Annotated in this window: 37 protein-coding genes and 2 tRNA genes (1 of these 39 only partly in view); 24 read left to right on the top strand and 15 right to left on the bottom strand. The window is 63.8% G+C overall.

What is annotated here, in order from left to right:
- Nucleotides 1–209, top strand: a 209-nt coding sequence (locus WC704_RS10580) for a hypothetical protein (RefSeq protein WP_372889874.1), incomplete at its 5' end; no start/stop codon positions are given.
- A gap of 201 nt (nucleotides 210–410) precedes the next feature.
- On the opposite strand, the gene WC704_RS10575 is transcribed toward WC704_RS10580, so the two are convergent.
- The 4 genes from WC704_RS10575 to WC704_RS10560 form a co-directional block, all read right to left on the bottom strand.
- Nucleotides 411–487 (bottom strand) — tRNA-Pro (locus WC704_RS10575).
- An 87-nt stretch (nucleotides 488–574) separates the two neighbouring features.
- A tRNA-Ile gene (locus tag WC704_RS10570) sits at nucleotides 575–651 on the bottom strand.
- 12 nt (nucleotides 652–663) lie between these two features.
- Nucleotides 664–1,686 carry a polysaccharide deacetylase family protein gene (locus WC704_RS10565; protein ID WP_372889873.1) on the bottom strand — a complete coding sequence of 341 codons (1,023 nt, stop codon included), beginning with the start codon at nucleotides 1,684–1,686 and terminating at the stop codon, nucleotides 664–666.
- Nucleotides 1,687–1,688: 2 nt separating this feature from the next.
- On the bottom strand, nucleotides 1,689–3,779 hold the full coding sequence (locus tag WC704_RS10560; protein ID WP_372889872.1) for a histidine kinase dimerization/phospho-acceptor domain-containing protein: 2,091 nt from the start codon (nucleotides 3,777–3,779) through the stop codon (nucleotides 1,689–1,691).
- 186 nt (nucleotides 3,780–3,965) lie between these two features.
- Here WC704_RS10560 and WC704_RS10555 point away from each other — a divergent pair, with 186 nt between their 5' ends.
- Nucleotides 3,966–4,433, top strand: coding sequence for an Lrp/AsnC family transcriptional regulator (locus WC704_RS10555; protein ID WP_372889871.1), 468 nt, complete (start codon nucleotides 3,966–3,968; stop codon nucleotides 4,431–4,433).
- A gap of 146 nt (nucleotides 4,434–4,579) precedes the next feature.
- On the opposite strand, the gene WC704_RS10550 is transcribed toward WC704_RS10555, so the two are convergent.
- On the bottom strand, nucleotides 4,580–5,863 hold the full coding sequence (locus WC704_RS10550) for a hypothetical protein (protein ID WP_372889870.1): 1,284 nt from the start codon (nucleotides 5,861–5,863) through the stop codon (nucleotides 4,580–4,582).
- Nucleotides 5,864–6,070: 207 nt separating this feature from the next.
- On the opposite strand from WC704_RS10550, the gene yaaA reads away from it, so the two are divergent.
- The 5 genes from yaaA to WC704_RS10525 all read left to right on the top strand — a co-directional run bounded on the left by yaaA (nucleotide 6,071) and on the right by WC704_RS10525 (nucleotide 10,994).
- The gene (yaaA, locus tag WC704_RS10545) at nucleotides 6,071–6,823 is read left to right on the top strand and encodes a peroxide stress protein YaaA (protein WP_372889869.1); all 753 of its coding nucleotides are present in this window, start codon (nucleotides 6,071–6,073) and stop codon (nucleotides 6,821–6,823) included.
- Entirely contained in the window at nucleotides 6,820–7,518 is a 699-nt protein-coding gene (locus WC704_RS10540) for an SDR family NAD(P)-dependent oxidoreductase (RefSeq protein ID WP_372889868.1), read from the top strand. The genes yaaA and WC704_RS10540 overlap by 4 nt, the downstream gene beginning before the upstream one ends.
- Before the next feature lie 108 nt (nucleotides 7,519–7,626).
- Entirely contained in the window at nucleotides 7,627–7,758 is a 132-nt protein-coding gene (locus tag WC704_RS10535; RefSeq protein ID WP_372889867.1) for a hypothetical protein, read from the top strand.
- A gap of 111 nt (nucleotides 7,759–7,869) precedes the next feature.
- On the top strand, nucleotides 7,870–10,641 hold the full coding sequence (gyrA, locus tag WC704_RS10530; RefSeq protein ID WP_372889866.1) for a DNA gyrase subunit A: 2,772 nt from the start codon (nucleotides 7,870–7,872) through the stop codon (nucleotides 10,639–10,641).
- The gene (locus WC704_RS10525) at nucleotides 10,638–10,994 is read left to right on the top strand and encodes a DUF952 domain-containing protein (RefSeq protein WP_372889865.1); all 357 of its coding nucleotides are present in this window, start codon (nucleotides 10,638–10,640) and stop codon (nucleotides 10,992–10,994) included. Before gyrA ends, WC704_RS10525 begins: the two co-directional genes overlap by 4 nt.
- 117 nt (nucleotides 10,995–11,111) lie before the next feature.
- Here the strand turns inward: WC704_RS10525 and WC704_RS10520 are convergent, their stop codons facing one another.
- On the bottom strand, nucleotides 11,112–11,756 hold the full coding sequence (locus WC704_RS10520; protein WP_372889864.1) for a lysoplasmalogenase family protein: 645 nt from the start codon (nucleotides 11,754–11,756) through the stop codon (nucleotides 11,112–11,114).
- A 91-nt stretch (nucleotides 11,757–11,847) separates the two neighbouring features.
- Between WC704_RS10520 and trmFO the strand changes: the two genes are divergently transcribed.
- Nucleotides 11,848–13,164, top strand: coding sequence for a methylenetetrahydrofolate--tRNA-(uracil(54)-C(5))-methyltransferase (FADH(2)-oxidizing) TrmFO (trmFO, locus tag WC704_RS10515; protein ID WP_372889863.1), 1,317 nt, complete (start codon nucleotides 11,848–11,850; stop codon nucleotides 13,162–13,164).
- Nucleotides 13,165–13,167: 3 nt separating this feature from the next.
- Here trmFO and WC704_RS10510 read toward each other — a convergent pair whose 3' ends face one another.
- Nucleotides 13,168–13,641, bottom strand: a complete 474-nt coding sequence (locus WC704_RS10510) for an EF-hand domain-containing protein (protein WP_372889862.1) — start codon at nucleotides 13,639–13,641, stop codon at nucleotides 13,168–13,170.
- A 56-nt stretch (nucleotides 13,642–13,697) separates the two neighbouring features.
- Entirely contained in the window at nucleotides 13,698–14,366 is a 669-nt protein-coding gene (locus WC704_RS10505) for a squalene/phytoene synthase family protein (protein ID WP_372889861.1), read from the bottom strand.
- Nucleotides 14,367–14,489: 123 nt separating this feature from the next.
- Here WC704_RS10505 and WC704_RS10500 point away from each other — a divergent pair, with 123 nt between their 5' ends.
- Genes WC704_RS10500 through WC704_RS10490 form a run of 3 tightly spaced genes read left to right on the top strand, consistent with a single transcriptional unit; the run spans nucleotide 14,490 to nucleotide 17,787 of the window.
- Complete coding sequence (locus tag WC704_RS10500) at nucleotides 14,490–16,475, top strand: TadE/TadG family type IV pilus assembly protein (protein WP_372889860.1); 1,986 nt, start codon at nucleotides 14,490–14,492, stop codon at nucleotides 16,473–16,475.
- Nucleotides 16,472–17,062 (top strand): TadE/TadG family type IV pilus assembly protein, encoded by a 591-nt coding sequence (locus tag WC704_RS10495; protein ID WP_372889859.1) that lies wholly within the window; start codon nucleotides 16,472–16,474, stop codon nucleotides 17,060–17,062. Before WC704_RS10500 ends, WC704_RS10495 begins: the two co-directional genes overlap by 4 nt.
- Complete coding sequence (locus tag WC704_RS10490; RefSeq protein ID WP_372889858.1) at nucleotides 17,059–17,787, top strand: TadE/TadG family type IV pilus assembly protein; 729 nt, start codon at nucleotides 17,059–17,061, stop codon at nucleotides 17,785–17,787. The genes WC704_RS10495 and WC704_RS10490 overlap by 4 nt, the downstream gene beginning before the upstream one ends.
- Before the next feature lie 32 nt (nucleotides 17,788–17,819).
- Here WC704_RS10490 and WC704_RS10485 read toward each other — a convergent pair whose 3' ends face one another.
- Nucleotides 17,820–19,184 carry a pyruvate dehydrogenase complex E1 component subunit beta gene (locus tag WC704_RS10485; protein WP_372889857.1) on the bottom strand — a complete coding sequence of 455 codons (1,365 nt, stop codon included), beginning with the start codon at nucleotides 19,182–19,184 and terminating at the stop codon, nucleotides 17,820–17,822.
- Nucleotides 19,184–20,230, bottom strand: coding sequence for a pyruvate dehydrogenase (acetyl-transferring) E1 component subunit alpha (gene pdhA / locus WC704_RS10480; RefSeq protein WP_126849055.1), 1,047 nt, complete (start codon nucleotides 20,228–20,230; stop codon nucleotides 19,184–19,186). The genes WC704_RS10485 and pdhA overlap by 1 nt, the downstream gene beginning before the upstream one ends.
- Nucleotides 20,231–20,395: 165 nt before the next feature.
- Here pdhA and WC704_RS10475 point away from each other — a divergent pair, with 165 nt between their 5' ends.
- From WC704_RS10475 to WC704_RS10460, 4 genes are all read left to right on the top strand, one after another.
- On the top strand, nucleotides 20,396–21,679 hold the full coding sequence (locus tag WC704_RS10475; protein WP_372889856.1) for an MFS transporter: 1,284 nt from the start codon (nucleotides 20,396–20,398) through the stop codon (nucleotides 21,677–21,679).
- Entirely contained in the window at nucleotides 21,676–22,596 is a 921-nt protein-coding gene (cysK, locus tag WC704_RS10470; RefSeq protein ID WP_372889855.1) for a cysteine synthase A, read from the top strand. Before WC704_RS10475 ends, cysK begins: the two co-directional genes overlap by 4 nt.
- A 68-nt stretch (nucleotides 22,597–22,664) precedes the next feature.
- Complete coding sequence (locus WC704_RS10465) at nucleotides 22,665–22,982, top strand: hypothetical protein (RefSeq protein WP_372889854.1); 318 nt, start codon at nucleotides 22,665–22,667, stop codon at nucleotides 22,980–22,982.
- A gap of 479 nt (nucleotides 22,983–23,461) precedes the next feature.
- Nucleotides 23,462–24,781, top strand: a complete 1,320-nt coding sequence (locus tag WC704_RS10460) for a cell wall hydrolase (protein WP_372889853.1) — start codon at nucleotides 23,462–23,464, stop codon at nucleotides 24,779–24,781.
- A gap of 8 nt (nucleotides 24,782–24,789) precedes the next feature.
- On the opposite strand, the gene WC704_RS10455 is transcribed toward WC704_RS10460, so the two are convergent.
- Complete coding sequence (locus WC704_RS10455; RefSeq protein ID WP_372889852.1) at nucleotides 24,790–26,289, bottom strand: MFS transporter; 1,500 nt, start codon at nucleotides 26,287–26,289, stop codon at nucleotides 24,790–24,792.
- A gap of 155 nt (nucleotides 26,290–26,444) precedes the next feature.
- Here WC704_RS10455 and WC704_RS10450 point away from each other — a divergent pair, with 155 nt between their 5' ends.
- Nucleotides 26,445–27,116 (top strand): DUF6445 family protein, encoded by a 672-nt coding sequence (locus WC704_RS10450; RefSeq protein WP_372889851.1) that lies wholly within the window; start codon nucleotides 26,445–26,447, stop codon nucleotides 27,114–27,116.
- Nucleotides 27,117–27,119: 3 nt separating this feature from the next.
- Here WC704_RS10450 and WC704_RS10445 read toward each other — a convergent pair whose 3' ends face one another.
- Nucleotides 27,120–28,142, bottom strand: a complete 1,023-nt coding sequence (locus tag WC704_RS10445) for a LacI family DNA-binding transcriptional regulator (RefSeq protein ID WP_372889850.1) — start codon at nucleotides 28,140–28,142, stop codon at nucleotides 27,120–27,122.
- Nucleotides 28,143–28,405: 263 nt separating this feature from the next.
- Here WC704_RS10445 and WC704_RS10440 point away from each other — a divergent pair, with 263 nt between their 5' ends.
- The 6 genes from WC704_RS10440 to WC704_RS10415 all read left to right on the top strand — a co-directional run bounded on the left by WC704_RS10440 (nucleotide 28,406) and on the right by WC704_RS10415 (nucleotide 40,248).
- The gene (locus WC704_RS10440; RefSeq protein WP_372889891.1) at nucleotides 28,406–31,207 is read left to right on the top strand and encodes a TonB-dependent receptor; all 2,802 of its coding nucleotides are present in this window, start codon (nucleotides 28,406–28,408) and stop codon (nucleotides 31,205–31,207) included.
- A gap of 80 nt (nucleotides 31,208–31,287) precedes the next feature.
- Complete coding sequence (locus WC704_RS10435) at nucleotides 31,288–32,802, top strand: tryptophan halogenase family protein (protein ID WP_372889849.1); 1,515 nt, start codon at nucleotides 31,288–31,290, stop codon at nucleotides 32,800–32,802.
- Nucleotides 32,799–34,598: an alpha-amylase family glycosyl hydrolase gene (locus WC704_RS10430; protein ID WP_372889848.1), complete on the top strand. Its 1,800-nt coding sequence runs from the start codon at nucleotides 32,799–32,801 to the stop codon at nucleotides 34,596–34,598. Before WC704_RS10435 ends, WC704_RS10430 begins: the two co-directional genes overlap by 4 nt.
- A 5-nt stretch (nucleotides 34,599–34,603) precedes the next feature.
- Entirely contained in the window at nucleotides 34,604–36,229 is a 1,626-nt protein-coding gene (locus tag WC704_RS10425; protein ID WP_372889847.1) for an alpha-glucosidase, read from the top strand.
- A complete protein-coding gene (locus WC704_RS10420; protein WP_372889846.1) occupies nucleotides 36,226–37,737 on the top strand; it encodes a tryptophan halogenase family protein in 1,512 nt (503 codons plus the stop codon). The genes WC704_RS10425 and WC704_RS10420 overlap by 4 nt, the downstream gene beginning before the upstream one ends.
- Nucleotides 37,738–37,758: 21 nt before the next feature.
- Nucleotides 37,759–40,248, top strand: coding sequence for a TIM-barrel domain-containing protein (locus WC704_RS10415; RefSeq protein WP_372889845.1), 2,490 nt, complete (start codon nucleotides 37,759–37,761; stop codon nucleotides 40,246–40,248).
- A 56-nt stretch (nucleotides 40,249–40,304) separates the two neighbouring features.
- Here the strand turns inward: WC704_RS10415 and WC704_RS10410 are convergent, their stop codons facing one another.
- The 3 genes from WC704_RS10410 to WC704_RS10400 form a co-directional block, all read right to left on the bottom strand.
- Complete coding sequence (locus WC704_RS10410; RefSeq protein ID WP_372889844.1) at nucleotides 40,305–42,806, bottom strand: glycoside hydrolase family 3 N-terminal domain-containing protein; 2,502 nt, start codon at nucleotides 42,804–42,806, stop codon at nucleotides 40,305–40,307.
- Between the two features lie 76 nt (nucleotides 42,807–42,882).
- A complete protein-coding gene (locus WC704_RS10405) occupies nucleotides 42,883–44,136 on the bottom strand; it encodes an MFS transporter (RefSeq protein WP_372889843.1) in 1,254 nt (417 codons plus the stop codon).
- Nucleotides 44,137–44,139: 3 nt separating this feature from the next.
- Nucleotides 44,140–45,150 carry a LacI family DNA-binding transcriptional regulator gene (locus tag WC704_RS10400; protein ID WP_372889842.1) on the bottom strand — a complete coding sequence of 337 codons (1,011 nt, stop codon included), beginning with the start codon at nucleotides 45,148–45,150 and terminating at the stop codon, nucleotides 44,140–44,142.
- Between the two features lie 383 nt (nucleotides 45,151–45,533).
- On the opposite strand from WC704_RS10400, the gene WC704_RS10395 reads away from it, so the two are divergent.
- Both WC704_RS10395 and WC704_RS10390 read left to right on the top strand, forming a co-directional pair.
- Entirely contained in the window at nucleotides 45,534–48,677 is a 3,144-nt protein-coding gene (locus WC704_RS10395) for a TonB-dependent receptor (protein WP_372889841.1), read from the top strand.
- 117 nt (nucleotides 48,678–48,794) lie between these two features.
- Nucleotides 48,795–48,890, top strand: partial view of a SapC family protein gene (locus tag WC704_RS10390; protein WP_372889840.1) — the 5' end (the start) only. The gene runs 681 nt beyond the window's last position; the window shows 96 of its 777 coding nt (coding positions 1–96); its start codon is at nucleotides 48,795–48,797; the stop codon falls past the right edge of the window.

The following is a 48,890-nucleotide window of genomic DNA, read 5'->3' as shown; positions in this document are numbered from 1 at the left end:
CAAAGGCCAAGCCGAGCGCCGAAAATTTGGTGACCGTAGAAGCGATCCGTGTGGGCCACCGCTGCGGTGAAACCCCTCTAGGCAGACCGTTTGATTCGGTCAAACCCTTTTTTGCAATTTTCTTTCAATCGCGCGTCAAAACGACGTCGGGCGGACGGATTTTCCGTCGAAAATCGTCGGAAAACCGCCACTTTTGCGGAGTGCTTTGAGGAACAGAACCAACGCCCTGCCCCAGGAGCACCTGCGTTCGGCACCTCGATCGCCCGCCGCGATCGATTGGAATGCACCGGCGAACGATCGGGATGCCTGTTGCAGCAAAAGCGAGCGGCGGCACTGCCACGCAACGACGCGCAAAGGCGTGCCAACCGCGCATCACAGTGACCGCGCTACAAAGCAATAAAATGGAAGGATGGTCGGGGAGACAGGATTCGAACCTGCGACATCCTGCTCCCAAAGCAGGCGCGCTACCGGACTGCGCCACTCCCCGACGGTGTCGTCGCTTAGGCGGGCTGGACCGTAAGCGCAAGCGTACGCTTACGATCTGCCATCGTCCTCCATCGAAAAGCGGACAATATGGTGGGCCCGGCAGGACTTGAACCCGCAACCTAGCCGTTATGAGCGGCCAGCTCTAACCAGTTGAGCTACAGGCCCCCGTCGCCTCCGTTAGCGTCGCGCGCGCGCCGCTGCAATCACCTGATCGAGCGACGCAGCCGCAATCCCGCGCCGCGCCAAATCGTTCAGCACCGCCGCCCACCAGCCATAAAAGACCGCAAGATCCGCCGCATCGCGGACATAGGGGGTATGCCCGGGGACCAGCGAGGGTGAGTGGAACGCAAAGTTCAGAACACGCACCCCCTCGCCTGCCGCAACCGCAATCGCCTCCAGTGCGTCGTGCAGCGGCATGTCTTCGGGCGTCAACGCCACGCGCGACAACAAACCTGCACGCGCGAACAGGCCGCGTCCCTTCGGCACGCTCCCCAACGCATGATACAGCGCCGCCCCCTGCCGCCGAAGCACGCCGGTGTGCACCGTGGTCAACGGCAGTTCGATCAGGCCACTGCCCGAGCCGACATGAAAGGCCGCATTGCCGATCACCGAAAAATCGGGCCCGCCATCCGCCGTATATGTGTAGCGCGACCGCATCGAGCTATCGAGACGATAGCCGCGCGCGGCGAGCAGCGACAGCGTGTTGGGGCCAATGCCATATCGCCCCGCACGGTACGCGATCGGACGCGTGCCGAACGCAGCGGTAATCGCCTCGGTCAGGCAATCGATCTTTGCCGCCTCCAGCGCGCGCGGCAAATTTCCGGCGTAACTGTTGAAGGGTGTCAGCGCCTCGTCAAAAGGCGGCGTGACCCAAGCGTGGAGTTGCGCCCCGATTGCCGACACCCCGTCAGCACAGGCGGCGCGCAATAGATCGACCGCGCGGGCGTCCGCGACAATCGGATAATCGACCATATAGGTTAGCGGTACGCCGTGATCGGCGAACCAGCGATTCGCCTCCGGTATCGCGGCCACCGCCGACACCGCATGGGCGTCGCGCGACAACGGTGCCGCCCAGTCAAACTCCTCCTCGGTGTCGACGAACACGATAAACCGTGTGCCGAACACATCGGGCCACGCGACCAAATCAGCACGCGCGGGAGCAAGCGGGCGATACGCCGCGACAGGATCGGGCGTGACCACGATCAGTTGGAAGAAACCTGCTCCATCCCGGCAAGAGACGCGGCGGGCAGGCGCAAAGTCAAGGCCTTGTCGCCGATGGTCAGGCTCCCGCGCAATTCGGCGGCGAGATTGCGCGCCAGCCGCAGCGCAAAGCCGGTGCCGAGCAACGGGGCGCCCTCGCGCTCTGCCTCCGCCTCGGCATCGATCGTGAGCAGGCTCTCTTCGGCATAAGCGGCAAGGGCGCGGGGTCGATCGAACACGATCGAGATCGCGGCATCCTCGCGCGTTGCCGCGACACCGATCCGCTCGCCCGCGCTGCCCGATGCCACCAAGGTTGCCATCAACCGCGCGACCAGCCGCTCGACTGCGCGGTCATCCCCCAGAATCGCCAGCGAATCGTCGCCGATATAGCGGTCAAGCACGGTCCCGCGCAGCGTTGCAAGCGGGGCAAGATCGGCAAGGATACGGGCGAGCAAGGGGGCGACCGGCACATCGCCTAAGCGCAAATCAAGTGCATGGGTTTCGATCCGTGCCGCCATGTCGATATCGTCGATCGCGGTGAGCAGGCCGCCCGACTGCGTGCGGATGGCCGCCGCATGGGCGCGATATGCCGCTGGCACCGGCCCGAGCATCTGCGATTCGATCATCTCGGCAAAACCGGCGATCGCGTTGGTCGGGGTGCGCAATTCATGCACCAACTGGCGCAACGCATCCGCAGCGGGATTGCGCGTTTCGCGCATCGGCTCGGCGGTTTCGTCGGCACGCGGACGGCGCGCGGTGCCGCGATAACCCGTGAAGCGCCCGCTCACCCGATCGAACACCGGAATGCCCGTGATCCGCCATTGGCCCGCCGCGTCGGACTGACCGTCCACCACCAACCTGGCGTTGGAAAAACCGGCGCGACGACGGAACGCCCCGGCCACCACGCCATCGACCCGCGCACCGCTTGCCGCAGGCGACAGGTCAAACGACAGCCCGATCAAGGGCGCGCGCGCCGCCCCTTCGATCCAGCGAACGATGCCGTTGGCGTCCGTTTCGAAGCGGAAGCTTTCGGACTGGTGCGGCTCGGTCGCGAAAAGTTCGGGCTGGATTTCCAGACGGGGGACAGGCGGCGCGGTTTCCTCGCGCTGGCGCTGATAGGCGTCGATTCGCGCGACCAGTTCGGCGATCTGGAACGGTCCGGTTTCGGAGGTGGCGGGCGGTGCGGGCGGTCGGATGAAGGCGATCGGTGGCGCCACCGCTGTGGAATCGGCAGGCGTCGGCTCGCGCTCCGCCTGACGCAGCGCCTCGGCCACGACCGGAAGGCCAGCCGCAACGGCTGCGATCGACACGAAGGAAGAAACCGGGGCAATCGGCGCCGGTCCCTCTGCTACAATCGATTCGACGGTCGCCGATTCCGGGGCATCCTCGCTCGCGTCGGGCGCGACCTGCACCGGCGCGACGGCTTCGGGCGTGGGCACGGTTTCGGCGAGCGGCGCGTCGAACACCCTGAACTCGGCAACCTGCTCCCCCACCACCTCGGTCCAATCGACCGCGACGGCTTCGTCTTCAACCGGGTGCGCGACAACTGGTTCCGGCGCGACCGGCTCCGCAACCACCGGGTCGGGCATTGTCACGCCGCTGTCCGCCGCCTCGCCCGCACTTGCGTCGATCGCCTGCATCACCGGTTCCGGGGCGGTAATGAGCGGTGCGTTCAGAACGAAATCGACACTGCCGAAACTTTCCAGCGCACGGTGGACCGCGCGCGGCAAATCACGCCGGTGCCGCAGAATCGAGCGGGCGGGCGGTGACAACGCCGGAAGCAGGCTGGTCCATTCGGCAATCGATAGCTGCGCCGTGCGCAACACCGGCCCCGCCACCGAAAGGTCGTCCTCCGCAAACAACGCGACCAAGGCGAGCGGCGGGTTTGCCGCCGCGAGCCCGCGCGCGCTGGCCGAGCGCACCGGTGGTGGCACATCGCCGCGAATCATCCGCAACCGTGCGATCGCATCGTCGCTTGCCGAGGCCCGCCCGCGCCCGATCAGATCGACCAACTGCCGCCAGGTGGATTGCGCGCCAAAAGCGGTCGACATTTCTGCCGATAGGACCGTCTCCAGGCTGTCGTCGAACCGCAAGCTATTTTGTCCCCGAAATTACGACGTCTCTTGCGTCGTAACGGATTCTTAACCGGCGCAAAGGCCCTGCGTAACCCCGAGATTTGCAGCCGTCGCAATGTGGGACAATTGCGTTCGGTGGTAATTATCTTATAGGCAACTGCAATATGGCAATGCGAAACGCGCGTTACCCGGGAGCATTACGTAATGACATTCGACTCGATCGACCGCCGGATTCTGGAACTGCTTCAGGACGACGGGCGAATGACCAATGTCGAACTGGCCGAGCGTGTCGGGCTGACCGCCCCGCCCTGCCTGCGCCGCGTGCGGGCGCTGGAGGAAGCCGGTGCGATCCGCGGCTATCACGCCGAGATCGATCCCGCCACCCTTGGTTATCCGATTACCGTGTTCGCGATGGTATCGCTGCGCAGCCAGGCCGAGCATGATCTGGCCACGTTCGAGGAGCATGTCGCGACCATTCCCGAAGTGCGCGAGTGCCATATGCTGAATGGCGAGATCGACTTCATCCTGAAGATCGTGGCCAGCGACCTGAAGAGTTTCCAGGAAATCCTGATGACGCACCTGACGCCTGCCCCCAATGTGGCGAGCGTCAAGACCTCGCTGACGATCCGCACCGCCAAATCGCTCCCGGGCATTCCGATCCGCGCGGGATGAACGCGGGATGAAGGGGCGACATCCAAAAAACGAGCCGGAAAACGGGCCCGCGCGCGCCGTTATCCCCTGCTCCCACCGTACCTGATCTCCCCCAAACGAAAAAGGGCGACCCGCAGGCCGCCCTTTCCGTCCGTAACCGGGCGCAATCACGCCGTCGGCGGCGTGTCCACGAACACCAGCCACAACCGTGCGATCGCCTTGCTCGGATCGGCAGCCACCTTCGCGAGGACCGCCTTGGCTTCGGCGCGATCGCCCGATAGCGCCAGCGCCATGCCGAGGTGCAGGTTGTTACGGTCGGCATCGGGCGCGCCCTTGGTTTCGGCCAGGCGATACATCTCGATCGCCTTGGCATAGTTGCGCGTGCCGAAATACGCATCACCCGCCTGCTGCGCGAGATCGCCCTTGGGCGCTGCCTGCGCGTTTTTCTCCTTGGTCGCCAACGGGGTGCTGCCCGCGATACCTGTCTTGGCGCGCGTCAGTTCCTCGGTCGCGGTGATGTTGCCCTTGGGAATCGATTCACTGGCAAAGCCTTCTTCGATCACCGTTTTGGCTTCGTTGGGCAGACCGACATTGATCGCGGCATCGGCATAATCGATATATTCGCGCTGGGCGGTCTGGCTCTTGGTCGCCCACAACAGACGGTAAAGATCGACGCGATTCTTGCTGTACTTCACCGCTGCCGGGCCCTGGAAGCCGAAGGTGTAGATCGCGCCGCGCCAATTTTCCTTGGTGCCATATTCGGTCAGCCACGCCGCCGTCCACGAATCGGCACCTTCCTGATCGCCGATCTTGCCGAGCCGGGTGAACGCATATTTATACCAGGATTCGGGGGCCTTCTTGCCCTTGGCCTTTTCCGCCTGCGCTGCTGCGCCCAAATCTGCGATACCGCCCTTCACGTCACCCGCTTCAACCTTGGCGCGTGCGATGTTGAGCAGCAGATCGTCATCGGTATAGCCAAGGTCCTTGGCCTTGAGGAAAAACTCAACCGCCTTGGCATAATCCTTGGTCGAAAGCGCGAAAGCGGCCCGCGAATTATAACGGTTGCCCAATTCGGCCTTCGGCGTCGCGGGGTTGGCGATCAACGCGTCGAGCAACGGGGAGAGCGCGGCAATCCGCGCCGCCTCGGGCTGACCCTGGGTTTGCGCGTTGACCAGCGACAGGCGCAGCCCCGACGCGAGATAGCGCTCGTAATCGCTCTTCGCGACGCTATCGAGCGTGTTGAGCGCGGTCTCTGCCTTGGCGAGATCCTTTGGCGTTGCGGCCAGCGCAGTTTGCGCATCGACAGCGGCGGCGCGCGCTTCTTTCGAAATTGTCGGCGCGGCCGGTGCGGCCTCTTCCTTCTTCTTGGCAATCGCGGGGGCGACCAAGGCGGCACCGTTCAACCCGATGACGAGCGTTGCCGTCAGGGCGATTTTCGAAACCATCTTCATTGCGGGACTCTCCTCAAGCGTCGCTGGCGCGGCGGAATACTGGCGTTGCTCCTAGCGTCGCCGGTTCGACCGTCAAGCGACGCGAGATGCGCGACGCCGACTGAACGCGCTTTGAACGGATTTGGACGCATCGACCTCGCGCTTCGCGATGCCGCGCTTGCGCCCGGGCTTTGACGCAAGCGCCCGGCCCGCCTAATCGCCGGGGCGATGATCGCCCTTCTTTCACCCGCCAAGACGCTCGATTACGAGCGCCCGCTTCCCCCGCTCACCGCGACCACGCCGCGCTTTCAAACAGAGGCGGCGTCGCTCGCCAAATCGGCGGCAAACCTGACCCAGGCGCGCCTCGCTTCCTTGATGCACATTTCACCGAAGCTGGCCAAATTGAACGCCGACCGCTTCGCCGGATTCGCCAACGCGCCCGAGCGGCCTGCGCTCTTCGCCTTTGCCGGGGATGTCTATACCGGCTTTGAAGCGCGCACACTCGATGAGGCAGCAATCACCTTCGCGCAGGATCATGTCCGGATGCTGTCGGGCCTGTACGGCTTGCTGCGCCCGCTCGATGCGATGCGCCCCTATCGGCTCGAAATGGGCACACGCTGGGCACCGCGCCGCAAGAGTCTGTACGAATATTGGGGCGACCGCATCGCCGCCACAGTGCGCGAGGAGGTGGCCGAGGAGGGGGCGGGCGTCGTACTCAACCTCGCCAGCCAGGAGTATTTTGCCGCGGTCGACGGCAAATTGACCGGGCTGCGCGTGATCGACGTCGATTTCCGTGAAGCTGGCCCCGACGGCCCGCGCTTCGTCAGCTTCCACGCCAAGCGCGCGCGCGGGATGATGGCGCGTTGGCTGTGCGAGCATCGTATCGGCGAAATCGACGCGATGCGCGGTTTTGACAGCGACGGATACCGCTTCGACGCCGCCGAAAGCACGCCCGACCGCTGGCGGTTTACCCGCGCATGACCGGTGCTGCCGTCATCATCGGTGCCTCGGGCGGCATCGGCGCGGCGCTGGAAGCGGCGTTGATCGAGGAAGCGACGTTCGAGATCGTCCACGGCTTTGCGCGTTCGCGCACCGGCGCGCAGCATCTTGATCTGCTCGACGAAGCGAGCATTGCGGCAGCCGCTGCGCACGTCGCCACAGGCCCTGCCCCCACGCTGGTGATCGTCGCCACCGGCTTGCTGCACGCGGGCGAGCGCGGCCCCGAAAAGGCGATGCGTGAGCTCGATCCCACCTGGCTTGCCGAGACCTATGCGATCAACGCGATTGGCCCGGCACTCGTCGCCAAGCATTTTCTGCCGATCATGCCCAAGACCGGACGCGCGGTGTTCGCCGCGCTCTCCGCGCGAGTCGGCAGTATTTCGGACAATAAACTTGGCGGCTGGCACGGCTATCGCGCCTCCAAGGCCGCGCTCAACATGCTGATGCGCGGCATCGCGATCGAGGAAAAGCGCCGCAACGATCGCACCATCGTCGTCACACTGCATCCCGGCACCGTCGACACCGCTTTATCCAAGCCGTTCCAGGGTAATGTTCAAGCCGGTCGCCTGTTCACCCCCGACCGCGCCGCGTTGCAACTGCTCGACACGATCGAGGAACTGAAGGCCCCCGACAGCGGCAAAATGTTCGACTTCGAGGGCAAGGAAGTGCCCTTCTGAGGAGCGCGGGCACATGACGGACTTGTCATCGTCCCGCCATGCCGATTCAATGCTTGGGTCGCACCATCGCGGCAGGGTTACTCCGCCGACCGTTTTGAGAGGACGTCCATGACCAGGCTTCCGATAACGATCGCCGCCGCGCCGACCGGATGCCTGGTCACCACCAAGACCTGCACCGGCAAGACCATCACCTACAATTGTTCCAAGGCGGGCAACGCCAACAAGACCGCCTGCAAATGAGGCGACAATTGCCACCCTTGCGCCACCATGTCGTGCGCGCAGGGGTGGCGTTTCGTTGCGCGCTCGGCTAGGGTTGTCGCATTCCCGTAACACAGCCGAAGGCACCATAAATTGACCGACGAGACCGTCCTCGCCGACCCTTCCGACATTGCCCCGATCTCGATCGTCGACGAGATGAAGTCGAGCTATCTCGACTATGCGATGAGCGTGATCGTCGCGCGCGCGCTTCCCGATGTTCGCGATGGCCTGAAACCCGTCCACCGCCGTATCCTGTGGTCTGCGTCCGAAAGCGGCTTCGTCTACAACCGGCCCTATCGCAAATGCGCCCGCATCGTCGGTGACGCGATGGGTAAATATCACCCGCACGGTGACAGCTCGATCTACGAAGCCCTGGTCCGCATGAGCCAGGATTGGTCGATGCGCGTGCCGCTCATCGACGGTCAGGGCAATTTCGGCTCGATGGACCCCGATAAGGCCGCCGCGATGCGCTATACCGAGGCGCGTCTGGCCAAGGTTGCGGGCTCGCTGCTCGAGGATATCGACAAGGACACGGTCGACTTCGTCCCCAACTATGACGGGTCCGAGCGCGAACCGTCGGTGCTGCCGGCGCGTTTTCCCAATCTGCTGGTCAATGGCGCGGGCGGCATCGCCGTCGGCATGGCGACCAACATCCCGCCGCACAATCTCGGCGAAGTGATCGACGCGACGCTCGCCATCATCGATTCGATGACCGGCGCGCGCGAGCCGCTGACCACCGAGGAACTGATCGAGATCGTCCCCGGCCCCGATTTCCCGACCGGCGCGATCATCCTCGGTCGCGCAGGCGCACGCTCGGCCTATGAAACCGGGCGCGGCTCGATCATCGTCCGCTCGCGCTATGTCGTCGAGGAAGGGCGCGGGGATCGCCGCTCGATCGTGCTCACCGAAATCCCGTACCAGACCGGCAAGAACGGCCTGGTCGAAAAGATCGCCGAAGCCGCCAAGGACAAGCGCATCGAAGGCGTCAGCGACATTCGTGACGAATCGAGCCGCTTGGGCGTGCGCATCGTCATCGATCTGAAGCGCGATGCCACCCCGGAGGTCGTGCTCAACCAATTGTGGCGGCACACGCCCGCGCAATCGAGCTTCCCCGCCAACATGCTGGCGATCCGTGGCGGTCGCCCGGAACTGCTCAACCTGCGCGACATCATCACCGCGTTCGTGACCTTCCGCGAGGAAGTCATCACCCGCCGTTCGAAGTTCGAGCTCGCCAAGGCGCGCGACCGCGCGCATCTGTTGCTCGGCCTGGTGATCGCGGTGACCAACCTCGACGAGGTCGTCCGCATGATCCGCGGCTCGTCCAGCCCCGCGGCCGCGCGCGAAGCCCTGCTGGCGCGCGATTGGCCAGTTGCCGAGATCGCGCCTTTTATCAAGCTGGTCGAGGCGGTCGAAGTCGAAGTGACCGGCGACACGTATCGCCTGTCGGAGCTGCAAGTCCGCGCAATCCTCGATCTGCGCCTGCACCGCCTCACCGCGCTCGGTCGCGACGAGATCGGCAATGAGCTGCAAGGCCTGGCCGATTCGATCGCCGAATTGCTCGCCATCCTCGCCGACCGCGCTAAACTGTTCGCCGTCATGCGCGAGGAACTGGTCGCGGTCCGCGCCGAATTCGCGACCCCGCGCAAGACCGACATCGCGGCTGCCGCCGATGGCATTGACGATGAAGACCTGATCGAGCGCGAAGACATGGTCGTCACCGTGACGATGCAGGGCTATATCAAGCGCACCACGCTCGACACCTTCCGCGCCCAGGCGCGCGGCGGCAAGGGCCGTGCGGGCATGGCGACCAAGGATGAGGACGCCGTCACCAACCTGTTCGTCACCAGCACGCACACGCCGGTGCTGTTCTTCTCGACGCTCGGCAAAGTGTACCGCATGAAGGTATGGAAGCTGCCCGAGGGCGGTGCCGCCACGCGCGGTCGCCCGATGATCAACCTGCTGCCGCTGGCGGAAGGCGAGACGATCTCGACCGTGCTTGCTTTGCCCGAGGACGAGACCGAATGGGCCGCGCTGCATGTGATGTTCGCGACGGCACGCGGCAGCGTGCGCCGCAACTCGATGGACGCCTTCACCAACATTCCGACCGCCGGCAAGATCGCGATGAAGTTCGAAGGCGTCGATGCCGATGACCGGCTGATCGGCGTTGCGCTGCTCAGCGAGAATGACGACGTGCTGCTCGCCACCCGCCAGGGCAAGGCGATCCGCTTCGCCGCCGACGAAGTGCGCGAGTTCCAGAGCCGCAATTCAACCGGCGTGCGTGGCATGACGCTGAAGGGCGACGACGAAGTGATGTCGCTGTCGATCCTCCACCGCGTCGGCGCGACGCCCGACGAGCGCGAGGATTATCTGAAGTTCGCGCCGTGGAAGGGCGAGCGCGAAGGCGAGATGGCGATGACCCAGGCGCGTTACGAAGAGCTGATGATCCGCGAACAGTTCATCCTCACCGTCTGCGCCAACGGGTACGGCAAATTGTCGTCGGCGTATGATTATCGCCGCACCGGGCGCGGTGGCCAGGGCATCACCAACATCGACAACATCCCGCGCAACGGCCCCGTCGTGGCGAGCTTCGCTGCGACCAAGGGCCATCAGTTGATGCTGGTGACCGACCAGGCCAAGGTGATCCGCACCACGCTCGGCTCGATGCGCGTGATCGGCCGCAATTCGGCGGGCGTGAAGCTGTTCGATGTCGGCAAGAACGAGCATGTCGTCTCCGCCGCGCGGATCGAGGAAGCCGAAGGCGATGCCGAGGCCGATGTCCGCGACCTGACCGCAGTGGAAGTCGCCCCTGATGACACCGGCGACACCGGTGAGGATCTCGCGGCTGGCCCGGACAATGGCGAATGAGCGAACGGCCGCTCACCGCCTATAAGGTGTTGACCGCCAAGCAGATGGCGACGCTGGAGGCCGAGGAATCGTTCGCCGGCGCGCCTATCGATCTCGCCGATGGCTATATCCACCTCTCGACCGCCGAGCAGTTGACCGAGACGGTCGACAAGCATTTCGCCGGGCAAAGCGATTTGCATGTCGCGGCAGTCGATCTCGGATCCTTCGGCGCGGGGCTGAAGTGGGAAGAGTCGCGCGGCGGCGCGCTCTTCCCGCACCTCTATGGCGGCCCGCTGCTGCTGGAGACGGTGATCGCCTACGGCCCGCTCGAACGCGATGCCGATGGCCAGGTGAAACTGCCCGTCGCGGGATAGAGTTTGATGCTTCTACTTTAACCCGTTCGTTTCGAACGTAATCGAGACGCAGCGGCTATCGTAGTGCCAGATTTCTCGATTACGCTCGAAACGAACGCAGCCGGGAGAGCGCAAGAACTATCGTCCCCGACTCCAGCCCGCCGCACCGCGCTCCGTTCTCACCACGCCATAAGCGATCATCGCCTGCCCCGCGACATAGAGCGGCCAGACCAACAGCGTCGGAACGATCGAATCGGCCAGCGGCCCCAACCGCGCGAAAATCAGCAGGTCCGACGCCGCGAACAGCAGCGCCCCCACCCCGACCCAGCCGCGCGGAAAGCGGCTGATCCACGCCGTCGCCGCCATGCCGCCAAGCGCCAGCCCATAGACCAGCACACCCGGTTGCCCCGACAGCGCGTAACCCGCGCAGGCAATCCCGAGCAGTAGCGTAATCGCCACGCCCGTCCCCGACCGGTCGGCGCGCCGGTTGGTCCAATACAGTCCGGTCGCCAGCAGATGCGAGACGAGGAACGCCGCGCCGCCAATCGTCATCCCCGACGTTTCCAGCAGCACATCGCCCAGCGCCGCAAACCCAAGCACCACCGCCAGCCAGCGTGCCGCCAGCGTCCGCGCGGCCAGTGCAACCCAGACGGCCAGCAGCGCGACCGCTGCGCCCTTCCACGCCACGAGCAAAGGACCCGCTGGCAGGACGTGGCTGGCCGCCCAGAAACTCGCCCCCGCAGCAAGCGCGGTCAGGAACACGGAAGAAGAAGCGATACGCATGTCGGCAAGAGTGAGCCAACGCCGCTCACACCGCAACCCCATGACAGCGCGGATGGTTGACCCGGTGCACACGATGTCCAAAGGACCGTGCATGACACACGACGTACACATTATCGGCGGCGGCCTTGCAGGGTCCGAGGCCGCCTGGCAGTTGGCCGAAGCCGGTTTCTCGGTAAAACTCTCCGAAATGCGTGGTTCGGGCGAGAGGACGCCCGCGCACCAGACCGACGGCCTGGCAGAGCTTGTTTGCTCGAACAGCTTCCGCTCGGATGATGCCGACAGCAATGCCGTCGGCCTGATCCACCAGGAAATGCGCACGCTCAATTCGCTGATCCTGCGCGAGGCGGACATCCATAAGGTGCCGGCCGGCTCTGCGCTGGCGGTCGATCGTGATCGCTTTTCGGATGGCGTCACCGCCGCACTTACCGCGCACCCCAATATCACCATCGTGCGCGAGCGCGTCGATGTGCTGCCCGACACCGGCCTCACGATCGTCGCCACCGGCCCGCTCACCGCGCCAGCGCTCGCCGAAACGATCGGCGGCGCCACCGGCAAGGATGCGCTCGCTTTCTTCGATGCGATCGCCCCGATCGTCCATTTCGACAGCATCGACATGGAGGTGGCCTGGATGGCGTCGCGCTGGGACAAGGGCGATTCCAAGGATTACATCAACTGCCCGATGACGCGGGACGAGTATCTCGCCTTCCACACCGGCTTGATCGAGGGCGAAAAGACCGAGTTCAAGCAATGGGAAAACGTCCCCTATTTCGAAGGGTGTATGCCGATCGAAGTTGCCGCGTCGCGCGGGGTCGATACGCTGCGTTATGGCCCGATGAAGCCGGTTGGGCTCGATGATCCGCGCACCGGGCGCTGGCCCTATGCGGTGGTGCAATTGCGGCAGGACAATGCCAGCGGCACGCTGTGGAATATCGTCGGTTTCCAGACCAAGCTAAAGCATAACGAGCAAGTCCGCCTGTTCCGCACCATTCCCGGCCTGCAAAATGCAGAGTTTGCGCGGCTGGGCGGGCTGCACCGCAACACCTTCATCCGTTCGCCCGAATTGCTCGATGAAACGCTGCGACTGAAGGCACGGCCCAACATCCGCTTCGCCGGACAGATCACCGGGTGCGAAGGCTATGTCGAAAGTGCGGCAGTCGGGCTGATGGCCGGGCGCTTCGCCGCAGCCGAGCTCGGCGGAACGCCGATGACACCACCGCCGGTGACGACCGCGCTCGGCGCGTTGCTCCACCACATCACCGGCGCGGCGGTGGCCGAAACCTATCAGCCGATGAACGTCAATTTCGGCCTGTTCCCGCCAATCGAAGGCCGCACCAAAAAGGCCGACCGCAAGAAAATGTATACCGATCGCGCGCGCGCTGCGCTGGGGGAATGGCTGGCGGCGGGGTAACGCTCAGCTTTCCTCCGCGCTCGCGGGTGGCGGGGCGGGCGGACAATCGCGCCGCACGCGCGGGGGCTTGCGCTTGGGCGCGGTGCTGACGAACTCCGCCGGCGTCATCGCGCCCGATTTGTCCTTGTCGGCCTCTGCGAATTTGGTTTCGGTTTTCACCGCCCATTCGTCGAACGACAGCACGCCATCATGGTTGGTGTCGAGCTTGGCATAGGCCTTGCGCCGCGCCGCGAGATATTCCTCGCGCGTCACCGTGCCGTCGCGATCCTTGTCATAGCGGTCGAAGCGCTTTTGCTCGCGGGTCTTGTCGCTCGCTTCGGGCACAGTATCGGGCAGCGCGCCGCCTTCGCTCGTCTGCGCCAGGGCCTGTGCCGCGGAGGGCAAGGCCGCCACCGATCGCGCGCTGCGGTTGAACAGCAGCATCCCTGCCGCGACCAACGCCAGCGTCGCCAGCCCACCCACCAGATATCGCCACATAGCGCTCTCCCCCGAGTCCGGCGGGAGGCTATCGCGTCCCGGCGAACAACGAAAGCCTATCGCCCGGTAAAGCGATGCCAGGCAAGCCGGGCGACTCGCCCCGGTGCCCCCACCGGAGGCGGCACACCGTGCGGTAGCGACGCATCCATCCGTGCGATATGCGCCAGCGCGCCGAGCGCGCGCGCGGCGCGGCTCCAACGCTGTCGGGTGGCATCGGCCAGCGCCACCACGGCCATCTCGGCGGGAAGCACCGCCGCCGCACCCCGCGAATGGCGCGCAAGATCGGCCAACGCCCACCCCCGCCCCGCCACCAGCAACGGATCATGCTCCATCGCGCCAAGCATCCGCCCGGCCAAAGTAAACACCGCGCCACCGCGCGCATCGGCATAGGCTTCCAGCGCGGACTGCGTCAGCGGATCAGGATCGAGCAATACTTCCCATCCATCGATCATCCCGGCCAGCGTCGCCCCCGCAATGCCGTGGGGCACGACATCGGCTGCAAGCGCCTGCAGCACCGGTTGCGCCGGCGGCGGCGCACGGTCGAGCGCGACCAATGCCTCATGCCACCAGGTCAGCCGCATCTGCCCGACCAACGGTTCACGCGTTGTCCGCAAAATCTGCCCCAGCGTCGCGTCGAGCGCGAGCAAGGCGGCAAGACCGGCACGCCCCCGCCGCAGTGCGTAAGAAAGCGCCAGCGCGCGCTCGGGATCAACCGGATCGATCATCGCGCGCAGGCAGCGCGAGACGGGTTACCCCTCATTAACCAAACTCCTTCAAGGGCGGTTATCGCTTCTGGGGGCATAAGCGCGACAAACCGGATGCCGGTTCGACTTTGGGGCCATTGAACTATGCGGGGAAACCCACCGATCACGAAGGCGACGCCGCGCGGCTTTCTGTCAGCGCTGGCGCGTGATGTGCGCGGCAACACCCTGGCCATGATGGCGATGTTCCTGATTCCGCTGTCAGGGCTGGTCGGGTCTGCGGTCGACATCAGCCGCCTCTATGTCGTCAAGGCGCGTTTGCAGCAAGCGTGCGACGCGGGCGCGCTTGCCGGGCGCAAGTTCATGGTTGATCCGGGCCCCAACCTCGACGCCAACGCGACGACGCAGGCGCAAAACTTCTTCGCCAACAATTTCAAGAAAGACAACCCGACTGCGGGGACGCTCGGCTTCATGAACAGCAGTGCGGTGATTTTCACGCCGACTCGCACCACCGACAATCAGGTGGCGGGCGCGGCATCGGCATCGGTGCCGATGACGATCACCAAGATGTTCGGCACCTCCGCAATCACGATCAACGTGGGATGCCAGGCACGCTTCGACGTCGCCGACACCGACATCATGTTCGTGCTCGATACGACCGGCTCGATGGCGTGCCTGCCCGGTGGCTCAGATTCATGCGGGACCGGGACATATACCTATACCCGCCCCTCCGGCAGCGGTGGCGTTTCCGGTTATGCAGGCACCACTGCCGCTGCCACCAACGAATTGATGTCGGGCGGCAGCAACGTCTCGCGCATCGAGGCGCTGCGCAAGGCGGTGCTCAGTTTTTATGATACCTTTGCCACCAATGCCGATCCCTCGACCAAAGTCCGCTACGGCTTCGTCACCTATACGTCGGGCGTCAATGCCGGACAGGCGATCCTCGACATGTCGTCAAACTATCTGGTGGGATCGGGCGGATCGACCGACACGGCGAAATATCAGAGTCGGCATATCTATTCCGACGCCGTCTTGTCCTTCACTGAAACCGCCAACAACAAGACGCAGGCAAACTGCACTGCCCCCGCAGTGCGGGTGCCATCAACCGCACTGACGTATAATCCATCGAGTGGCACCGCGACGAACACCTATGATGAGTGGGTGGCGACATCGAGCAAAAACAGCACGAAAATCTGCAAGACCCGCGTCGATACACTGGTGCCCAAGTGGGAATATAAGCAACTCACCTTTGACGTGAGTTCGCTCCTGACGGGTGCCACCATTACCGACCCGACCAAGGTCCAGGGTCAGACGACGAGCTGGATTGGCTGCGTCGAAACCAAGGTCGACAACCCTGGTGCGTCGAGTTTTACGGTCACCAACCTTCCATCCGAGTTGAATCCCGACCTCATCCCCGCAAAGGGCGCGGGCGGTTCCAGCGACACACGCTGGTGGCCACACCTGCAGGACCTGGAATATGCCCGCAACAATTGGAACGGCACCGCCACCGACTATTCGAATGGCGACGATCCTTCGAACAACCCCAATTACGGGGTCGATCCCAAGGTTTCCAACAACACGACCTTGCGCAATGGCGGCTATGTAACCTGCGGGAAACCGGTCAAGCGGCTGGGTGTGATGACGCGCGCCGAGGTCAGCAGCTATCTCTACGCCACCGACTTCGTACCGATGGGCGGCACCTATCACGACACCGGCATGATCTGGGGCACGCGGCTCATCTCGCCCACCGGCCCTTGGGCCAACGACACCGCCGCCTGGCCCAACCGCAACGCGCCCAACCGCGTCATCATCTTCCTGACCGACGGCGCAATGGCACCGAGCACCCAAATTTACGGGATGTACGGCGTGGAAGCGTTCGATCAACGTGTGGCGGGGACCACCGGCAGCAATCTGACCGATCTCCACAATGCGCGCTTCCTGGCGGAGTGTGCCGCCGCCAAGGCGCGCAACATCGACGTGTGGACCGTGTCGATCGCGCCATCCGCCAACACGCAATTGACCTCATGCGCGACCACGTCGGCGCAAGCGCTTGCCACCACCGACGGCGGCGGCCTCTCCACCGCCTTCGCCAATATCGCCCGCCGCCTCGCCTTGCTGCGACTCACGCGATGATAAAGGAAGCGATCCTCCGGCTGACCCGCGACCGGCGGGGATCGACGGCGATCGAATTTACGATCATCGCGCCGGTGATGCTGCTGTTGATGATGGGATTGGGCGACCTGACCTATCAGGTTTACGCACAATCGGTGCTCAACGGCGCGGTGCAAAAGGCGGCGCGCGATTCGGGTATTGAGGGCGCCGACGCCAATCTCGGCGCGATCGATACCGCTGTGCAGACCATCGTCCAGCAAGTCATACCGCACGCAACCTTCACCTCGACCCGCAAAAGCTATGACAGCTTTTCCGAAGTTGCGCCCGAACCGTTCACCGACAGCAACCATAACGGCGTGCGCGATGCTGGCGAATGCTTCACCGATGAAAATGGCAATGGCTCATGGGATGCCGACCCCGGCAAGACCGGGCAAGGCGGCGCGAGCGCGGTGACGCTCTACACCATGACCGCGACTTATCCGCGCATCTTTCCGGTGGCCGGGTTGTTCGGCTGGCCCACCACCATGACGATCACCGCCTCGACGCTGCTGAAGAATCAGCCATATGCGACGCAGACCGTCGCCACAAACGTTACGGTATGCACATGATCGTAAGCCGTAGTCAGCCACGTCGCAGACGATCGCTGCGCACGCTTGCGCGCGCGCGCAGTGGCGTCGCCATGCTGGAATTCGCGCTTGCTTTGCCGATCGTGCTGGGCATCGGCGCTTATGGGCTGGAGGTTTCCAACCTCGCTCTGCTCAATCTGCGCATCAGCCAAATCGCGCTGACGCTGGCCGACAATGCCTCGCGCGTCGGCACGTACAGTTCGCTATCGACCCAGCAAATGCGCGAGGTCGATGTCAACGACGTGCTGCAGGCCGCGCGATATCAAGGGGCCAGCATCAATCTCTCGACCAACGGGCGCATCATCCTGTCGAGCCTGGAAAACGTCCAGCAAAGCTATGACACGGCGGCGGTGCAGCGCATCCATTGGCAACGCTGCCTCGGCCTGAAGAGCGGCACCGGTTATGATTCGAGCTACGGCACGACCACCACGACCGATGGCACCGATACAACGTCAGGCAATGACGGAACGCTGGCGACATCAGGCATGGGTGACGCCGGGGCGATGGTGAATGCGCCATCCGGCTATGGCGTGATGTTCGTCGAGATCAACTATCTGACCAAACCACTGTTCGGCACGTGGCTGACCGCGCCGGCACGCCTCCACTACATCGCGTCGTTCATCGTCCGCGACCGGCGCGACTACGCCCAAATCTACAATCCGTCGCCCGCCGCGACGCGCCTGACCTGCAACCTTTACACCAGTTGAAGCGCGCCTGCGGCTAGCGACGTATCGGGGCCTCAGCCCCGATACAGTACCGACTTTACAGCGGCGACGATCTTGTCGGCGCTGACCAGCATCAGCTTTTCGAGGTTCGCGGCATAGGGCATCGGCACGTCCTCATTGGTGACGCGCAGCACCGGCGCGTCGAGGTCGTCGAAACCCTGCTCCATACACACCGCCGAAATTTCCGACGCGATCGAGCACGTCGGCCAGCCTTCTTCGACCACCACCACGCGGTTGGTCTTCTTCAGGCTCTTCAGCACCGTCGCCGTGTCGAGCGGGCGCAGCGTGCGCAGGTCGACCACCTCGGCATCGATCCCCTCGCCCGCCAGCGTCTCGGCAGCTTCGAGCGCAAGCCCCACGCCAATCGAATAGCTGACGATCGTCACGTCCTTGCCTTCGCGCATCACACGTGCCTTGCCGATCGGCAGCACGTAATCGTCGAGCTTGGGCACTTCGAAGGTGCGACCGTAGAGCAGCTCATTTTCGAGGAACACGACCGGGTCCTCGGTGCGGATCGCCGCCTTGAGCAAGCCCTTGGCATCCGCCGCATCATAGGGCGCGATCACGATCAGGCCAGGAACGCTGGCATACCACGGCGCGTAATTCTGCGAATGCTGCGCGCCGACGCGGCTTGCCGCGCCGTTGGGGCCACGAAACACCACCGGGCAGCGCATCTGGCCGCCCGACATGTAGTTGGTCTTGGCGGCCGAATTGATGATGTGGTCAATCGCCTGCATCGCGAAGTTGAAGGTCATGAACTCGACGATCGGACGCAGACCGCCCATCGCCGCGCCCGTGCCGATCCCGGCAAAGCCATATTCGGTGATCGGCGTGTCGATCACGCGCTTGTCGCCAAACTCGTCGAGCAGGCCCTGCGTTACCTTGTACGCGCCCTGATATTGCGCGACTTCCTCGCCCATCACGAACACGCGCGGATCGGCGCGCATTTCCTCGGCCATCGCATCGCGCAACGCCTCGCGCAGCGTCAGCTTGACCAATTCGGTCCCTTCCGGGATTTCGGCGGGTACAGGCGTGTCGGCTTCGGTCTTGAGCGGCGCGGGGGTCTTGACCACCTCGGCTGGCGCGGGCGCTGCGGCAGGAGCCGACGGCGCGGCAACCGGGGTCGAGGCATCTTCCCCTTCGGCGAACAGCGTCGCGATGACGGTGCCGACCTTCACATTGTCGGTGCCTTCGGCGACCAAAATCTTGCCGATCGTGCCTTCATCGACGGCTTCGAATTCCATCGTCGCCTTGTCGGTTTCGATCTCGGCCATGATGTCACCCGATTTGACGACATCGCCTTCCTTGACCAGCCACTTGGCGAGGGTGCCTTCCTCCATCGTCGGGGAAAGCGCGGGCATCTTGATTTCTACGGCCATTAGTAGGTTTCCACCAGCACGTCGGTATACAGTTCAGATGCCTCGGGTTCGGGCGTCTGTTCGGCGAAGTCGGCCGCTTCGTTGACGATCTTGCGGATTTCCTGCTCGATCGCCTTCAGCGCGTCTTCCTTGATGCCCTGCGCATCGAGCAGCTTCTTGACGTGATCGATCGGGTCGGACTTGTCGCGCACCGCCTGCACTTCGTCGCGCGAGCGATATTTGGCGGGGTCGGACATCGAATGGCCGCGATAGCGATAGGTCTTCATCTCGAGGATGATCGGCCCCTTGCCCGCGCGCACCCACGCCAGCGCTTCCTCGGCGGCACCACGGCACGCCAGCACGTCCATGCCATCGACCTGGATGCCCGGAATGCGGAAGCTCTCGCCGCGCTTGTACAACTGGTCCTCGGCGGACGAGCGGTTGACGCTGGTGCCCATCGCATATTGGTTGTTCTCGATCACATAGATGATCGGGAGCTTCCACAGTTCGGCCATGTTGAACGATTCGTACACCTGACCCTGATTGGCCGCGCCGTCGCCGAAGTACGCGACCGCGACGCCGCCATCCTCGTTATATTTGTGCGCAAAGGCGAGGCCCGTGCCGAGCGAAACCTGCGCGCCGACGATGCCGTGGCCGCCGTAAAATTTCTTTTCGGTCGAGAACATGTGCATCGAGCCGCCCTTGCCGCGACTGATACCCGCACCGCGCCCGGTCAGCTCGGCCATGATGACCTTTGGGTCGATGCCGTAAGCGAGCATATGGCCATGATCGCGATAGCCGGTAATAACCGAGTCCTTCTCGCCATCGAGCGCGGACTGCAGGCCGACGGCAACGGCTTCCTGCCCGATATACAAATGGCAGAAGCCGCCAATGAAGCCGAGGCCGTAAAGCTGGCCCGCTTTCTCTTCGAAGCGGCGGATCATCAGCATTTGCTTGTAGAATTCGAGCAGCTCCTCGGTCGAAGCCTCGTACAATTTGGGCTCGTCGGGGCGCTCGCGGTTCGGCACCGGGGGTTGTGCCTTTACGGCGGCGGGAGCTTTTGCCACGTCTGGAAGACCTCATGACCTGGGGAGAGGAGACGCGAGCCTATAGGCGCGATCCGACGGGTTTATCAATCGCCTCCGTCACACCTTCGCGCGAGCAGAAGTTTCATCGCCCCAAGCAACTCCACGATTGCCCCGTGCGCGCTGCAGCGCTTAAGGCCGAATACAATGGACGCAGCACCCCACCCCCTCCGAATCCCGCAGTTCCGCGCTTATTGGGCGGCGCGCTTTTCGATGACGATCGCGCAGAACGCGATGATCATCGTCATCGGCTGGCAGACCTACACCATCGCCCGCACGACGATGTCCCCCGCCGGAGCCGCCGCACAGCTTGGGCTGATCGGGCTGCTGCAATTCATTCCCTTGTTCGTGACGACGCCGATCACCGGCTGGGTTGCCGACCGATTCGACCGGCGCTGGATCACGCGCTGCACGGTTACGCTGCAGGCGCTGTGCGCGCTGACGCTGGCGCTGGTGACCTATTGCGAGGGCATGACGCTGCCGGTGCTGTTCTCGGTCGCGGTACTGCTCGGCCTCGGGCGTGCCTTTGCCGGGCCGGCGTTCGGTGCACTGGCGCCCAATCTGGTGCCGCGCGAAGTGCTGCCAACGGCCATCGCGCTAAGCTCGATCTCGTGGCAAATTGGCACGATCATCGGCCCGGCGATCGGTGGTTTTGCTTATGCAGCGGCCCCGTGGGGGGCCTATGCGGTGGCGACCGCGCTGTTCCTGACGACGTTGCTCGCGCTGTTCACGATCGGCCCGGTGCCGCGCTCGATCACCCCGAGCAAGGCGCACCCGATTCGCCAGATTGTCGATGGCCTGGCCTATGTCGGCCAGAACAAGCTCGTGCTGGGGGCGATCACGCTCGATCTCTTCGCCGTATTTCTGGCGGGAACCAGCGCCTTGCTGCCCATCTACGCGCACGACATCCTGAAGGTTGGGCCGCAAGGGTTGAGCCTGCTCGCCTCCGCGCCAGCCGCCGGAGCATCGGTGGTCGCATTGTTCTTCTCGTTCCGCCCGATCAAGACCAATGTCGGCCCCAAGATGCTGGGCGCGGTGCTGGTTTACGGCACGGCGACGGTAGTGTTCGGCGTGTCGCAGATCATGGCGCTGAGCCTCATCGCGCTGGCGGTGGCGGGGGCAGCCGACATGTTCTCGGTCTATATCCGGCAGTCGTTGATTACGCTGCACACCCCCGACGACAAGCGCGGGCGCGTCGGCGCGGTGTCACAGCTCACCATTTCGGCATCGAACGAGCTGGGCGAGGCCGAATCGGGCTTCCTCGCCGCAGCGCTCGGGCCGGTTGGCGCGGTGCTGGTCGGCGGCGGCGGCGCGATTGTCGTCACGATCCTGTGGACCTATCTCTTTCCCAGCATCCGTAACGCCAAGACTTTCGACCCGCTCAAAAGCCCGCAAGATTCCCGCGATCTCGAACTGGAGGCCACGCCATGAAAGCCAACACCATCCTCGACACGATCGGCAACACGCCGCACATCCGCGTCCAGAAGCTGTTCCCGGGCGCCGAAGTGTGGATCAAGTCCGAACGCTCCAACCCCGGCGGGTCGATCAAGGACCGCATCGCGCTCGCCATGATCGAGGCAGCGGAAAAGGACGGCCATCTGAAGCCCGGCGGCACGATCATCGAGCCGACTTCGGGCAATACCGGCGTTGGCCTGGCGATGGTCGCCGCAGTCAAGGGCTATAAGCTCGTGCTGGTCATGCCCGAGAGCATGAGCCTCGAACGCCGCCGCCTGATGCTGGCTTACGGCGCGACTTTTGATCTGACCCCGCGCGAAAAGGGCATGAAGGGCGCGATCGAGCGTGCGCTCGAACTCGTCGAGCAGACGCCGGGTGCCTGGATGCCGCAGCAATTCGAAAACCCTGCCAATATCGACATCCACACCCGCACCACCGCGATCGAAATCCTCAACGATTTCCGCGATACCCCGATCGACGTCATCATCACCGGCGTCGGCACCGGCGGCCACATCACCGGCGTCGCCGAGCGGCTGAAGCAGGACTGGCCGAATCTGAAGGTCTATGCGGTCGAGCCCGCAGCCTCGCCCGTCATCTCGGGCGGTACGCCCGGGCCGCACCCGATTCAGGGCATCGGCGCGGGCTTCGTCCCCGCCAATTTGCACACGCAGGCGATCGACGGAGCAATCAAGGTCGAGGCCGCCGACGCCAAGGCGATGGCGCGCCGCGCCGCCGCCGAGGAAGGGATGCTGGTCGGCATCAGCTCGGGCGCGACGCTCGCCGCAATCGCGCAGAAACTGGCGGAGCTTCCAGCGGGCTCACGCGTGCTCGGTTTCAACTACGACACCGGCGAACGGTATCTCTCCGTACCGGACTTTTTGCCGGAAGGTTGATGTCGCGGTAACGGTCTTTTTCGGCTATGGTGTTCACCGGCGGGCGGGGGCCCGCCGGGGGATGTGTAATGCGTAAAGCCATGATTTGCGCCAGCGTTCTGTTGGCATTGTTTCAGCTTTGGTCGATGGTTTTCACTCACTCCGGCGCGCGCGCGCCATCGGCGGCAAGCGTTGTCGCAGCCGCCCCGCGTGCGGTGCTGGCGGTTGCCGCTGCCTCTACCGCTCCGTCAATAACGGAAGTGGCGGCACAAACCCCGGCACCCAAGAGCTGCTATCGGCAATATCAGGCGAAGTTCCGGCAATGCCAGACGTCCGATCAGGCCTGCCACGTCAAGGCAGCCGACCAATGGGACCTGTGCGAAGCGACCGGTCTTTGGCCACAATAAAACGCTGATCTAGAACAGGTTTTTACAAGACAACGCAACCGTCGCTGCGGCCTCCGCACAACGGGAGCAGCGCGACGGAACGGCGGCATGTCAGCGCTCGAGCCGCTGCAATAGGGTGCATACGCCCGACAGATGCGGCAGTCGGGCCGTATGCGCCCCTCGACAGGCCCAAGGCGCGGCCAAGGCGACCGCAGTATCCGCAGCGCCCGCATCCTCCGCCGCGATACCCACCCGCCGACGAAACGAATCGCTCGCCGGGAGGAGCGCGCCATCGCGCAGGTGTCCGCCCGCGACTCGGGGACAATGCGATGGCACCATAACCGCCCGTCGGCGTTATAGCGGCGTCCAGAATCGAGACTCGCGTGCGGCCACCCTACCCCCAATTCCTATTCCCGGCGGAGTGCGCTAAAGCCGCCAGCCATCCCCGGACAGGAGCCGTTCGTGCCCGCCACCCCGCGTAGCAGACACCGCTAACCCCAATGCACAACCCTCCCGCTCCCAGCCGCATATTGCGGGCAATCGTGCTGCTGATTGCCGTCCTCGCGATCCTCATCCCCGCGCTTGTCGTGCATTTTGCCCCACCGGTCGCCCGGCACCGGCTCGCGCGTCCGGTGCCGCACCGCGTCGTGCCGCAAGCCGAGCTTCCCGCAGTCGAGCCGGTTGCCTTTCAGGATCTCGACCCCGACGACGCCCGTGCCTTCAACGCCAGCGTCCCCTTTGTCGACGGCCCAAACCCCGCCGCGCGCCCGTTCCATCTGTCGGGCGATGCCGCACAGCAAGCGCGCGCAATCGACTGTATGGCCGCCGCCATTTTGTATGAGGCAGGCGATGAACCGGTCGGGCAGCGCGCGGTGGCGCAGGTCATCATCAACCGCGTGCGCCACCCCGCCTTTCCCAAGACGATTTGCGGTGTGATCTTTCAGGGGGCGGAACGGTCAACGGGGTGCCAGTTTACCTTCACCTGCGACGGTGCCCTGGTCCGCCATCATTGGGCCGATGCGCAATGGGCGCGTGCAAGAGAGACCGCCACGGCGGCATTGAGCGGCGCTGTGTTCAAGCCGGTCGGCCATGCCACGCATTACCACACCGACTGGGTGGTGCCGTATTGGCAATCGAGCCTCGACAAGGTTGCCGCCGTCAACACGCACCTGTTCTTCCGCTGGACCGGTTGGTGGGGGACGCCCGCTGCGTTCAACCGCCATGTCGCGGCGGACGAACCGGTGATCGCCGCGCTTGCCGCCTATTCGGAAGCGCATGGGGGTGTGGCATCGGTGGGCGGCGACGCGGCCCCCATCGACGTTGCCGCCGCCGCGGCAGTGCTGCCCACGCCGCTGGCAACCGATGGCAACAGCTTCCTGCTGACGCTCGACGCCCGGAAAATGACGCCCGACGGCTTTGCCATACTCGCGGCGCGAACCTGCGGGGAACGTGCCTATTGCAAGGTGATGGGCTGGACCGACAAGGCCAAAACCCCTGGCGCGCTCCCGCTGCAACCCACCCAAATCGCGGCAATGTCGTTCAGCTACCTGCGCGACCGTGCCAGCGGCTTCGACAAGGCATTATGGAATTGCAGCGAGTTTCACCGCGCCGATGTGTCGCAGTGCATGAAACAGCAAGTCTATGTCCCCGCCACGCGCAGCACCGAGGGGTTCCGCCTGGAGAGTTTGCCCGGCGCGGTGCGGGCGGGCGCAGTGCCCGCCACGCTGCCCGACGGGCTGGCCGGGGTGCGCCGCAAGCTGGACGCCCCCACCGCCAAACCGACCCCGTCCGCTACGGTCGCGAGCGGGGACGTGCGGTAGCCGCCGACTCAGGCGCCTTTTACCTCCGGCACCCGCAGCATGGCGAGCGCGGCCAGGCCCATAACGATTGCGGCAAAGGCCATTGTCCAGATCGGTTCGGTCGGGAAAAAGGCCTTCAACACCGATCCCATCACCGTGGCCACCAGCAACTGCGGGATGACGATGAACACGTTGAACAACCCCATATAGATGCCGAGTTTGGCCTGGGGCAGGCTGGAGGCGAGAATGGCATAGGGCATCGCCAGGATCGACGCCCAGGCAATCCCCACTCCGATTTCGCTGACGATCAGCCAATGCGGATCGCGGATGACCAAAAAGCTCGCATAGGCCGCAGCACCGCATAGCAAACACGCGATGTGCGTTTTTACGCGACCGATCCTCGCCGCCAGCTTTGGCAGCACCAGCAACGCGGCCAGCGCGGCGACCCCGTTATAGATCGCGAACAACACCCCGACCCAGTCACCGCCCGCATTATAGGCGGCGCTGGTCGCGTCACGCGAACCGTACATATATTGCGCGACCACCGGCGTGGTGAAGATCCACATGATGAACAGCGCCGACCAACTAAAAAACTGCACCAGCGCCAGGCGCTTCATCACATCGGGCATATCCGAGAAATCGCCGACGATCTGGCTTAGCGCATTGTTGGCATTACCGCCGCGCGCCAGCATGATCGCGGCGATGCTGGCGATACCGTAGGCGATCAACAACGCACCGAGCAGATACACTTCCTTTTGCAAGCCAAGCTCGGGCACCGCGACCACCACCGCCGCGCCACCGATGATCCACGCGACGCTCTTGCCCAAACCGCGCGCGGCAAGCGCCCGCACCGGTTGCGACAGGCCTTCGTCAAGATCGGCTTCGCCAAAGGACGCCATCTGCTGCGGGCTGTATTCGCGCGTGGTGCCCACGGTCCACAACACCGCCAGCAACAATGCCGCCCCGCCAAACCAGAAACTGTACCGCACCGTCGCCGGAACCCCGCCCAAGGCATCTCCCGACACGCCGAGATGCGCGAGGGCGAACGGGAAGATCGAACCCACCACCGCGCCCGCCCCGATAAAACTGGTCTGCAGGGCATAGCCTGCGGTGTGCTGATCCTTGCGCAACATGTCTCCGACAAAGGCGCGGAACGGCTCCATCGATACGTTGATCGATGCGTCGAGAACCCACAGCGTCAACGCCGCCAGCCACAGGATTTTCGCCTCGGGCATGACGAACAAGGCCAGCGCGGCGAGCACCGCCCCTGCGAAAAAATAGGGCCGCCGCCGCCCGAAGCGGCTCCATGTGCGGTCGCTATAATGGCCGATGATCGGCTGGACGAGCAGCCCGGTCAGCGGGGCCGCGATCCAGAGATAGGACAGATCGTCGAGCGACCCGCCCAGCGTCTGGAAGATGCGGCTCATGTTCGCATTCTGCAGCGCAAAGCCGATCTGAATACCGAAAAATCCGAAGCTGATGTTCCACAGGCCGCCAAAGCCCTGCACCGGTTTTTCGCTCAACGTCATCCTCCCCTGCCCCTGGCTCTTGTCGCTCGGCCGTGGTGCGTATCGCGCGAGAGTGACGACATGCGGTTGCGGGTACAAGCGTGCATACGAATGCGCCCGCCGCGCCACCACCAGGGGCTTGCGGACTGCCCCCGGCCACCGGCATGACACCGTCCATGCCTCCCCTTATCCTCCATCGGCAAGGAAACGAGCAGCGCCCGCTGCTGGTGATCGACGATTTCTGGCCCGATCCCGACCTGTTGCGGGAGGATGCGGCCGCGCTGCGGATGGGGTCGATCGGGCCGCATTATCCCGGTGTCCGCGCCACAGTGCCGCCGCGTCTTGCGGAAACGATGCGTCGCCGTCTCGCCCCCGCGCTCGCGGCCCATTTCGGGCTCGATCCTGCGCCGGCGGTTTCCGAAGCCTATTATTCGCTGGTGACAACCCCGCCTGCGGACCTGACGCCGATCCAGCGCCTGCCGCATTTCGACGGAGTCGAGCCACGCCGGATCGCGGTGTTGCTGTTTCTCGGCCACGGCGCACAGGGCGGCACCGCCTTTTACCGCCAGCGCGACACCGGCTTCGAAAGCGTTGATGCCACGCGATTGCCGCGATTCAAGAACGTGCTTGAGGCGGGTATCGCTACCCACGGACTGCCCGACCCCGCTTATATTGCGGGCGACACCGCGCTGTACGAGCAAATCGCAATCCAGCCCGGAGCCTTTAATCGCGCGCTCGTTTACGCCGGCAATACGCTGCACTGCGCCTATTTGCCGCCCGAGGTTACGCTCAGTCCTGATCCGCTTGCCGGACGGCTGACGCTCAACCTGTTCCTGTTCGACGACTGAGCGTTACGCCCCGCTGCTCGCGCGCACCACCAACCGCGTGGGGAGCGGCACAGACCCGACAGGCTCGCCGCGCAATTGTCCGAGCAGTGTCTCCACCAGCACCTCACCCGCGCGCCGTGCATCCTGCGCCACGGTCGAGAGCGGCGGGCTGGTCAACGAAGCCGACGGGATATCATCGAACCCGACGATCGCAACGTCGCCGGGCACGCTACGCCCCGCCGCCGCCAGCGCCCGCATCGCGCCAATCGCAATGCTGTCGCTCGCCGCGAAGATCGCATCATAGTCAGCACCGCGCGCCGCCAGCGTTTCCACCGCGTCCTGCCCGGCCTCCTCGCTGGTGATGGCGTCGACGCGAAGCGCCGCCTCCGCCACCAGTCCCGCCGCCGCCAGCGCATCGAGATAGCCACGATAGCGCTCCTCCAGCTCGGGATAGCGACTGTCCGCTGATCCAAGAAAGGCGATCCGCTTCCGCCCGGTTTCGATCAAATGGGTGGTTGCCTGACGCCCGCCGCCGCGATTGTCGGAGCCGACCGTAATCCCCGCCGGGCCGGTATCCACCGCGCCCCAGCGCACGACATGCGTCCCCTGCTCGGCCAGATGATCCAGCCGCGCCCGATAGGCCTCGTAATCGCCATAGCCGAGCAGGATAATGCCATCGGCCTTGTGGCTGTCCTGATAATCGACGTGCCAGTCGCCCGAGAGCTGCTGAAACGAGATCAGCAAATCATATCCCGCTCTGGCACTGGCACGCGTGATCGACCCCAGCATCGACAGGAAGAACGGATTGATCGCAGCATCTTCGGCTGCGGGCTCTTCGAAAAACAGCAGCGCCAGCGTGTTGGCGGCCTGGCTGCGCAGGCTGGAGGCGTGTTTGTCGACCGCATAATGCAGGTTGCGTGCGATCGTCTCGATCCGCGCGCGCGTCTGTGCGTTGACCGATTTCACGCCACGCAACGCACGCGACACCGTTGGTTGTGACACGCCTGCCAGTTGCGCAATGTCAAAGGACGTCGGCCGTTTGCCCATCTCAGACCGACGCCGCGTATTGTTTGAATACTACAGTTGATCGCGCATACTGCATTGCTTGTGAATACGTATGCCCGCTCCTTTTGCAACGCCCCCGGTCGAAATATAGCAACACAGGGCCAATCGACGCGAATTCAGGACGTCGAGGAAACTTGAAACTTGTGAGGATGCGCGGGCCAAGCCCGCCTGAGGGGATGTTTTAGATGACAGATTTCGTGATGCACCGCGCGGACCGCGCCGGTGAGCCTGTGCGCTTTCCCGCCATGTCCAGCCGCCTTGCCCTCCGCGTCAGCAGCGTCGCCCTGGCGGCAGCGCTGGCCGTACCGGGCATGGCCTTCGCGCAGACCGCGCCAAGCACCGGGCCAGCCGCCGCAGCAACCGACGCGCCGGCTGCGGATGGCGACATCGTCGTCACCGGCATTCGCGCCGGCCTTGATTCCTCGGCCAAGATCAAGCGCCAGTCGGTGCTGATCGTTGACTCGGTTTCGGCCGAAGACGTGGGCAAGCTGCCCGACGTATCGATCGCGGATTCGCTGGCTCGCCTTCCCGGCGTGACCGCGCAGCGCCTCGAAGGGCGCGATCAGCGCTTGTCGATCCGTGGCCTGGGCCCTGATTTCTCGACCACGCTGCTCAATGGCCGCGAACAGGTGACGGTCGGCGACAATCGCGGCGTTGAATACGATCAATATCCGTCCGAATTCTTCAAGACCGTCAACGTGTACAAGTCCGCCGACGCCTCGCTCGTCGCGGCGGGCATTTCCGGCACGGTCGATCTGCGGATGCTGCGTCCGCTCGACCAGGCCAAGCGCGTGATCGCGCTCAGCGCCCGTGGCCAGGCCAATGGCATCGACAAGCTCAACCCCGACGGCACGCGCTACGGCTATCGCGCATCGGCGACCTATGTCGACAAATTCGCCAACGACACGCTGGGTATCGCGCTCGGCGTTTCGGCAACCTCGGCCCCGTCGCAGGATGAGCGCTATAACGCGTGGGGCTATGCCGGCAGCGGCACGGCGGCGAGCCCGTTCGTGCTGGGCGGCGCCAAGCCCTATGTCCAGTCGAACGAATTGAAGCGTTACGGCGGTGTCGCCACGATCGAGTGGCGGCCGTCGGAGAATTTCCATTCGACCTTCGACGCGCTCTATTCGCACTTTGAAGAAACGCAGCGCCTGCGCGGAATCGAATTCCCGCTTGGCTTCTCCAGCCCGGCGCAAAGCGGCCTTTCGGTCACCGATGGCTTCGCGACGACCACCACCTTTTCGGGCGTCCATGCGGTCCAGCGCAACGATTATAACCAGCGCAAGGCGGAGAACTTCTCGCTCGGCTGGAACAACGACCTGAAGCTCAACGACAAGATCCATCTCAACGTCGATGCAAGCTGGAGCCATGCGACCCGCACGGACTTCCTGCTCGAAACCTATACCGGCGTCGGCTATGGCGGCACCGGTCCGGACGACACCGTCAGGGTTACGCAGCAAGCCAACGGCACCTACAGGATCGTGCCCACGCTCGATTATACCAACACGAACATATTCCGGCTGACCGACCCGCAGGGTTGGGGGTATAACGGCACGCAAGCCGTTGTGCAGTCGGGCTTCCTCAACCGCCCGAGCTTCAAGGACGATCTCAAATCGCTCCGCGCCAACTTGAACGGCGAGTTCGACAACAGCATCGTCAAGGGCTGGGAAGCGGGCGCAAACTATAGCCGCCGCGAAAAGACCAGCGCCTATCAATCCTATTTCCTGTGCCCGAAGGGGGCGGGAACCAACTGCACGGTTGCCAGCGGAACGCCGACCTCGGCAGCGATCCCGACCCAGGCAATTATCGGCAAGGTTCCGCTCGACTATCTCGGCGTGCCCGCGGTGCTCGCGCTCAACCCGCTGTATCTCTACAATAACAGCTTCAACAGCTTCTTTGACAATCGCCCGTCGTCGCTGGTGCGCGACAATGTGGTGATCGAGAATGTCTATACCGGCTATGCCAAGATCACCATCGATGGCGATGTCGGCGGCAAGGCGCTGAAGGGCTCGATCGGTACGCAAGTCGTGCATAGCGAGCAACGCTCCGACGGTCAGATCGCCAGCGTGCTGGCGGGTGTGGTGACCATCGCTCCGGCATCGCAAAAGGTCAGCTACACCAACGTCCTGCCCTCGGCGACGTTGGCGCTCGAACTGATCCCGCTTGGCTATGTTAAACTTGGTGCCTCGCAAACGCTGGTACGTCCACGGCTTGACCAGGAACGGGTTACGCAGGACGTTGCCATCAACACCGTCAACATTCAGACGAACAACACCAACCCCGGCCTGAACCCGGTCTTCACCTCGTCAGGCGGCAATGTCGCGCTGAAGCCGTATCAGTCGACCAACATCGACGTGTCGCTGGAGCAGTATTTCCACGGCGGCGGGTATGTTGCGCTGTCGGGATATTATAAGCACCTGACGGACTTCGTCGATCCCAACAACAGCTACGCCTATGACTTCTCGTCGCTGCTGTCGGCATTGACTCCGGCGCAACAGGCCATCGTCACCGCCAACAGGCTCACCATCGGCAATGTCAGCGCCCCGGCAAACACCGGACGTGGCAGCGTGATTGGCCTGGAAGCGACGATTTCGGTGCCGTTCAAGTCGGTGACCAAAGCGCTCGACGGCTTCGGTGCCTTCATATCGGGCAATTATACCGAATCCGAAATCAAGTTCGCGAGCAACCCGAGCCAGGCGATCACCCTGCCCGGCCTGTCCAAATGGACCGGCAGCGGCACGGTCTATTTCGAGAAATATGGCTTCCAGGCGCGCGTGAACTATCGCTACCGCTCGTCCTTCCTCGCCGAAGTCGCAGGCCTGTCGGCCAACCCGACCTATCGGACGGCCCGGTCGGAAGGCATTCTCGACGCGCAGATCGGCTATGACTTCCAGGACGGGTTCCTGAAGGGTTTCTCGATCCTGGCACAGGCCAAGAACCTGACCGACCGTCCGTTCGTCACCTACCAGAATAACGACCAGCGTCAGGTGATCGATTACCAGCGCTATGGCCGTGATTATTATGTAGGCATCACGTACAAGTTCTGAACCTAGCCATCGGCGAGCGGCGGGGCGACCCGTTGCTCGCCGCTGCGGTGCCTGAAATTGACGAAGCGGGGACGCGGATCATGGCCAATCAGCCCCAGCCTATCAGAATTGTCATCGTCGGTGGCGGCACCGCGGGTTGGATGACGGCGGCCACGTTTGCGCGCTTTCTGGAGGCCGACTTCGAGATCGACCTGATCGAATCCGAGGAAATCGGCACGGTCGGCGTGGGCGAAGCGACGATCCCGCAAATTCGCCTGTTCAACGATGCGCTTGGCCTCGATGAAGACGCTTTCCTGCGGGCGACGCAAGGCACGTACAAACTCGGCATCGAATTTGTCGATTGGCTGCGACCAAACCATCGCTACATGCACGCCTTTGGCGACATCGGGCGCGATGTCGGGCTGCTGCCGTTCCATCATTATTGGCTGCGGGCCAAGACGCTTGGGCTGGCCGGAGATCTCGCAGCCTATTCGCTCAACAATCAGGCGGCGTTGGCGGAACGAATGCAGCGGGGGCCCGCGCGCACTGCCCGCGTCCTGCCCGACATGCCCTACGCCTTCCATTTCGATGCCGGGCTCTATGCCCGTCACTTGCGCCGCTATAGCGAGACGCGGGGGATCAACCGCATCGAAGGCAAGGTGATCCGCGTCGACCAGCGGGAGACGGGTGACGTGTCCGCGTTGGTGCTGGAGGACGGCACGACCCTGAGCGCCGATCTCTATATCGATTGCACCGGCTTTCGCGGGTTGTTGATCGAACAGACGCTCAAGACCGGATATGAGGATTGGAGCCACTGGCTCCCGGCGGATCGTGCCTTGGCGGTGCCATCGGAACGCAGCACCGCCTTCACACCCTATACGCGATCGACCGCCAAGGCGGCGGGGTGGCAATGGCGCATCCCGCTACAGCACCGCACCGGCAACGGCATCGTCTATTCATCGCAGCATCTGAGCGAGGATGAAGCGACCGCGACGCTGCTCGCCGGGCTCGATGGCGAGGCGCTTGCCGAGCCGCGCTCCATCGCGTTCCGCACCGGCAAGCGCCGGAAGATGTGGAACCGCAACGTCGTCGCGATCGGCCTTGCCGGTGGCTTTATGGAGCCGCTCGAATCGACCAGTATCCATATGATCCAGTCGGCAATTTCGCGGCTTATGAAGCTGCTGCCCGGCCACACCATTGCCGAGGCCGACCGCACCGAGTTCAATCGCCAAAGTGATTTCGAATATGAACGCATCCGCGACTTCATCATTCTGCATTACAAGGCAAACGCCCGGGCGGAGCCTTTCTGGAAAATGTGCCGCGACATGCCGGTTCCCGACACGCTCGCGGCGAAGATCGACCTGTGGCGCGGCAACGGCCACATCACGCGCGAGCATGAGGAGTTATTCACCGAAGTCGGCTGGCTGCAGGTCTTCGCTGGTCAGGGAGTGATGCCGAACGGCCACCACCCGATCGCCGATGCCATTCCCCCCGCCGACCTTGCCGAGTTCATGGACACGATCGACAAACTCAACGCGCGCGAGGTTGCCCAGATGCCAAGCCATGCCGACTTCATCGCGCGCCACTGCGCCGCCCCGCAGCCGGTGTTGGCGTGAGTATCGCCGCCGCGCTTTTGCTCGCGCTTGCCGGGCCGGTGGTGGTGCCGATCGACCAGATTCGCGCACGCGCGCCTGAGGACGAGATCATCTATTTTGCGCTGCCTGACCGTTTCGACAATGGCGATCCCGCCAACGACAAAGGCGGCCTGACCGGCGACCGGCTGACCACAGGCTATGACCCGACCGCCAAGGGCTTCTATCACGGCGGCGACCTGAAAGGATTGACGCGGCGGCTCGACTATATCCAATCGCTTGGCGTTACCGCGATCTGGGTCGGTCCGATCTTCAAGAACAAGCCCGTTCAGGGCGCCAAAGGCCAGGAGAGCGCAGGCTATCACGGTTATTGGATCACCGACTTCACGCATGTCGATCCACATTTCGGCAGCGATGCCGATTTTGCCGCCTTTGTTGATGCCGCACATGGCAAGGGCATCAAGGTCTATATGGACATCATCGCCAATCACACGGCGGACGTGATCCAGTATCGCGAATGCGTCGGCAAACCATGCGCCTATCGCAGCAAGGCCGATTATCCGTATCAGCGACGTGGCGGGGTCGATGGCGCGCCGATCAATCCCGGCTTTGCGGGCGACGCGGTGCAGACCCCGGAGAATTTCGCAAAGCTGACCGACCCAGGCTACGCTTATACCCCCTTCGTTCCCGCCGCCGAAGCGACCGTAAAAGCCCCCGCATGGCTCAACGACCCACGGTATTATCACAATCGTGGGGATTCGACCTTCGCGGGGGAATCGGCGCGCTATGGCGATTTTGCCGGGCTCGACGATGTGATGACCGAGAACCCGCGCGTCGTCGCGGGCTTTGTCAGTATCTACGCAAGCTGGATCGACCGCTTCGGCGTGGACGGGTTTCGCATCGATACCGCGCGACACGTAAACCCGGAATTCTGGCAGGCCTTCGTCCCGGCGATGCAATCCCGCGCGGCGGCGCGCGGCATTCCCAACTTCCCGATCTTCGGCGAGATTTATTCGGAGGCGGTCGATCCCGGCTACACCGCGCAATATACCCGGCGCGATGCACTGCCCGCCGTGCTGGATTTCTCCTTCCAGGCGGCGGCCCGCGCCATGCTTTCGGGCAAGGCGGGGACCGATATTTTCGCCAAGCTGATCGATGGCGATGTGCTGTACGAAGGTGGCCCCGCCGCTGCGCAACGCCTGCCCACCTTTCTTGGCAATCACGACATGGGGCGGATCGGCCATATGCTCGATCTCGCCTGGTCAAATGCGAGCGAGGCGGAACGGTTGCAGCGCGTCACGCTCGCGCATGTGCTGCTGCTGTCATCGCGCGGCGTGCCGACGATCTACTCGGGAGACGAACAGGGGTTCACCGGCCACGGCGGCGATCAGGACGCGCGCGAGGACCTGTTTGCAAGCCAGGTCCCCAGCTATAACGACAATCGGCTGATCGGGACCGCGACGACCACCGCGACCGCCCATTTCGGCACCGACAACCCGATCTTCCAGACGATCGCGATGCTGGCGAAAATCCGGCGCGATCATGTTCAGCTTCGTCGTGGTCGCACCGTGGTGCGCGCGGCATCGGACAAGCCCGGCCTGCTCGCCTTTACGCGCGGCGACGATGACGGGCACGAAATTCTGGTCGCGCTCAACACATCCAGCCAGCCGGTGCGCGCCAATATCGAAATCGGCGCGCGCTCGGCAGGGTTCACGGCCCTTGCCGGACGGTGCGCACCGCACGCGACCGCACCGGGCACGGTATCGGTCTCCCTTCCCCCGCTCGGCTATGCCATCTGTGCCGCCCTTCCCAGCGAATGAGCCCCATGACCCCATCGACTGCCCAACCACGACGCGACGCCGCCCCCCACAGCCCGTGGTGGAAGGGCGCCGCAATCTACCAGATTTACCCGCGCAGCTTTGCCGATTCGAATGGCGACGGGATCGGTGACCTCAACGGGATAACCGCGCATCTCGACCATGTTGCGGCGCTCGGCGTCGATGCGGTGTGGCTGTCCCCCTTCTTCACCTCGCCGATGAAGGATTTCGGCTATGACGTGGCCGATTATCGCGATGTCGACCCGATTTTCGGTACGCTCGCCGATTTCGACGCGCTGATCGACCGCGCCCATGCGCTCGGGCTGCGGGTCATCATCGACCAGGTTTATTCGCACACCTCGAACGAGCATCCGTGGTTTCAGCAGAGCCGCGCGAGCCGGTCGGGCGACAAGGCCGATTGGTACGTCTGGGCCGATGCCAAGCCCGACGGCAGCCCGCCCTCCAACTGGCAATCGGTGTTTGGCGGCCCAGCCTGGACGTGGGACGCGCGGCGCCAGCAATATTACATGCACAATTTCCTGAAGGAGCAGCCGCAACTCAACGGGCACAATCCGGCGGTGCAGCAGGAACTGCTCGATACCGCGCGGTTCTGGCTCGATCGCGGGGTCGATGGCTTCCGCCTCGACGCGATCAACTTCGCGATGCACGATCCCGCGCTGACCGATAACCCGCCTGCCCCCGCAACCAACCGCGCGCGCACGCGCCCCTTCGATTTTCAGCTCAAGCTGCACAATCAGGGCCATGCCGACATCCCGGCCTTCCTGGAGCGCATTCGCGCGTTGCTCGATGAATATGGCGCGTGCTTCACCGTCGCCGAGGTCGGTGGCGAGGATAGCGACCGCGAAATGAAGCTGTTCACCGCGGGCGGCTCCCGGCTCGACAGTGCCTATGGCTTCGACTTCCTCTATGCCGACCGCCTGACGCCCACGCTCGTCGCCGATGCCGTGGCGCGCTGGCCCAATGCGCCCGGCATTGGCTGGCCGAGCTGGGCGTTCGAAAATCACGATGCGCCGCGGGCGCTGTCGCGCTGGACCACGCCCGATCATGCCGCGGCGTTCGCGCGGATGAAAATCCTCTTGCTCGCCTGTCTGCGTGGCAACATCTTCCTGTATCAGGGCGAAGAACTTGGCCTGACGCAAGTCGACATCCCGTTCGATGCCCTGCTCGACCCAGAAGCGATCGCCAATTGGCCGATGACGTTGTCGCGCGATGGCGCACGCACGCCAATGCCGTGGACCGGTGCTGCGCCCGATCTTGGTTTTGGCAGCACGACCCCCTGGCTTCCCTTTGGCGAGGATCATGATGCGCTGGCGGCGGACCGGCAGCAGGCCGATTCGGGTTCGCTGCTGCACTGGACCCAGAAAGTGATCGCCACGCGCAACGCGCATCCCGCCTTGCGTCAGGGCGACATTCGCGTGCTTCACAGCGACGACGCGCTGCTCACCTTTGAACGGCGCGAGGAAGGGGAGCGGCTGCTGTGCGTGTTCAACCTTAGCGATGCCGCGCGTGCGTGGCCGACGGGCGTTGCGCAAAATGGGGCGGTGCTGCTCAGCGCCAACACGGTCGCGCCGAACATGCTACCTGCGTTTTCGGGGCTGGTGCTGCGCCCGTGAGCGAGACTGCGGCGGGCACAGCGATCGTCATCCTGGGCGGCGGCACCGCCGGGTGGATGGCGGCGTGCCTGATCGCACGGCGCTGGCCGCAGGCGCAGGTGACGCTGGTCGAAAGCGCCGATATTGGCATCGTCGGCGTCGGCGAAGGATCAACGCCGCAGCTAAAGCATTTTTTCGACCAGCTCGGCATCGCCGAGGCCGAATGGATGCCCGCGTGCGACGCCACCTACAAACTCGGCATCGGTTTTCACGGCTGGTCGGATCGCGCCGGATACGGTGCCTATTTCCACCCCTTCCCGACCGCTTTGGACAGCCACACCGCGCCCCATTTTTTCTACAACACCCGCGCCAGACGCACCGGGCGCGACGTTGTGGCGCATCCCGACCGGTTCCTGCTCCCTGCCCGGCTCGCAGCGGCCGGGTGCGCCCCGCAACCGGACCGCGCCTTCCCGTTCGAGCTGAGCTATGGCTATCATTTCGACGCGCATAAGGTCGGCGCATTTCTCGGCGCACATGCCACCGCCAAGCTCGGCGTGGTCCGGCTGCGGCGCACCATCGCCAAGGTCGAACGCGCCGCAACCGGCGCCATCGCCGCGCTGGTCTGCGACGATGGCGAACGCATCGCGGGCGATTTCTTCCTCGACGGCAGCGGTTTTCGCGGCGTGCTGTTTGAACAGACGCTTGGCGTGCCGTTCCTGCCCTTTGCGGAAAACCTGTTTAATGACCGCGCGGTCGTGCTCCCCACGGCGCGCGATGAACCCGCCCCATTGCCCAGCCAGACGCGCGCCACCGCGTTGAATGCGGGATGGGTGTGGGATATTCCGCTCACCAGCCGCACCGGCAACGGCTATGTCTATTCCAGCCGCCATCTTTCGCCCGATCAGGCCGAGGCCGAATTGCGCGGCCATCTTGGTGTGGGCGATGCGGGCACGGCGCGCCACCTGACGATGCGTGTCGGTCGCGTGGCGGAAAGCTGGTCGCACAATGCGCTCGCCATTGGCCTGGCGCAGGGTTTTATCGAGCCGCTGGAGGCAACCGCGCTGCACATCGTCATGGCGACGGTCGAGGCTTTCCTGGATGCGGTCGATGCCGACGGCTTTACCCCTGCCGCCCGCGCGCCCTTCAACCACAAGATCGCCGCCCGCTATGACGGGGTGCGCGACTATATCGTTGCGCATTACCGTCTCAACCAGCGCACGCAGGACCCGTTGGGATATTGGGCGGAGGCGCGTGCGATGCCGCATCTGTCGGATACGCTGAAAGGGCTGATGTCGGCCTGGTTCACCGGTGCCGATATGGCGGCGTTGGTCGAACAAACCGGCATCGCTCGCTATTACAGCGCGATCAGTTGGCATTGCCTGATGGCAGGCTATGGCACCTTTCCCGACGACGAGCGGCTCGTCGCGCCAGGGCCCGATATCGAACGGATCGATATGGCGCGGATCGACGACTTTCTCGATCGCTGCGCGTTGAATTTTCGCCCGCATCTCACCCACCTCCCCCGGTAAAATGAAATCGAGAGACACACCATGAAACGCCTCCTGCTCGCTGCCTTGCTGACCTCCGCCGCGCTGCCGCTCGCGACCACCGCAGCGCAAGCCGCCGCGCCTGCCGCTGTGCTGACGGCGCAGCCAGACGGCGTCGAAGTCTCCGCCAGCACACTGAAATTACGCGTGGTCGCGCTCAGCGATGATGTAATCCGGGTCCGCATCGCCCGCAACGGTAGCTATCCCGAGGATGCGAGCTGGGCCGTGCTGCCCGCACAACGCCGGGCCCGGGCGAAGGTGACGCCAACCACCGATGGTTTCACCACCGCTCGCGTGCGCGTGCGCATCGGTGCGGGCGGCGCGGTGACGTTCGAAACGCTCGACGGCAAAATCATCTCGGCGGATGCGGCCCCCGCCGCGCTCGACGGCAAGGGCTTTACGCTCCGCAAGGCATTGCCGATCGCCGAGCATTTCTACGGCCTTGGCGACAAGACCGGAGGCCTTGACCGGCGTGGCAAGGAATTTGTCGACTGGAATACCGACGCCTTCGGTTTCACCAGCGCCGACGACCCGATCTACAAGTCGATTCCGTTCTTCCTCTCGACCGGCGCGCCCGGCGGCAGCTACGGCATCCTGCTCGACAACACCTATCGCACCTGGTTCGATTTCGGCCACCGCGACGCCGATACGCTGACCTTTGGCGGCCCCGACGGCCCGATCGACTATTATTTCATCGCCGGTCCCAGCCTGCCCGATGTGACACGGCGTTACGCCACTCTCACCGGCCATGCACCGCTCGCCCCGAAATGGGCGCTTGGCTATCAACAGTCGCGCTACAGCTACACATCCGCCGACGAAATTCGCGAAATCGCCCGCCATTTGCGGGCTGATCGCGTGCCGACCGACGTTATCTGGATGGACATCGACTATCAGGACCGCAACCGGCCCTTCACCACCAACCCCAAGACCTTCCCCGATGTGCCCAAACTGGCTGCCGACATGAAGGCGCAAGGGATCAAGCTGGTCGCGATCACCGATCTGCACATCGCCAAGGCCGATACCGATTACGGCCCCTATGCCAGCGGCAAGCAAGGTGACGAATTCGTCAAAAATCCCGATGGCACCGACTATGTCGCACCGGTTTGGCCCGGAGCATCGGTCTTCCCCGATTTCTCGCAGGCGAAGTCGCGGACCTGGTGGGGCACGCTCTATAAGGGGTTCGTCGACAACGGTATTGCCGGTTTCTGGAACGACATGAACGAACCGGCGATCTTCAACACGCCGACCAAGACGATGCCGCTCGACACCGTTCACCGCGTCGCCAGCGATGATTTCGCGCCGCGCACGAGTGACCACCGCGAGCTGCACAACGTTTATGGGATGCTGAACACCCGCGCGACCTATGACGGGCTGCTGACGCTGCGGCCCGACGAGCGTCCGTTCGTAATGACGCGCGCCAGCTATGCCGGGGGGCAGCGCTACGCCGTCACCTGGACCGGCGACAACAGCGCGACCTGGGATCACCTGAAACTGTCGGTCCACCAGATCATCAATCTCGGCCTGTCCGGATTTGCGTATAGTGCCGCGGACGTGAGCGGCTTTGCGGGCGGCCCGAGCGCCGATCTCCTGACGCGCTGGTTCGAGATTGGGGCCTTCACCCCCGTCTTTCGCGACCATAGCGCCACCGGCACGCCGCGCGTCGAGCCCTGGGTCGATGGCCCCGATCATCTCGCGATCCGGCGACGCTTCGTCGAGGAACGCTATCGCCTGATGCCCTATTTCTATGCGCTGGCGGACCAGAACACCCGGCTTGGCGATCCGATCATGCGACCGGTCTTCTATGACTATCCAAGCGCGGCCAATATGGGCTGCAATCAATCAATGACGTTCACGCTCGGCAAGGCGCTGCTGATCGCCCCCCCACCAAGCCCGGAATCGCCGCAAACCTATGATGTGTGCCTGCCGGAAGGCGGCTGGTACGATTATTGGACCGGGCTGCGTGCCGGCACCTTCGAACCGACCGGCAACGGGCCAATCCAGTCAGCGACACAAGCCGTGCCGACCGCGCGCACCAAGAGCGAGCGCGTCCTCGAAACACCACGGCTCGACCGCCTCCCCATCTTCGTCCGGGCGGGCACGATCCTGCCGCGACAGCCGCTGGTACAGAGCACCGCGCAGACGCCATCAGGACCGCTGATGCTCGACATTTATCCCGGCGACGACTGCAACGGTACGCTCTACGAGGATGATGGAACCTCGCTCGCGTATCAGCGCGGCGCGTTCCTCCGCCAAACCGTGCGTTGCAGCGTGACGGCGAATGGCGTTGCGATCGCCTTTGACGATCGCGCGGGCAGCTTCAAACCGTGGTGGTCGCAAATTACGCTCACCGTTCATGGCTGGAAGGATCAAGCCAAAGCGACCCAGAACGGCAAACGTATCGCCACGCAGCAGGACACGCCCGCCGGAACGACAAGCTTCACCATCGCAGCCCCCGCCAAAGCGACGCGGATCGACCTTACCAGGGCACTGTGAGGTAACCGAAAGAACTGGGGCCCCGCCCGCTTCGAAAAAGCGCGCGGGGCCCTTCCTCAACCACCGACGCCTTCATCCCCGCAGCGCAGCACGGTATCGGCAACAAGCCCCGTCGCCACCCGCGCGATGCTGACCTCCAGCGGCTGCGCGGTGCGAAGCGCAAACGGTGCATCGACCCGCATCATTTCGGAGGCCTTGCCAAAGCATTTGAAGGGAATGCCGATCGAACGCCACGTCCCCACGGGCAAGGCGCTCGCCGGGATCTTCAGCGTCCCGCGACAGGTGCCGCCGCATGAAACCCCCAGGGTCACATCCGCACCCGCCGGGGAATCGAGCCGCAGCGTGGTGACCTGTAGCACATCGCCATTGGTCTCCCGCCCGAGATCGACGGGATCGGTCGTCCGTACCTCGATGGCCTGTGGCCCACCCCCGGCGAGCGAGAAGTGCCGCGCGCCTTCCTGCACGCCATAATCGACCGCCGTCACCTTTACCCGGCCGTTCAGGGCCTGCGCGGGCACCGTGGTGATCCGCGTGGCTGCACCAGCCCCGTCGCCAACTTGCAGCGACCAGCCCGGCGTTGCGCGCCCCGCGGCGAAATACACGCCATCCGTGCCCGTATCGGCGACACCGGGGTCTTCCGACAACGGTTGCCACGGTGAAGCCGCCTCGTGCCCGCTCAAACCATAACCAAAGGGAAACAGCGCCCGGTCGCCGGGTTTCGCGGTCAACGGCCACGCCGCCGGCAATTTGCCCGTGAACGGCTCCGCGACCGTGCTCGCGGCAAACAATCGGTCGGCGACGCCAGCGCCTTCGGTGCCGGGCAACCACGCAACGACGAAAGCGTCGGCGGCGTTCAACTCCGGGTTCACGAATAGCGGTCGCCCGGTCAACATCACCGCCACGACCGGGATGCCCTGCGCCTTCAACCGCTGCATCGTTGCCAGCGGCGCGCGCAATTCGGGGCGCAATTGCAGCGACTTTATGTCGCCCTGGAACTCGGCATAAGGGGTTTCGCCGAACATCACGATCGCCGCGTCGGGCCGTTTGGTAAACGTGCCGTCGGGCGCCAATTCGGCGTGCCCGCCGCCCGCCGCGACGGCTTGCTCAATCCCGGCCCACAGGCTGGTGGCGCCGGGGAATTTGCTGTTGTCGAGCCCGGTTCCCTGCCAGCTAATCGTCCAGCCGCCCGATTGGCGCGCAATGTCATCCGCACCATCGCCCGCGACGAGGATATTGGCCTGAGGCTTCAATGGAAGAATGCCCGTATTCTTCAGCAACACCAGCGACTTGCCGACCGCTTCACGCGCCACCGCACGATGCGCCGCCGCGCCCAACACGCTCCAGTCGCCAGCCAAAGGTCGCGACGATGGCTTGCCCGCCTCGAACAGCCCCAACCGGAACTTTACCCGCAGGATGCGCGCGACCGCATCGTCGAGCCGCGCCATCGGCACGGTGCCGTCTTTCACCTGCGCGAGCAGCGACGCGTATAGCGGTCGCCAGCTATCGGGTGCCATATACATGTCGACCCCGGCGTTGATCGCTTGCGGACAGCTTTCGTTGCTGCATCCGGCGATCTGGCCATGCGCGTTCCAGTCGGTGATGACGAAGCCGCCAAAGTGCATCCGGCCCTTCAGCACGTCGGTAACCAGGCCCTTGCTGCCCGCGATTTTCTGCCCCTGCCAGCTCGAAAAGCTGGTCATCACGGTGGCGACCCCGGCGTCGATCGCCGGGATATAGGGCTTGCCGTGAATGTCACGCAGCTCGGTCTCGCTGATCCTGGCGTCGCCCTGGTCGCGCCCTTCGAAAGTGCCGCCATCGGCGAGGAAGTGCTTGGTGCTCGCCAGCACATGCGGCCCGGCCAAAATGCGGCTGCCATCGGGTTTGCCCTGCAAGCCGATAATCATCCGCCCGACATAGCTGGCAACCAGATCCGGATTGGACGAATAGCCTTCATAGGCGCGCCCCCAGCGATAATCCTGCGGTACGGTGATGGTCGGCGCGAAGGTCCACTCCTGCCCGGTGGTGCGGATTTCAGCCGCCGTCGCCGCACCGATCCGCTCGATCAGCGCCGGGTCGCGCATCGCGCCCAGGCCGATATTCTGCGGGAACAGCGTTGCACCGATGATGTTGCTGTGGCCGTGAACGGCATCGATTCCCCACAGGATCGGAATACCTGCGCCGCCAGCCGAACGATCGACCGAGGCATCGTAAAACGCATCGGCCAAAGCCAGCCATTTCGGCGCGAGCGCAAAGTCGTCACCGCCCGGGCCGGAATTGCCGCCATTCAACACCGAACCGAGATGATAGCGGCGAACATCATCGGGCGTCACGCTGCCGATATCGGCCTGGATGACCTGACCGACTTTTTCCTCAACCGTCATGCGGTTGAGCAAATCGGTAATGCGCGCCTCATCGTCGCTTTTGGCCATTACGGGCCAGGCGACTTCGGGCCACAATGCGGGGTGAACGACGGGCGCGCCAACCGGCTCCGCCGCCTGGAGCGCCCCTGCGCCGATGACAACGGAAAAAGCGGCGCAAACCGCAAGCTTCGGGATCATGCCCCCTCCTCCAGAATCCGGTCGTCACCTTCGCGGCGGATCGGCCACGGTTGTTGACAACGTTGACAAGGCGCTGTCAAGCTCCTGTGACGATGCTGCGTTCCTCAACGGGCGGGAAAACGAAGACCACCACGACCGTGGCAAGTGCGACCGCGGCCAGGATCAGGAGGATCGATCCTTGCGGAGCAAACAACGCCAGCGCGATCAATTGCGGTGCCAAAGCCTGCGCCAGCTTACGCGTTATCGTCGCCACGGCGTAAACGCGCACCGCATATCCGGCGGCATGTTCGTCCTGTTCGCAAGCCGCCACCGCACCGGGGACGAGCGACCAGAACATCACCGACATCCCCTGCACCGCGATGATCGACACCGTGATGCACACCAGCATTGGCACCAGCCCCTTGCTCGCCAGTGCCAACAGCACCGCCGCAAACATCAGCACCGCCCCGACGCGCAAGGTACGCGCCTGCCCGATCCGTTCGGCAAGCCTGCTCCACAAGGGGGCCGTCAACAGCAGCGAGAAGGAGGGAGCCAGGGCGACATAATATCCGATGCCGGGGGCACCAATCTGTTCGAACAGGAACAGCAAAGACTTGTTGAGCAAGGTGACCGACAGTCCAACCATCAGGATGGTCGCCATCAGCCGCCGCAACGCCGACGACCGCACCACTAGTGCGAACATCTCGGCGATCGTGTGGCCAAGATGCAGGCGCGCGGTGGTGGGCGGTGCCACGCGCTCGCGCGTGCCCCAACTCGTCGCAAAAAAGGCAGGCATCGCCAACCCCGCGAGAATGAGTGCGCCCAGCCGAAAATCCGCGCCGCCCGCACGCCCGGTGGGTAGCAGCGCGTAGGTCAGCGCTGCGATCAAGCCTCCGAGCGCCGCCCCCTGCATCCGCGCGCTGGTCAGCACCAGATGATCGTTCGGGTCGGGCGAAATCCGCGCCGTCAACGCGCCATAGGGGATGTTGCCGACACCATAAGCGAAGCGCAACGCCAGGTAGGTAACCAGCGCATAGCCGGGGACCCATGCACGCGGCACCGGTGGCGGGACAAAGGCGAGACAGAGCAGAAGCACCGACAACGGCCCTCCGACCGACACCCACGTTCGCAGCGGAATGCGCGGTGCCAGTCGATCCGCCACCGCGCCGACCAGCGGGTCCGTCACCCAATCAACCGCAGCACCCGCCAGAAAAATGCCCGCCGCAATCTCCGGGGCCATGCCGAGTTCGCGGATGTAGTAAAACAGCAGATACAGCTCGATCGACTGCCACACGAAATTGAAGCCAAGGTCGCCCGCCGCATAATACCAGGACTCCCACCGGCGTAGCATTGCCTAGGCGTGCGGTGGCGCGGCGGATTCGCGGATCAGGAGCGTGTGTGGATGCACCACGCGCGCAAGCGGCTCGCGATCCTCCAGTTGCGCGATCAGCATCTCGGTCGCCGCCACCGCCATTTCGAACACGGGCTGCCGCACCGTGGTCAGCCGTGGCCAGGTGATTCGCGAAACCTCCGAATCATCGAAACCGACGATGGAGAGCCGATCGGGGATCGACAGGCCAATTTCGCGCGCCGCCATCATCGCCCCCACCGCCATATCGTCATTTTGCGCCAGAATCGCGGTTGGCCGGTCGGGCCGCGCCAGGATATTCCGCCCGGCGGCAAGGCCGCTGTCGAAGGTAAACATCCCCGGCTCGATCCTGTCGAAGCGCAATTCGAGCCCGGCCTGATGGAAGGCCTGCATATAGCCGAGCATCCGCGCTTCGGTTGAAGGATGCGTCGGATCACCGCGAATGATTGCGATTTCGCGGTGCCCAAGACCAATCACATAGGCCGCGATTTCGCGGGCTGCGGCGACGTCATCGACCAGATTGCTGGGTGCCGCCTCGATCATGCGCGTCGGCGCAATCCGCGCACAGCGAATGCGCGCTTCCTTCAACTGATTGAGAATCAACGGATGGTCCGATGCCGGCGGAGCCAGCACGACGCCATCCAGCGCCGCCGACCGCAGCAGCCCAACCACCTCCGCCGCATTTTCCTGCACCGATCGGATCGGGATCACCACGAGCCGATAGCGTTCGTTGGTCAGCCGTTCGAGCACGCCCTTCTGCAATTCGACAACGTAGCTTGGGCTCGGATTTTCGTAGACCAGGCCGATCATGTGCGATTTTCGCCGGACGAGCGCCTGCGCGAACACGTTTGGGTGATAATCCAGCGAATCCGCCGCTGCCCGCACGCGCTGTTTTACGGCATCGCTGACATGCGGCTCACCATTCAGTACGCGCGACACCGTTTTGGCCGAAACCCCGGCCAACCGCCCCACATCGACAATCGTCGTTCGCTTCATGCTGCTCCAACCCGCTCGTGATCCCGAATAGACCAGATCACACGCGCTCGCGCTAGGGCCCCTGATAACGTTGACATGATGCCCGCACCGCAGATTTTACCGGATTTATACGTGAGCGCAGAACCAATTGGGTAGCCACACCGTAGAGAGAAATACATAAATTATTATAATATAATAATTTTATTGACTTCCCTTCCCTCTTGCAGCGTCGGTACGGAATCGCATGACGGCGTCATCGCCGTTCGTAAAGCGCGTTCGCGTCCATAAAGAACTGTTGACAACGTAGGACAATATGATAGCGCCATCGACGTCGTGTCTAATGGGGCCACGGCGGTCCGTTTAAAGCGTCCAGATAAGGTCGCGTCATTTTGGGAGGGGGCTCAATGAAGGGCTTTGGTCATGCGTCGGCTTATGTCTGGTCGACTTCGATAGCAGCGCTTGCCGTGGGCCTCGCGCTCCCACAGGCCGCCAATGCGCAGAGCGCACCGGCCCCGGCTCCGCAGGACGGGGGCAAGCCCGCCGAACCGACGACAGGCGACGACATCGTCGTCACCGGCGTTCGCGCCAGCCTTGAGCGGTCGATCGCGATCAAACGCAATTCCACCGGCATTGTCGACGCGATTTCGGCCGAAGACATTGGCAAGTTCCCCGATACCAATTTGGCGGAATCGCTGCAACGCATCACCGGAGTGTCGATCGACCGCGTGAACGGCCAGGGCGCGCAAGTTACCGTGCGTGGCTTCGGCCCGAGCTTCAATCTCGTCACGCTCAACGGTCGTACGCTGGCCTCGTCCTACGTCCAGACGGTCGGTGGCGACGAAAGCGCCGACGGCACGGTTGGCGTGACCCGCTCGTTCGACTTCTCGAACCTCGCTTCGGAAGGCGTAAAGACACTGGAAGTGTACAAGACGGGTCGCGCCGCCGTCCCCTCGGGCGGCATCGGCGCGACGATCAACGTCGTTACGCGCCGCCCGCTCGATTCGCGCCAGTCCGGCTTCAATGGCTCGCTTGGCGGCAAGCTCAATTACGACACCAGCGCGAATGACTGTGTCGATTGCGGCTCGGCGGCCACCCCGGAAATCACCGGGCTGGCGAGCTGGTCCAACCCTGACCAAACCTTCGGCGTATCGCTGTTCGGCAGCTATCAGGAACGCCATTTCTCGACCGTGTCGGCAACGTCCAACGCCTGGAACATCCGCACGCTCGCCGATTTCCTTAACCCCAGCAACGGCTTCGTCAACGCAGCAACCACAATCAACAACCGGCCGAGCGACCCGAACCAGTTGGTCTCCGTCCCCAATGACAGCCGCTACCACTTTTCGGACGACAAATATCAGCGCCTGAACGGCCAGGCGATCGTCCAGTTCAAGCCGACCGACGCGCTGACCATCACCGCAGACGCGCTATACGCCCGCACGGTGCAGAGCGAGCAGCGCTCGGATGAATCGAACTGGTTCAACCGCCCGTTCGATGTCGTCACCTTCGACAGCAACAAGGCCGTTGCCACCACGACCTACCTTCACGAGACCGTTGCCGGCGTGAAGGATGAAGGTTTCGAACAGCAAGCGCGCGCGCAGAAGAACCAGCTTGAGGATTACGGGCTCAACGCCAAGTGGGACATCGCACCCAACTTCACGCTGACGATCGATGGCCATTACGGCAAGTCGTCGGTGCTTCCCAACAATCCCAACGGCTCCAGCTCGACGCTGGTTGGCCTTGGCGCCAACGTCGTCACCGCGCACTCGGTCGATTATAGCGGCGCAATTCCGGTGCAGGACATCAGCATCAGCGATGCTTCGCTGCCTGGCGGCAACCATAATGGTGTGCTCGACGTGAACGATGTCGGCTCGTCGATTGGGCGGACCTTCACCACCAGCCAGCGCCAGAAGGTCAAGGAAGTTCGCGCCGATTTCGGCTGGGATCTGGGCGGCGGCAGCCGGTTCGACTTTGGCGGCCTGTACCGCGACACCGATACCAACCAGCAATTGACCTCGACCCAGCAGACGCTGGGCAATTGGAGCGTCGATTTCCCCGGCGACGTCCAGAAAATCGCCCCCGGTGTGCTGAAGGACTTCTGCCTGCTGTGCAAATTCCACAGCTATGATCCCAAGGCGACGGGTGCCAATCTGGTCGCCTTCCGCGGCGACGCGCTGGCGCTCTACAGCGCGCTCTCGTCATCCTATGCGGCGAAGGGCAATGCGGTGTCGATCACTGCCAGCCAGAACAATACGGTCAAGGAAACGATCTACGCCGGTTATGCGCAGGTAACCTGGAAGGGCGAGATTGCCGGCCATGACGCAAGCCTGGTGGCGGGGGCGCGCTATGAACATACCAAGGATGAAGCGATCTCGCTGCAGTCAGTGCCCAATCAGATTGCCTGGGTCGCCGACAACGACTTCACGATCAGCGTCGGGTCGAGTCCGCAAAACCTGGTTGGCCACGGATCTTATGACAACATCCTGCCATCCTTCGATTTCCAGGTGGAGCTGAAACGCAATTTGATCGGCCGCTTCTCGGCCAGCCGGACGATTGCGCGGCCGAACTATGACAATTTGTTCGCCTCAACCAGCGTGTTCGCCCCGTCGCGGCCTACCGCGATCGGCGGGGTTGCCACCGCCAACACTGGCAACACCGATCTGGCTCCGCTGATCTCGGACAATTTTGATCTCTCGTTTGAATATTATTTCAAGCCCGACAGTTATTTCTCGGCGGGCTTCTTCGACAAGCGCGTGCACAATTTCATCGGCACGGGGCTTTCGAACGGGTCGCTGTTCGGCCTGCGCGACCCAAGCTCGGGTACAGCAGGAACGCTATCGGGAACAGCCAGGGCCGCGCTCAGCGCGCTTGGTGCCGACATTAGCGACGTCAACCTGTTCACCTACTCCGCTTTGCTCCAGCGGGATGGCGCAGCGGCGGCGGCGACGCAGTTCAACGCGCATTACAGCTCGGTCACCAAGACGGTCGATCAAGCCTTCGTCAATCAGATCTTGTCAGCGGTTGATATCAACGGTTCGGCGTCCGATCCCTTGTACAACTTCACCATTTCGCGGCCGATCAACAACAAGGATGCGGAGATTTACGGCTTCGAAATCGCGGGCCAGTATTTCTTCGGGCGGACGGGCATCGGCGTATCGGGCAGTTTCACTTATGTGAAGGGCGATGTCGGCTTCAACAATGCCGGTGATCCCAATGTCGACCAGTTCGCGCTGACCGGCCTCAGCAACACCGCCAACGCCACGCTGATCTATGACAAGCACGGCATTTCGGCACGGCTCAGCTACAATTGGCGTGACAAGTTCCTGTCGCAACTCAACCGCGACAGCTACAAGAACCCGGTCTACACCAAGGCGTTCGGTCAGCTCGACATGAACATCAGCTATGATCTCAACAAGAAGATCGCATTGTCGGTCGAAGCAATCAACCTGACCAACGCGAGCTTGCGCACCTATGGCCGTTCGGAAAACAACGTCTGGTTCGCTCAGGAATTGCAACGCCGCTTCCTGTTCGGTGCACGCTACCGCTTCTGAGTTCCTCCACCTCGCCGGGTGCTTCCGCAACGGAGCACCCGGTTATTTTTGGGGCGCTTTCGGTCGCGCGAATCCAGCGCCGCTTGGCGCAATCCCGATCGGTGATTACCACAGCGTATGAGCAACACGGTTCTTCTCGATACCATCGCCCATGCCGATTTGCGCGTCGCGATCGGCTATTCCGCTCTCTTTGGCGATGCGGTGAACGAATGC

The organism is Sphingomonas sp., assembly GCF_041661885.1.
Lineage (GTDB): Bacteria > Pseudomonadota > Alphaproteobacteria > Sphingomonadales > Sphingomonadaceae > Sphingomonas.
This window is presented reverse-complemented; position numbering and strand designations above follow the sequence as displayed.

Bases quoted from the DNA above. Each gene is read 5' to 3' on its own strand.
- WC704_RS10455 (WP_372889852.1), bottom strand. From the start codon at position 26,289: ATGACGTTGAGCGAAAAACCGGTGCAGGGCTTTGGCGGCCTGTGGAAC.
- WC704_RS10405 (WP_372889843.1), bottom strand. From the start codon at position 44,136: ATGCTACGCCGGTGGGAGTCCTGGTATTATGCGGCGGGCGACCTTGGC.
- WC704_RS10425 (WP_372889847.1), top strand. From the start codon at position 34,604: ATGACCCCATCGACTGCCCAACCACGACGCGACGCCGCCCCCCACAGC.
- WC704_RS10410 (WP_372889844.1), bottom strand. From the start codon at position 42,806: ATGATCCCGAAGCTTGCGGTTTGCGCCGCTTTTTCCGTTGTCATCGGC.
- WC704_RS10475 (WP_372889856.1), top strand. From the start codon at position 20,396: ATGGACGCAGCACCCCACCCCCTCCGAATCCCGCAGTTCCGCGCTTAT.
- WC704_RS10495 (WP_372889859.1), top strand. From the start codon at position 16,472: ATGATAAAGGAAGCGATCCTCCGGCTGACCCGCGACCGGCGGGGATCG.
- WC704_RS10535 (WP_372889867.1), top strand. From the start codon at position 7,627: ATGACCAGGCTTCCGATAACGATCGCCGCCGCGCCGACCGGATGCCTG.
- WC704_RS10555 (WP_372889871.1), top strand. From the start codon at position 3,966: ATGACATTCGACTCGATCGACCGCCGGATTCTGGAACTGCTTCAGGAC.
- cysK (WP_372889855.1), top strand. From the start codon at position 21,676: ATGAAAGCCAACACCATCCTCGACACGATCGGCAACACGCCGCACATC.
- WC704_RS10465 (WP_372889854.1), top strand. From the start codon at position 22,665: ATGCGTAAAGCCATGATTTGCGCCAGCGTTCTGTTGGCATTGTTTCAG.
- WC704_RS10485 (WP_372889857.1), bottom strand. From the start codon at position 19,184: ATGGCCGTAGAAATCAAGATGCCCGCGCTTTCCCCGACGATGGAGGAA.
- WC704_RS10460 (WP_372889853.1), top strand. From the start codon at position 23,462: ATGCACAACCCTCCCGCTCCCAGCCGCATATTGCGGGCAATCGTGCTG.
- WC704_RS10440 (WP_372889891.1), top strand. From the start codon at position 28,406: ATGTCCAGCCGCCTTGCCCTCCGCGTCAGCAGCGTCGCCCTGGCGGCA.
- WC704_RS10445 (WP_372889850.1), bottom strand. From the start codon at position 28,142: ATGGGCAAACGGCCGACGTCCTTTGACATTGCGCAACTGGCAGGCGTG.
- WC704_RS10520 (WP_372889864.1), bottom strand. From the start codon at position 11,756: ATGCGTATCGCTTCTTCTTCCGTGTTCCTGACCGCGCTTGCTGCGGGG.
- WC704_RS10505 (WP_372889861.1), bottom strand. From the start codon at position 14,366: ATGATCGATCCGGTTGATCCCGAGCGCGCGCTGGCGCTTTCTTACGCA.
- WC704_RS10550 (WP_372889870.1), bottom strand. From the start codon at position 5,863: ATGAAGATGGTTTCGAAAATCGCCCTGACGGCAACGCTCGTCATCGGG.
- WC704_RS10500 (WP_372889860.1), top strand. From the start codon at position 14,490: ATGCGGGGAAACCCACCGATCACGAAGGCGACGCCGCGCGGCTTTCTG.
- WC704_RS10435 (WP_372889849.1), top strand. From the start codon at position 31,288: ATGGCCAATCAGCCCCAGCCTATCAGAATTGTCATCGTCGGTGGCGGC.
- WC704_RS10490 (WP_372889858.1), top strand. From the start codon at position 17,059: ATGATCGTAAGCCGTAGTCAGCCACGTCGCAGACGATCGCTGCGCACG.
- WC704_RS10510 (WP_372889862.1), bottom strand. From the start codon at position 13,641: ATGTGGCGATATCTGGTGGGTGGGCTGGCGACGCTGGCGTTGGTCGCG.
- WC704_RS10400 (WP_372889842.1), bottom strand. From the start codon at position 45,150: ATGAAGCGAACGACGATTGTCGATGTGGGGCGGTTGGCCGGGGTTTCG.
- WC704_RS10525 (WP_372889865.1), top strand. From the start codon at position 10,638: ATGAGCGAACGGCCGCTCACCGCCTATAAGGTGTTGACCGCCAAGCAG.
- WC704_RS10540 (WP_372889868.1), top strand. From the start codon at position 6,820: ATGACCGGTGCTGCCGTCATCATCGGTGCCTCGGGCGGCATCGGCGCG.
- WC704_RS10450 (WP_372889851.1), top strand. From the start codon at position 26,445: ATGCCTCCCCTTATCCTCCATCGGCAAGGAAACGAGCAGCGCCCGCTG.
- yaaA (WP_372889869.1), top strand. From the start codon at position 6,071: ATGATCGCCCTTCTTTCACCCGCCAAGACGCTCGATTACGAGCGCCCG.
- WC704_RS10395 (WP_372889841.1), top strand. From the start codon at position 45,534: ATGAAGGGCTTTGGTCATGCGTCGGCTTATGTCTGGTCGACTTCGATA.
- WC704_RS10415 (WP_372889845.1), top strand. From the start codon at position 37,759: ATGAAACGCCTCCTGCTCGCTGCCTTGCTGACCTCCGCCGCGCTGCCG.
- trmFO (WP_372889863.1), top strand. From the start codon at position 11,848: ATGACACACGACGTACACATTATCGGCGGCGGCCTTGCAGGGTCCGAG.